The 46162-nt window shown below is 52.4% G+C and carries 46 protein-coding genes, 1 tRNA gene and 3 pseudogenes (1 of these 50 running past the window's edge); 20 read left to right on the forward strand and 30 right to left on the reverse strand.

Going from position 1 to position 46162, the window contains the following annotated elements; translation table 11 throughout:
* On the reverse strand, positions 1-201 hold the beginning of the coding sequence (gene yfcF / locus IMQ48_RS00350; RefSeq protein WP_196207455.1) for a glutathione transferase. It extends 444 nt beyond the left edge of the window; 201 of the gene's 645 nt are visible here — the first part of the coding sequence; it begins with the start codon at positions 199-201; the stop codon falls past the left edge of the window.
* A 134-nt stretch (positions 202-335) separates the two neighbouring features.
* On the opposite strand from yfcF, the gene yfcG reads away from it, so the two are divergent.
* From yfcG to IMQ48_RS00370, 4 genes are all read left to right on the forward strand, one after another.
* Positions 336-971, forward strand: a complete 636-nt coding sequence (gene yfcG / locus IMQ48_RS00355) for a GSH-dependent disulfide bond oxidoreductase (protein ID WP_196207456.1) — start codon at positions 336-338, stop codon at positions 969-971.
* Positions 972-1025: 54 nt separating this feature from the next.
* Complete coding sequence (folX, locus tag IMQ48_RS00360) at positions 1026-1388, forward strand: dihydroneopterin triphosphate 2'-epimerase (RefSeq protein WP_196207457.1); 363 nt, start codon at positions 1026-1028, stop codon at positions 1386-1388.
* 19 nt (positions 1389-1407) lie between these two features.
* Positions 1408-2301 carry a TIGR01777 family oxidoreductase gene (locus IMQ48_RS00365; RefSeq protein WP_196207458.1) on the forward strand — a complete coding sequence of 298 codons (894 nt, stop codon included), beginning with the start codon at positions 1408-1410 and terminating at the stop codon, positions 2299-2301.
* Positions 2302-2371: 70 nt separating this feature from the next.
* Positions 2372-2890 (forward strand): GNAT family N-acetyltransferase, encoded by a 519-nt coding sequence (locus IMQ48_RS00370; RefSeq protein ID WP_196207459.1) that lies wholly within the window; start codon positions 2372-2374, stop codon positions 2888-2890.
* A 31-nt stretch (positions 2891-2921) separates the two neighbouring features.
* On the opposite strand, the gene hisP is transcribed toward IMQ48_RS00370, so the two are convergent.
* The 15 genes from hisP to pdxB form a co-directional block, all read right to left on the reverse strand.
* The gene (gene hisP / locus IMQ48_RS00375; protein ID WP_196207460.1) at positions 2922-3695 is read right to left on the reverse strand and encodes a histidine ABC transporter ATP-binding protein HisP; all 774 of its coding nucleotides are present in this window, start codon (positions 3693-3695) and stop codon (positions 2922-2924) included.
* 7 nt (positions 3696-3702) lie between these two features.
* On the reverse strand, positions 3703-4416 hold the full coding sequence (hisM, locus tag IMQ48_RS00380; protein ID WP_096756354.1) for a histidine ABC transporter permease HisM: 714 nt from the start codon (positions 4414-4416) through the stop codon (positions 3703-3705).
* Positions 4413-5099 carry a histidine ABC transporter permease HisQ gene (locus tag IMQ48_RS00385; RefSeq protein ID WP_196207461.1) on the reverse strand — a complete coding sequence of 229 codons (687 nt, stop codon included), beginning with the start codon at positions 5097-5099 and terminating at the stop codon, positions 4413-4415. The genes hisM and IMQ48_RS00385 overlap by 4 nt, the downstream gene beginning before the upstream one ends.
* A gap of 186 nt (positions 5100-5285) precedes the next feature.
* Complete coding sequence (gene hisJ, locus IMQ48_RS00390; RefSeq protein ID WP_196207462.1) at positions 5286-6068, reverse strand: histidine ABC transporter substrate-binding protein HisJ; 783 nt, start codon at positions 6066-6068, stop codon at positions 5286-5288.
* Positions 6069-6314: 246 nt separating this feature from the next.
* The gene (gene argT / locus IMQ48_RS00395; RefSeq protein WP_196207463.1) at positions 6315-7097 is read right to left on the reverse strand and encodes a lysine/arginine/ornithine ABC transporter substrate-binding protein ArgT; all 783 of its coding nucleotides are present in this window, start codon (positions 7095-7097) and stop codon (positions 6315-6317) included.
* A gap of 287 nt (positions 7098-7384) precedes the next feature.
* A complete protein-coding gene (locus tag IMQ48_RS00400; protein WP_196207464.1) occupies positions 7385-7954 on the reverse strand; it encodes a UbiX family flavin prenyltransferase in 570 nt (189 codons plus the stop codon).
* Between the two features lie 97 nt (positions 7955-8051).
* Positions 8052-9569 (reverse strand): amidophosphoribosyltransferase, encoded by a 1518-nt coding sequence (purF, locus tag IMQ48_RS00405; protein ID WP_096756346.1) that lies wholly within the window; start codon positions 9567-9569, stop codon positions 8052-8054.
* A gap of 33 nt (positions 9570-9602) precedes the next feature.
* The gene (gene cvpA, locus IMQ48_RS00410) at positions 9603-10091 is read right to left on the reverse strand and encodes a colicin V production protein (RefSeq protein ID WP_096756345.1); all 489 of its coding nucleotides are present in this window, start codon (positions 10089-10091) and stop codon (positions 9603-9605) included.
* Positions 10092-10339: 248 nt separating this feature from the next.
* Positions 10340-11008 carry a cell division protein DedD gene (dedD, locus tag IMQ48_RS00415; protein ID WP_196207465.1) on the reverse strand — a complete coding sequence of 223 codons (669 nt, stop codon included), beginning with the start codon at positions 11006-11008 and terminating at the stop codon, positions 10340-10342.
* Positions 10998-12266, reverse strand: coding sequence for a bifunctional tetrahydrofolate synthase/dihydrofolate synthase (gene folC / locus IMQ48_RS00420; RefSeq protein WP_196207466.1), 1269 nt, complete (start codon positions 12264-12266; stop codon positions 10998-11000). Before folC ends, dedD begins: the two co-directional genes overlap by 11 nt.
* Positions 12267-12529: 263 nt before the next feature.
* On the reverse strand, positions 12530-13444 hold the full coding sequence (gene accD, locus IMQ48_RS00425; protein WP_196207467.1) for an acetyl-CoA carboxylase, carboxyltransferase subunit beta: 915 nt from the start codon (positions 13442-13444) through the stop codon (positions 12530-12532).
* A 149-nt stretch (positions 13445-13593) separates the two neighbouring features.
* Positions 13594-14253: a DedA family protein gene (locus IMQ48_RS00430; RefSeq protein ID WP_196207468.1), complete on the reverse strand. Its 660-nt coding sequence runs from the start codon at positions 14251-14253 to the stop codon at positions 13594-13596.
* 24 nt (positions 14254-14277) lie between these two features.
* Positions 14278-15090: a tRNA pseudouridine(38-40) synthase TruA gene (truA, locus tag IMQ48_RS00435; protein WP_196207469.1), complete on the reverse strand. Its 813-nt coding sequence runs from the start codon at positions 15088-15090 to the stop codon at positions 14278-14280.
* Positions 15090-16103 carry an aspartate-semialdehyde dehydrogenase gene (locus IMQ48_RS00440; RefSeq protein WP_196207470.1) on the reverse strand — a complete coding sequence of 338 codons (1014 nt, stop codon included), beginning with the start codon at positions 16101-16103 and terminating at the stop codon, positions 15090-15092. Before IMQ48_RS00440 ends, truA begins: the two co-directional genes overlap by 1 nt.
* A gap of 67 nt (positions 16104-16170) precedes the next feature.
* Positions 16171-17307: a 4-phosphoerythronate dehydrogenase PdxB gene (gene pdxB, locus IMQ48_RS00445; protein ID WP_196207471.1), complete on the reverse strand. Its 1137-nt coding sequence runs from the start codon at positions 17305-17307 to the stop codon at positions 16171-16173.
* Positions 17308-17415: 108 nt separating this feature from the next.
* On the opposite strand from pdxB, the gene flk reads away from it, so the two are divergent.
* Positions 17416-18423 (forward strand): flagella biosynthesis regulator Flk, encoded by a 1008-nt coding sequence (gene flk, locus IMQ48_RS00450; protein WP_196207495.1) that lies wholly within the window; start codon positions 17416-17418, stop codon positions 18421-18423.
* On the opposite strand, the pseudogene IMQ48_RS00455 reads toward flk, so the two are convergent.
* Both IMQ48_RS00455 and fabB read right to left on the reverse strand, forming a co-directional pair.
* Positions 18420-19582, reverse strand: a pseudogene (locus IMQ48_RS00455) (MFS transporter). The gene flk and the pseudogene IMQ48_RS00455 overlap by 4 nt on opposite strands.
* A gap of 230 nt (positions 19583-19812) precedes the next feature.
* A complete protein-coding gene (gene fabB / locus IMQ48_RS00460; protein ID WP_196207472.1) occupies positions 19813-21033 on the reverse strand; it encodes a beta-ketoacyl-ACP synthase I in 1221 nt (406 codons plus the stop codon).
* A gap of 159 nt (positions 21034-21192) precedes the next feature.
* Between fabB and mnmC the strand changes: the two genes are divergently transcribed.
* The gene (mnmC, locus tag IMQ48_RS00465) at positions 21193-23196 is read left to right on the forward strand and encodes a bifunctional tRNA (5-methylaminomethyl-2-thiouridine)(34)-methyltransferase MnmD/FAD-dependent 5-carboxymethylaminomethyl-2-thiouridine(34) oxidoreductase MnmC (RefSeq protein ID WP_196207473.1); all 2004 of its coding nucleotides are present in this window, start codon (positions 21193-21195) and stop codon (positions 23194-23196) included.
* 53 nt (positions 23197-23249) lie between these two features.
* Here mnmC and IMQ48_RS00470 read toward each other — a convergent pair whose 3' ends face one another.
* The 6 genes from IMQ48_RS00470 to prmB are packed head-to-tail and all read right to left on the reverse strand — an operon-like array spanning position 23250 to position 27801.
* Positions 23250-23528, reverse strand: a complete 279-nt coding sequence (locus tag IMQ48_RS00470; protein WP_196207474.1) for a YfcL family protein — start codon at positions 23526-23528, stop codon at positions 23250-23252.
* A gap of 32 nt (positions 23529-23560) precedes the next feature.
* Positions 23561-24109, reverse strand: a complete 549-nt coding sequence (locus tag IMQ48_RS00475) for an elongation factor P hydroxylase (RefSeq protein WP_196207475.1) — start codon at positions 24107-24109, stop codon at positions 23561-23563.
* A complete protein-coding gene (locus tag IMQ48_RS00480; RefSeq protein WP_196207476.1) occupies positions 24109-24918 on the reverse strand; it encodes a sulfite exporter TauE/SafE family protein in 810 nt (269 codons plus the stop codon). The genes IMQ48_RS00475 and IMQ48_RS00480 overlap by 1 nt, the downstream gene beginning before the upstream one ends.
* Positions 24918-25742, reverse strand: coding sequence for a penicillin-insensitive murein endopeptidase (gene mepA, locus IMQ48_RS00485; RefSeq protein WP_196207477.1), 825 nt, complete (start codon positions 25740-25742; stop codon positions 24918-24920). The genes IMQ48_RS00480 and mepA overlap by 1 nt, the downstream gene beginning before the upstream one ends.
* Before the next feature lie 3 nt (positions 25743-25745).
* On the reverse strand, positions 25746-26831 hold the full coding sequence (gene aroC / locus IMQ48_RS00490) for a chorismate synthase (protein ID WP_196207478.1): 1086 nt from the start codon (positions 26829-26831) through the stop codon (positions 25746-25748).
* A 37-nt stretch (positions 26832-26868) separates the two neighbouring features.
* Positions 26869-27801, reverse strand: a complete 933-nt coding sequence (gene prmB, locus IMQ48_RS00495; protein WP_196207479.1) for a 50S ribosomal protein L3 N(5)-glutamine methyltransferase — start codon at positions 27799-27801, stop codon at positions 26869-26871.
* Between the two features lie 166 nt (positions 27802-27967).
* Here prmB and smrB point away from each other — a divergent pair, with 166 nt between their 5' ends.
* The gene (smrB, locus tag IMQ48_RS00500) at positions 27968-28519 is read left to right on the forward strand and encodes an endonuclease SmrB (RefSeq protein ID WP_196207480.1); all 552 of its coding nucleotides are present in this window, start codon (positions 27968-27970) and stop codon (positions 28517-28519) included.
* A gap of 108 nt (positions 28520-28627) precedes the next feature.
* Here the strand turns inward: smrB and sixA are convergent, their stop codons facing one another.
* The 4 genes from sixA to IMQ48_RS00520 all read right to left on the reverse strand — a co-directional run bounded on the left by sixA (position 28628) and on the right by IMQ48_RS00520 (position 33239).
* A complete protein-coding gene (gene sixA, locus IMQ48_RS00505) occupies positions 28628-29113 on the reverse strand; it encodes a phosphohistidine phosphatase SixA (RefSeq protein WP_196207481.1) in 486 nt (161 codons plus the stop codon).
* A 208-nt stretch (positions 29114-29321) separates the two neighbouring features.
* The gene (gene fadJ, locus IMQ48_RS00510) at positions 29322-31469 is read right to left on the reverse strand and encodes a fatty acid oxidation complex subunit alpha FadJ (protein WP_196207482.1); all 2148 of its coding nucleotides are present in this window, start codon (positions 31467-31469) and stop codon (positions 29322-29324) included.
* A complete protein-coding gene (gene fadI / locus IMQ48_RS00515; RefSeq protein ID WP_196207483.1) occupies positions 31469-32779 on the reverse strand; it encodes an acetyl-CoA C-acyltransferase FadI in 1311 nt (436 codons plus the stop codon). Before fadI ends, fadJ begins: the two co-directional genes overlap by 1 nt.
* Before the next feature lie 175 nt (positions 32780-32954).
* Positions 32955-33239, reverse strand: coding sequence for a YfcZ/YiiS family protein (locus IMQ48_RS00520; protein ID WP_196207484.1), 285 nt, complete (start codon positions 33237-33239; stop codon positions 32955-32957).
* Between the two features lie 371 nt (positions 33240-33610).
* Between IMQ48_RS00520 and fadL the strand changes: the two genes are divergently transcribed.
* Positions 33611-34891: a long-chain fatty acid transporter FadL gene (gene fadL, locus IMQ48_RS00525; protein ID WP_196207485.1), complete on the forward strand. Its 1281-nt coding sequence runs from the start codon at positions 33611-33613 to the stop codon at positions 34889-34891.
* A gap of 60 nt (positions 34892-34951) precedes the next feature.
* Here the strand turns inward: fadL and mlaA are convergent, their stop codons facing one another.
* Complete coding sequence (gene mlaA, locus IMQ48_RS00530) at positions 34952-35707, reverse strand: phospholipid-binding lipoprotein MlaA (protein ID WP_096756318.1); 756 nt, start codon at positions 35705-35707, stop codon at positions 34952-34954.
* A 288-nt stretch (positions 35708-35995) separates the two neighbouring features.
* On the opposite strand from mlaA, the gene IMQ48_RS00535 reads away from it, so the two are divergent.
* The 5 genes from IMQ48_RS00535 (at position 35996) to IMQ48_RS00555 (ending at position 39743) form a co-directional block, all read left to right on the forward strand.
* Complete coding sequence (locus IMQ48_RS00535) at positions 35996-36937, forward strand: formate/nitrite transporter family protein (protein ID WP_196207486.1); 942 nt, start codon at positions 35996-35998, stop codon at positions 36935-36937.
* A gap of 75 nt (positions 36938-37012) precedes the next feature.
* A tRNA-Arg gene (locus IMQ48_RS00540) sits at positions 37013-37084 on the forward strand.
* 190 nt (positions 37085-37274) lie between these two features.
* Entirely contained in the window at positions 37275-38576 is a 1302-nt protein-coding gene (locus IMQ48_RS00545) for an integrase arm-type DNA-binding domain-containing protein (RefSeq protein ID WP_196207487.1), read from the forward strand.
* Positions 38566-39444, forward strand: coding sequence for a hypothetical protein (locus IMQ48_RS00550; RefSeq protein ID WP_196207488.1), 879 nt, complete (start codon positions 38566-38568; stop codon positions 39442-39444). The genes IMQ48_RS00545 and IMQ48_RS00550 overlap by 11 nt, the downstream gene beginning before the upstream one ends.
* A 104-nt stretch (positions 39445-39548) precedes the next feature.
* Positions 39549-39743 (forward strand): AlpA family transcriptional regulator, encoded by a 195-nt coding sequence (locus IMQ48_RS00555; protein WP_071888237.1) that lies wholly within the window; start codon positions 39549-39551, stop codon positions 39741-39743.
* 206 nt (positions 39744-39949) lie between these two features.
* Here IMQ48_RS00555 and IMQ48_RS00560 read toward each other — a convergent pair whose 3' ends face one another.
* The gene (locus tag IMQ48_RS00560) at positions 39950-40135 is read right to left on the reverse strand and encodes a YlcI/YnfO family protein (RefSeq protein ID WP_196207489.1); all 186 of its coding nucleotides are present in this window, start codon (positions 40133-40135) and stop codon (positions 39950-39952) included.
* Between the two features lie 46 nt (positions 40136-40181).
* Between IMQ48_RS00560 and IMQ48_RS22955 the strand changes: the two genes are divergently transcribed.
* The 7 genes and pseudogenes from IMQ48_RS22955 to IMQ48_RS22960 form a co-directional block, all read left to right on the forward strand.
* A complete protein-coding gene (locus IMQ48_RS22955; protein ID WP_230326227.1) occupies positions 40182-40499 on the forward strand; it encodes a host cell division inhibitor Icd-like protein in 318 nt (105 codons plus the stop codon).
* Entirely contained in the window at positions 40492-40851 is a 360-nt protein-coding gene (locus tag IMQ48_RS00570; RefSeq protein ID WP_196207490.1) for a hypothetical protein, read from the forward strand. The genes IMQ48_RS22955 and IMQ48_RS00570 overlap by 8 nt, the downstream gene beginning before the upstream one ends.
* Positions 40852-40879: 28 nt before the next feature.
* Complete coding sequence (locus IMQ48_RS00575; protein ID WP_196207491.1) at positions 40880-41185, forward strand: hypothetical protein; 306 nt, start codon at positions 40880-40882, stop codon at positions 41183-41185.
* 62 nt (positions 41186-41247) lie between these two features.
* Positions 41248-43853: pseudogene (locus IMQ48_RS00580) on the forward strand (DUF927 domain-containing protein).
* A 400-nt stretch (positions 43854-44253) separates the two neighbouring features.
* Positions 44254-45015 (forward strand): septation initiation protein, encoded by a 762-nt coding sequence (locus IMQ48_RS00585; RefSeq protein WP_196207492.1) that lies wholly within the window; start codon positions 44254-44256, stop codon positions 45013-45015.
* Positions 45015-45296, forward strand: coding sequence for an ogr/Delta-like zinc finger family protein (locus IMQ48_RS00590; protein WP_196207493.1), 282 nt, complete (start codon positions 45015-45017; stop codon positions 45294-45296). Before IMQ48_RS00585 ends, IMQ48_RS00590 begins: the two co-directional genes overlap by 1 nt.
* A 646-nt stretch (positions 45297-45942) precedes the next feature.
* Positions 45943-46162: pseudogene (locus IMQ48_RS22960) on the forward strand (hypothetical protein); the annotation flags it as partial.

The following is a 46162-nucleotide window of genomic DNA, read 5'->3' on the forward strand; positions in this document are numbered from 1 at the left end:
AAAACCGTCAATCTCAAGAACCGGTACGCGACGCGTCAGCGCATATCCTTGCCAGGCGGGTTGTAAATGCTCGCCCGCGCTGAGATCAACGGTTTTCAGCGTAAAAGGCAGCCCTTTCTCCTGCAGCGCCACGTAAACGGATAACACATAGGGAGAGAAAAAGTTGGCATCTGACCACAGCGTAATTGCAGGTTTGCTCATAATGACCTCGGGATTGGATTGGCTTGCTTTCAAAATATAGAGTCTTTCTCACCCTGTCACTTGATGAAAACTCACGCACGCCAACAGGCTCTATACTTGTTATGACCCGGTTCATGACAAAACGGATGCTGAAAATGATCGACCTCTATTACACGCCATCGCCCAACGGTCACAAAATCACGTTGTTTCTCGAAGAGGCGCAGCTGCAATACCGTCTGATTCATGTTGATATCAGCAAAGGAAGCCAGTTTCATCCGGATTTCCTGCAGATCTCGCCGAACAATAAAATCCCGGCCATGATCGACAGCTCCCCGGAAGACGGTGGTAAGCCGCTTAGCCTGTTTGAATCGGGCGAAATTTTACTCTACCTGGCGGAGAAGAGCGGTAAACTGCTCAGCGGCGAATTGCGTGAACGTCACACCACGTTGCAGTGGTTGTTCTGGCAGGTTAGCGGCCTGGGCCCCATGCTGGGCCAGAATCATCATTTTAATCACGTCGCCCCACAGACCATCCCTTACGCCATTGAGCGCTATCAAGTTGAAGCTCAGCGGCTGTACAACGTGATGAACAAACGTCTGGAAGTGTCCCCGTGGCTGGGTGGGGATCGCTACAGCATTGCCGATATTGCCTGCTGGCCGTGGATCCATGCTCATCAGCGTCAGCGCATCAACCTCGATACCTATCCGGCGGTTAATAACTGGTACGAACGCATTCGTACGCGTCCCGCCACGGAGCGTGCGCTGCAGCACACGCCGAGTGAGAACAGGTAACGTAATTTGATTCTCGTGTATCATGCAGAGGTTCATACATGGAGGAAACCTGCAATGTCACAACCTGACGCAATCATTCGTATAAAAAACCTTCGTCTGCGCACGTTTATTGGCATCAAAGAAGAGGAGATCCTGAACCGTCAGGATATCGTCATTAACATCGCCATCCACTATCCGGCAGACAAAGCCCGCTCCAGTGAAGATATCAACGATGCGTTGAATTATCGCACCATCACCAAGAGCATTATTCAACACGTCGAGAGTAACCGCTTCCCATTATTAGAAAAATTAACCCAGGATGTGCTCGATATCGCACGCGAACATCGCTGGGTCACTTATGCTGAAGTAGAGATCGATAAACTTCACGCATTGCGTTACGCCGACTCCGTTTCCATGATGCTGAGCTGGCAGCGATAATAACCACCCGGGAGGCGATATGCAGATTCTGATTACCGGCGGTACTGGCCTGATTGGACGCCATCTGATACCCCGTCTACTGGAGCTGGGACATCAGATAAGCGTTGTTACACGCACCCCTGATAAAGCCCGCCAGATTCTGGACTCCCGGGTTACGCTGTGGAAAGGGCTGGAAGACAGGCCTAATCTCAATGGAATCGACGCTATTGTAAACCTTGCCGGAGAGCCGATCGCCGATAAACGCTGGACGGCAGAGCAAAAGGAGCGTCTGTGCCAAAGCCGTTGGGGTATCACCCAAAAACTGGTCAATTTAATCAACACCAGCGATACGCCTCCGGCGGTGTTCATCTCCGGCTCTGCTGCAGGATACTACGGGGACTTAGGTGAGGTCGTCGTCACGGAAGAAGAACCGCCGCACAATGAATTTACCCATAAACTGTGCGCCCGGTGGGAACAAATCGCCTGCGATGCGCAAAGCGACAACACGCGCGTATGCCTGCTGCGCACCGGTGTCGTGCTGGCGCATGCTGGCGGGATCCTGGGAAAAATGGTCCCACCGTTTCGACTTGGTCTGGGAGGACCCATCGGCAACGGACGTCAGTATCTGGCCTGGATCCATATTGATGATATGGTCAACGCAATCATCTGGCTGTTGGATAACGATTTGCGCGGTCCGTTCAATATGGTCTCGCCGTACCCGGTGCGTAACGAGCAATTTGCCCATGCGCTGGGCCATGTTCTGAATCGCCCAGCCATCTTACGCGTTCCTGCAACCGCAATGCGCTTGCTGATGGGCGAGTCTTCGGTGCTGGTCCTCGGCGGTCAGCGTGCGTTACCTAAACGGCTGGAAGCTTCTGGTTTTGCGTTTCGCTGGTATGACTTAGAGGAAGCGTTAGCCGACGTCATCCGATAAACCCGAATACTGTTCACTGTCGCCATTACGGTGGTAAGGTTAGAGACCTGACTTCTGTAATGGCGAATTTATGGCGATAATTACCACCCCGCGACTTATCCTCTCCCCGTTTCAACCGACTGACTGGCCGTTTTTCCTGCGGCTACGCGAAAGCCCGGACATTATGCGTTTTATGGGCACTATCTCCCCGATAAAAGAGACACGCCTGCTGTTCGCCCGACGTCTTAATGCGCCACACACTTTCATCATCCGCCAACATCATGACGCGACTCCGCTCGGTGATATTGGCTTGCAAATTAGTCATCACTATCCGCAAGAAGCCGATATTGGCTATTGCATCATCCCACACGCTCAGGGAAAAGGGATTGCCAGCGAGGCGGTGCGCGCAGTGTGCGACTATGCCTTTCAGCACACCAGCGTAACGGCGATAAACGCCTGGGTGCTGGCGGACAACAAAGGTTCCGTACGCATACTGGAAAAGACCGGCTTTGTGCGCACCCAGGTGCTTGAGCAAGCCTATGAAGTGAATGGTGTGCGTTATGACGACTGGGGTTATCGTCTGGAGTACGGTGAGCCGAAGGCCCGGTAAGCGACAGACACACTACCGGGCAATCAAGCGCTTATTTCAGCGATCCTTTAAGGAACTGCTGTAAACGTGGACTTTGCGGATTACCAAAGACCTGCTCCGGATTACCTTCTTCTTCAATTTTCCCCTGGTGCAGGAAAATCACGTGCGTGGAGACATGACGAGCAAATCCCATTTCGTGGGTGACGACCACCATGGTTTTTCCCTCTTCGGCCAGCTGTTGCATAATGCGCAACACTTCCCCCACCAGCTCAGGGTCAAGTGCTGACGTCGGTTCATCAAACAGCAGGACCTCTGGTTCCATTGCCAACGCGCGCGCAATGGAGACTCGCTGCTGCTGACCACCGGACAAATGCACCGGATATTTACCCTGAGCGCGTTCATCAATCCCCACTTTAGCCAGATATTTCACCGCACGCTCGCGGGCTTCCTGCTTGTTCAGCCCTAATACCTGAATCGGCGCTTCCATGACGTTTTCCAGCACCGTCATGTGGCTCCACAGATTAAAGTGTTGAAAGACCATGGTCAGGCGCGTACGCAGCAGGCGCAGCTGATTTTTGTCCGCCACCTTAAGCTTACCATCCTTGTCACGGACCAGGCCAATGTTCTGACCGCTGACCACAATCGACCCGGCGCTCGGTTTTTCAAGAAAGTTAATACAGCGCAGAAAAGTACTTTTGCCAGAGCCTGACGAGCCGATAATACTGATCACATCGCCCGCATTGGCCTGCAGCGATACCCCTTTCAGCACTTCATGTTCGCCGTAGTGCTTGTGTAAATCGATAACGTTTAATTTATTCTCAGACATCATGTTCTCAGTGCGTCGAAGGTTTTACATGCTGCAACCAGCGTTTTTCCGCTTTACGGAACAGACTGATCAGGACATACGAAATCATCAAATACAGCACGGCGGCAATACCGAAGGCGGTAAACGGCTGGTAGGTCGCCGAGTTGATATCACGGGCAATTTTCAACAAATCCGGCACCGTGGCCGTAAAGGCCAGCGCCGTAGAGTGCAGCATTAAAATAACCTCATTGCTGTACGCAGGCAGCGCAATACGCAATGCGGAGGGCAAAATAATGCAGCGATACATCTTAAATGAAGAAAAACCGTAAGCGCGCGCGGCTTCAATCTCACCGTGAGGCACCGAACGAATCGCCCCGGCAAAGATCTCGGTGGTATAGGCGCAGGTATTCAGCGTTAATGCCAGCACGGTGCAATTCAGCCCGCTGCGGAAAAATGCGTTGAGGAGATCCGTCCCTTTCACAATCTCCAGCGTGTACATCCCGGAATAAAACACCAGTAGCTGAACGTAAAGCGGCGTGCCACGGAAAATATAGGTAAATAGCCAGATGGGGAACTGGATAAATTTATTGCTGGATACGCGACCAATCGCCAGAAACAGCGCCAGAATGCCGCCCATCACTACGGATGAGATCAGCAACCACAGGGTGATCGCTACGCCGGTAAAGCGATAACCGTCGGTCCACAGCAGGGATTTCCAGTACTCCTGAATAATCTCAATCACAGGTCAGCCCTCTTCACACCCACGGAGTAGCGGCGCTCAAGGTACAGCAGCACACCATTAGACACGGTGGTAAACACCAGATAGATGACCCCGCACACCACGGCAAAATAGAACGGCTCCCAGGTACTCTTCCCGGCAAGCTGCGTCGCTTTCACCACGTCTTCCAGTCCGAGCAGCGAAACCAGTGCCGTCGCCTTCAAAATGACCTGCCAGTTATTGCCAATCCCCGGCAGCGCGTAGCGCATCATCGCCGGGAACATAATCCGGCGAAAAATCTGCGAAGAGGTAAACCCAAACGCCGTCGCCGCTTCAATATGGCCTTTGGGAACCGCCATAAACGCGCCACGGAACGTTTCGGTAAAATAGGCCCCATAGATAAAACCGAGCGTGATAATCCCCGCCACCATCGGATCAATATCAATCTGGCTGATACCGACCGCGTCAGTGACAGCGTTAAGAGCAATTTGTAATCCGTAGAAAATAAGCAACATTAAGACGAGATCGGGTACCCCGCGAATCAACGTCGTGTACCCTTCGAAAATCAGCGCCATTGCCCGGCTTTGCGAAAGCTTAGCTCCCGCGCCGACAAGGCCTATCAGAACCGCCAGTACCACTGAACTGAGAGCCAGCTCAAGCGTCACGATTGCGCCCTGTAAAATAACACCTGAAAAGCCATACAACATGCTGCCTGTCCCGTCGTGTGTGGTGAAGTAAGAAGCCTCTTTTGATTTCAGACAAACTGTTAAATGCCGGATGGCGGCGTTGCCTTATCCGGCCTACAAAATCGCTGTAGGCCTGATAAGCGCAGCGCCATCAGGCATAAATTCAACACGTCAAAAATCTACGGGCTTTATCAGCACCAGCGGTAATTAACCGCCATAAACATCAAAATCAAAGTACTTCTTCGCCAGCTTCTCGTAAGTCCCGTCAGCGCGCATTTCTGCGAACGCTTTATTCAGTGCTTCGCGCAGTTCATTATCTTCTTTGCGCAGCCCCATACCGGTACCCACTCCGAACAATTTCTCGTCTTTCACAGACGGGCCGCCGAATTTGTAATCTTTGCCTACCGGCTGCTTCAGGAAACCTTCGCTGGCCGCGACTTCATCCTGGAACGCAGCGTCAATACGCCCGGCCGTCAGGTCAGAATAGATATTGTCCTGCCCCTGGTAGGAGACAATTTCAATACCTTTCGGCGCCCAGTGTTCGTTGCCGAACGTTTCCTGCGTGGTGCCTTGCAGCACACCGACACGTTTACCTTTCAGCGACTCAATGGTTGGCTGGATAGCAGAATCTTTCGCAACCACCAGACGAGAGTCTGCTGCATAAAGCTTGTCGGTAAAGGCAATTTCCTGCTGACGTTTTTCAGTGATTGAAAGCGAAGACATAATGGCGTCAATTTTCTTCGCTTTTAACGAAGGGATCAGCGCATCCAGCGGGTTTTCAACAAAGGTACATTGTGTATTAATGCGTTTACAGAGTTCTTTCGCCAGATCGATGTCAAAACCTACCAATTCACCCTGTGCATTTTTCGATTCAAACGGGGCATAAGTGGGATCGGTGCCGATACGCACTTTTTGCGGAATAGCGGCAAATGCTGCGGTAGCACTGGAGAAAGCCAGAACCAGAGAAAGAGATAACACCAGTTTTTTCATAACTATCCTCAACAGACTGTCTTTTATAGGGGATCTTTACAGGACCAGGTGCAGTTATCGTGCCATTAATCAGGCCGACAAGGCAAAGCATTCTACCCTGTCAGCGGTATTTTTTTGCATGAAAAGCGCTTAAGTATGCAATCATGCTCATTATGTCAGCGATAAAAGCACCAAAACAGTGCGCTGCTTACATCATGCACCGTAATCGTTCCCCGTTACGGTGTAATCGATTCCCATATTGGCGTATCAGTCGCCGTAGACATTAAAGGTAAAGTACTTTTTCGCCATTTTGTCGTAGGTACCATCCTGACGCAGTTCGCCGAGCGCTTTATCAAAGGCCGCTTTCAGCTCTGCGTCATCTTTGCGTAAGCCAATCCCGGTTCCGTCACCAAAGTACTTTTTGTCTTTTACCGAAGGACCCGCAAAATCGTAGTCCTTACCCGCAGGCTGTTTCAGGAACCCTTCGCTGGCCGCAACTTCATCCTGCAACGCGGCATCCAGACGTCCTGCCGTCAGGTCAGAATAGATAAGATCCTGGTTCGCATAGGCCACCACATCTACGCCTTTGCTGCGCCAGGTATCATTAGCATAGGCCTCCTGAGTTGAGCCTTGCAGTACGCCAACATGTTTTCCCTTCAGCGAATCAAGGGTCGGTTGGATCGGGGACCCCTTCGCAGCAATCAGACGTGAGTCTGCGGCGTAAAGTTTGTCTGAGAACGCGATTTCTTGCTGGCGCTTTTCGGTAATAGACAGCGAGGAGATAATGGCATCGATTTTCTTCGCTTTCAGAGAGGGGATCAGCGCATCAAAGTCACTGGCAACCCAGGTACATTTGATCTGCATACGCTTACACATCTCATTACCGAGATCGATATCAAACCCGATAAAATCACCCTTAGCATCTTTAGAGGAAAAAGGGGCGTAGGTGGTATCTGTACCAATACGAACTGTCTGCGGAAGTGCTGCGTAGCTGGCCGCGGTGGCGGAAAGTCCTACCAGCAAAGACAAAGCAAGTACCGTCTTCTTCATACATAACCCTCAAGTGGCATAATTTTATTATGTTTTACGTTGTGTTGTGTGTTTGCAGACTTTTTCATGCAGGTCTTATGCCATTTTCGCGTCGATGAGGATATTCGACGTTAAATATGTTAATAAAACGTTGCAATATTGTCCTGATTTTGAAGATAGCAGGTATGACGGTTGAACCGCAGCGTTTCGTTGAGTTTTAACGAATTAAATGTTGAGGATATGATCGCGGTTACAAAATTGCCCTGAAACAGGGCAGCGCATGCAGATATGCACGCAGGCGGAGCGGCTTATGCCCCCTGCCAGCGGGTAAACAGATCTTGCGGAAGGGAGATATCAAACTGGTCGAGTACGCGATTAACCGTTTGATTAATCACATCATCAAGCGTCTGGGGACGATGATAAAACGCCGGAACCGGCGGCATAATTACCGCGCCTATTTCTGCCGCCTGGGTCATCAGTCGCAGATGCCCCAGATGTAGCGGTGTTTCACGCACGCACAGCACCAGCGGACGACGCTCTTTCAATACCACGTCAGCCGCCCGGGTCAGCAGCCCATCGGTATAACTGTGGACGATACCGGAGAGCGTTTTAATGGAACAAGGAAGAATGACCATCCCTGCCGTCTGGAACGAACCAGATGAAATGCTGGCGGCGATATCACGCGCGTCGTGATTCACATTGGCTAATGCCTGCACGTCGCGCACGGACAGGTCGGTTTCCAGCGCCAGGGTCTGGCGCGCCGCCGCGCTCATCACCAGATGGGTTTCCACATCGGCAACGTCACGCAAAACCTGTAACAGCCGCACGCCATAAATTGCCCCGCTGGCGCCAGAAATACCAATGATGAGTCGTTTCACTGTGAGAGCCCTTTGTTGTTTCAAGGGCTGACTTTGCAGGATTTTGCGGGGAGTTGCAAGCAAGGGCACCGGTCATGCCCTTGCTTACAGGTGAGCATTACCCTTCGTTGTGCATCTCGAGATTTTCCGCTTCGTTCTGACGCAAGACCGCTTTGGCGTCGTCATTGCGCAGGGAGTCGAGGAAATCGAGGTACTGCTGGTCAACGTCTTTAGTGACATACACGCCGTTGAACACTGAGCATTCAAACTGCTGAATATCCGGATTCTCTGCGCGGACGGCTTCGATCAGATCGTTCAGATCCTGGAAGATGAGACCGTCAGCGCCGATGATTTGGCGAATCTCATCAACTTCGCGGCCATGAGCAATCAACTCCGTCGCCGTGGGCATATCGATGCCGTAGACGTTCGGGAAGCGAATTTCCGGTGCAGCTGAAGCCAGATACACTTTCTTCGCCCCGGCTTCACGCGCCATCTCGATAATCTGTTCAGAGGTGGTTCCGCGCACGATGGAGTCGTCCACCAGCAGCACGTTCTTATCGCGGAATTCAGCACGGTTGGCATTCAGCTTACGACGCACGGATTTACGACGCAGTTGCTGGCCCGGCATGATAAAGGTGCGGCCAACATAGCGGTTTTTCACAAAGCCCTGACGGTACGGTTTGCCAAGAATCCGGGCAATTTCCAGCGCGATATCGCACGAGGTTTCCGGAATAGGGATCACCACGTCGATGTCCAGATCTTCCCACTCACGAGCAATTTTTTCGCCAAGCTTGGTGCCCATATTTACGCGGGCGCTGTAGACGGAAATCTTGTCGATGAAGGAGTCAGGGCGCGCAAAGTAAACGTACTCGAACAGGCACGGGTTGCTGACCGGATTATCCGCACACTGGCGCGTAAACAAGTTGCCTTTTTCGGTGATGTATACCGCTTCACCAGGTGCGACGTCGCGCAGGAATTCAAAGCCAAGGGTGTCCAGCGCCACGCTTTCGGAGGCCACCATATACTCGGTACGACCATCACCAATATCGCGTTTGCCCAGCACCAGCGGGCGGATACCGTTCGGATCGCGGAAAGCAACCATACCGTGGCCGATAATCATTGCCACACAAGCATAGGCGCCACGGATCTGACGGTTCGTCGCGGCGATCGCAGCAAAAATGTTGTCCGCTTCCAGCGGGTAGTGGCGGAAGTTATCCAGCTCACTGGCGAAAATATTCAGCAGGATTTCTGAATCGGAAGTGGTGTTAATGTGGCGGCGCTTTTCTTCAAACAGCTTTTTACGCAGCTCATGGGCGTTGGTCAGGTTGCCGTTGTGGGCAAGCGTGATACCGTACGGTGAGTTGACATAAAAAGGTTGAGCTTCGGAGGCGCTGGAGCTGCCAGCCGTTGGGTAACGCACATGACCGATGCCCATATTGCCCTGCAAACGCTGCATATGGCGAGCTTCAAAAATATCGCTCACCATTCCATTCGCTTTTCGCAAGCGGAAGCAGTTGTTGGCATCAATGGTGATGATGCCAGCGGCATCCTGGCCACGATGCTGGAGCACCGTTAACGCGTCATAAATCGACTGGTTTACCGGCATAACACCGGCGATACCGACAATACCGCACATACGTCTTTTCCTCGTTCAGCAACGACCCAAAATTTATACTTTGGGCAAGAAACTTGACGAGCTTTGCAGATAGTCAAAGAACCATCTGATGATGAAACTGAACTGCGGGATCAGCTGTGACTTACTCCAGTCTTCACTTTTCGACACACCGGTAAACGTATCAAGAAAGAACAGTATGGCGGCGACGATCAACGCTCCACGCAGAGCACCGAAGCAGATCCCCAACACCCTGTCGGTACCCGACAGACCTGTTTTCTCCACCAGCTGGCCTATCACAAAGTTAACGATAGCGCCGACGATAAGTGTCGCGATAAACAGTATCGCGATAGCAATCCCATTTCGAACCAGTTCGTCTTCAAAGCCCGTAAACCAGACAGACAGGTAAGTGTAGTAATGGCTGGCGACAAAGAAAGCACAACCCCAAGTCACCAACGATAATGCTTCACGAACAAAGCCACGGATCAGGCTAACCAGACAGGAAAAACCAATCACCGCGATAATGGCGTAATCAATCCAGACCATATGTGTCCCACGATTTTACGCCCTGTCGTCCTGTTCGGGGCGCATTCTAACAGAAAAAGAAAACGTTTGCGTAGGGATTTCCTTTCCACGCGTAAATAAAAATGGCGCTGAAAAAATCTTCAACGCCATCTAACTTTTTGCCTCTTTGGGCACTGGCGGATAGCGGTAAAAACACCTTATCCGGCTGAAATAAGCGTAGCGCTGTAGGCCTAACAAAACGCAAAGCGTCGCGAGCAGGCAATCCTAACTTAGTTCGGGCTGTACCCCATCACGACCCCACTCAAGCCGGAGATCTTCTGCAGTTCGCCCAGCGAATTTTTCAGCTTATCTCTGGAAGCGTCAGGTCCAACGAGAATACGGGTTATTTTACCCTGTACTGGCGTGGACGGTGAAGTAAATACCCGGAAACCTGCACCGCGAAGTTTACCTACAATCTCATTGACCTTGTCCGCATTTTTCAGCGCACCCAGTTGCACAACATACGCTTTGCCGGTTGGTGCCGGAGCGTCTTCGACAACCGGTTTCGGTGCAGGAGTTGGAGCTGGCGCAGGTGTAGCGACAACAGGTTGCGGTTGCTGCTTCGGCTTGGGTTTAGGTTGCTCGACCGGCGCAGGAATAGGATCAAGGTCCGCCCCGTTAGCTACCGGCAAGCGCGACGGATCCAACGACGGCGCTGCGGCATCGCTCGCACGCACCTCCTCTGCAGCACCTTCCGGCGGCTGCGTCGGCAGCGCCTGCGTTGCCGCAGGCATCATATCCGGCTCATCACGATCGCCAGGTTTAGGCACCAACGGAATCGCCGCGAACTCATCCTGATAATGTTTTTTCTGCCCGTCAAGCAGCCCGGGAAGCACAATCACCCCGAGCGCAACCAGCACAATTGTGCCGACTAATCGATTCTGAAACTTACTCGCCACCGCTTCTCCCCACGTCTATCACTTCCATGACATGTGCGACAGTGTGAAACGATCCACACACCAACACGGTATCTTCTGGTTTTGCATCTGCCAGCGCCGCAAGCCATGCCTGCGCCACGCTACCATAGGCTTCACCTGTTCCCAGGTGTTCCAGCAGTTGTTCTGCCGTCGCGCCTCGCGGCCCTTCCAGGGGGGCACAATACCACTCGTTTACCACACTTTTCAGCCAGGCCAACGTACCAGCAATGTCTTTATCGTGTAGCATACCGATAACCGCAAGCACGCGCCCGTTTTTCACTAACTTTTTCAGACGCCCGGTCAGATATTCTGCTGCATGAGGATTATGCGCGACATCAAAAATAACGCGCGGCGACTCGCTCACAATCTGGAAACGCCCCGGCAAAATGGCTTGCTCAATCCCCTCGCGAATCGCCTGATCGCTAACCTTAAGTCCGCTGGCCCGTAGCGCAGCCAGCGCGGTAGCGGCGTTAGGCTGCGGCACCTGGGGTAACGGCAGATGCGTCAGCGTACCGTGACTATCCGTAAAGGACCAGTCGCTTTCCGTCACCGCATAGCGCCAGTCGACGCCACAGCGTTGCAAAATAGACCCGGTCTCTTGTGCTACATCGGCAATGGTGTAAGGCATCTCCGGTTCACCAACAATGGCCGGTTTTTCGGCACGGAAGATCCCGGCCTTCTCACGACCAATACTTTCGCGATCCGGTCCCAGCCAGTCAGTATGGTCAAGCGCAATACTGCTGACCACAGCGACATCAGCATCAACGATATTGGTAGCATCAAGACGCCCACCCAGGCCGACTTCCAGAATCACAACGTCAAGCTGAGCCTGCTTAAACAACCACAGCGCCGACAGCGTACCGTATTCAAAATAGGTCAGCGAAATATCACCGCGTGCGGCTTCAATCTCGGCAAACGAGGCGGTATGGGCAGATTCCGCGAGTTCACGCCCCTGCACGCGAACACGTTCCGTGTAGCGCACCAGATGGGGAGAACTGTATACCCCGACTTTATATCCCGCCACGGTCAGTACAGATTCCAGCATACAGCAGGTCGTACCCTTACCGTTGGTCCCCGCCACCGTGAAAACAAACGGTGCGGGTTTCAGCACGCCCAGTTTGCATGCGACCTGACTGACGCGCTCAAGGCCGAGATCGATGGTTTTACTGTGCAGGTTTTCCAGATAAGAAAGCCACGACGCCAGGGGCGACGTGGCTTGGGGAATGCGTTTATTGTCCATGATGCCTGTAAACTCGTTACGTTAATAAAAGCAAAAGGGCAGCGCCAACCGGCCTGCCCTTTTCTACTCATCGTCTTTCACGTTGCAGGCGCGTTGGCTGTGCTCGCTAACTCGAATCACTTACCTGTGTATGCTCATCGGGATTAATGAGAGACATCCCTGTTCCTCACCGTAGGCCAGTCTACGACTGGTCAAATTCGTTCCTGACGATTTTGTCACTCGCTTGCCGTCTTCCTGCAACGCGAAATCCATAGAGTAAGTTATCAGGCCTCTGATTCCTGATCGGGTACCGGAGGTACCACTACGCCTTCACTCGGCTCATCCGGATTCGGCGCCGGAAGATTCATCAGCTTCGCCAGAACGCTCGCCAGTTTCAGGCGCATTTCCGGGCGGCGGACGATCATATCAATAGCGCCTTTTTCAATCAGGAATTCACTGCGCTGGAATCCCGGCGGCAGTTTTTCACGTACGGTTTGCTCAATAACGCGCGGCCCCGCAAAACCGATCAGTGCTTTCGGTTCAGCAATGTTGAGGTCGCCCAGCATCGCAAAGCTTGCTGAAACACCGCCCATCGTTGGGTCGGTCAGTACAGAGATGTACGGCAGACCGCGTTCCTGCATTTTTGCCAGCGCCGCAGAGGTTTTGGCCATCTGCATCAGCGACATCAGCGCTTCCTGCATACGCGCCCCGCCGGAAGCGGAGAAGCAGATCAGCGGGCAGTTGTCTTCCAGCGCCTGCTCAACGGCACGGACGAAACGTGCGCCCACCACAGACCCCATGGAGCCGCCCATAAACGCGAATTCGAATGCGGCTGCAACGACCGGCATACCGTGAAGCGTGCCTTTCATTACTACCAGCGCATCTTTTTCACCGGTTTCTTTCTGTGCGGAAGCCAGTCTGTCTTTGTACTTCTTGGAGTCACGAAACTTCAGCACGTCTTTCGGCTCAAGCTCGCTACCCAACTCCACAAGAGAACCTTCATCTAACAGGCTATGCAGGCGATTGCGCGCCGACATGCGCATATGATGGTCACACTTCGGACAGACCTCAAGATTACGTTCCAGCTCAGCACGGTATAATACCTGACCGCAGCTATCACACTTGGTCCACACCCCTTCAGGAATGCTTGCCTTGCGGGTGGGAGTAATATTGCTTTTAATTCGTTCAATCCAGCTCATTGGTGACCTTTCTGCCTGAACCTTAGTCAGCTTTGTTATAAGGGGCGCATAATGCCATTTTTGCCCCCAACAGACCATGAATGTTGCACATTAAAACATAACAGCCCGAAACTTTGGATAAAAAAGTGGTCGAACCGCTGAGTTACTTTCTATTTTTGCGCCCTGGATGCCGCACGTTTGTGGCGAATAATTTCGATAACACCAGGCAATACGGAGAGGACGATAATCGCCACAATCAATAATTTCAGGTTTTCCTGCACCACCGGCAGGTCGCCAAACAGATAGCCCGCGTAGGTGAACAGTAATACCCACAGCAGCGCACCCACCACATTATACATCGCGAAATGACGGTAGGACATGTGTCCCATACCGGCAACAAACGGTGCAAATGTACGCACGATCGGAACAAATCGCGCCAGAATAATGGTTTTACCGCCATGACGCTCATAGAACGCATGGGTTTTATCCAGGTAGCTGCGACGAAAAATTTTCGAGTTCGGATTGCTGAACAGTCTTTCGCCAAACACTCGACCGATAGTGTAGTTCACCGCATCACCCACGATTGCCGCCACGATCATTAACGCCACCATCAGATGAACATTTAAATCATTAGTGGGCAGTGCAGAAAGCGCGCCTGCAACAAACAGCAGTGAATCTCCCGGCAGGAACGGCGTGACCACCAACCCGGTTTCACAGAACAGGATTAGAAACAGAATGGCATATACCCAGACGCCATATTCCGCGACCAGCTCCGCCAGGTGCACATCAATGTGCAGGATAAAATCAATCAGAAAGTAAATCAGTTCCATAGTTATGCCTTTATACGACTCAAATTAGTCCGCCAGAAATAGCGGGCCCATCGGCGGTTTTGGCAGGTCAAACCGGTCGGGGTAATCTACCGCCACCAGATACAGCCCTTCCGCTTTCGCCGTTGCCGCTGCCAGCGTTCTGTCCTTTGCCGCTAACAACTCTGCTATCCAGCTCTCCGACTGGTTGTGGGCACCTACTTCCATCAGGCTGCCGACAATATTCCTGACCATATGATGTACAAAGGCATTCGCTTTAATATCAACCACCACATAAGGACCATGACGCGTCACGTTAATGTGCATCACGTTACGCCACGGTGTGCGAGACTGGCACTGCATTGCCCGAAACGAGGTGAAATCATTCTCCCCAATCAGACATTGAGCCGCGCGATGCATACGTTCAGCATCCAGCGGCTCATAGTAATGCGTCACGCCTTTACCCAGAACAGCAGGGCGCAACCGATGATTGTAGATGATGTAACGATAACGGCGAGCCGTTGCGCTAAACCGTGCATGAAAATCATCCGGTACAGCTTTCACCCAGCGTACGGCAATGTCACCAGGTAAATTCGCATTTACCCCGAGTGTCCATGCAGCATCTTTACGTTGCGCGGTGGTCTCAAAATGTACCACCTGCCCCGTTCCATGAACGCCAGCATCAGTGCGCCCGGCACAAAATACCGAGATGCGTTCATTGGCGACCTGCGAAAGCGCTTTTTCCAGCTTTTCCTGAACGCTGCGAACTTCGTTCTGGCGCTGCCAGCCATAATATTTGCTGCCATCGTACTCAATACCCAGCGCAATTTTATGGACGGGCAGTTGTTGCAGGTCATACATTAGTACATATACTCCTGCACCAGTTTTTCAGCGATTTTCACCGCCATCAACGCGCCGCCAAAGCGTACGTTATCTGCTACAGACCAAAACTGTACCTGTTCTGGCATACCGTAATCATTGTGCACGCAGCCCACCGAAAGATGCGGACTACCCGACGCATCGCTGACCTGAGTCGGGAACTCCGTCGCTTCTGACAGCACAATGTCTTCGCCGCGCTCAAATGCATCGCGTGCTTCTTCTGCCGCCAGCGGACGTAGCGCTTCGAAGCCCACCATCTGCGCATGACCGTAGAATACCGGCGACTGTACGATGCTGGCGGAGATCATCAGCCCCTCGTCCTGCATAATTTTACGTACTTCATCAACGATACGACGCTCTTCACGCACGCTACCTTCGCGGTCCGGCAGCAACGGCAGCATGTTGAACGCCAGTTGACGGCCAAAGAAATCGTCGTCATCAATCGGGATGCCATTAAGCAGTTTCGCACTCTGGCCGGCCAGCGCATCCACCGCTTTTTTACCATGGGCAGAAGCTGAAATAATATTGGTCACCGTGATGCGAGAAAGGCCGCCATCGTCAATCAGCGGCTTCAGTGCAGACAGCAGTTGGCTGGTCAGACTGCCAGGGACTGCAATCACGTTGCGATTGCGATAATCCGCCAGTACGAACGGGTTCACGTCAGGTACCACCAGCGGGACGTCTGGCTCAAGCGCAAACAGACCGCTGCTGTCAATCACCAGGCAGCCCGCATTGGTGGCTTCTTCTACCCACGCTGCGGTTGCTTCCACACCCGCAACAAAAAATGCCAGCTGCGCTTGAGTCCAGTCAAAGTCAGCAACATCCTGAACGATTATTGATTTACCGTTAAAACGCAGGTGCTCACCCGCACTTTCATTACGAGCCAGCGCATAAATCTCACCGACCGGGAACTGGCGTTCCGCCAGCGTTTCGAGCAGGGCTTCGCCTACGGCGCCCGTTGCGCCCAGAATGGCAATATTCCAGCCTTCAGACATGGTGATTTACTCCAGAAATACGTAAGCGTCCCTGTCGTATTATTCGACAGGGAGCATTAAGAAGACATTAATGTGCCGGGTGATGAACGGCGTTAAAACCCAGCTTACATAACAAGGTAGCTGCAGTGGCGTCGTCACACATAACGTACAAAGACGACCATTCACGGCGCTCAAGGTAATTTTTACGCAGTTTATCAAACTCACCCGGAATTCCAGCGACTTTGCGCAGCGGCGCATCATCGCGGCGCACATCATACACTAAATGCACCAGCCTTTTCAGCGTTGGCTGATCCAACGGGCCGTGCAGCGTGATGCGGCCAAACTCCGGTGCAGGTAACAAGGTGCTCAGCGCAACGTGCTGTTCACGACCAATAAACTTGCTATAGGCCTCAAAAACCTGCGTAGTCCCACGCGCTTTCCCTTCGAGGGTATAACCCGCAATGTGTGCTGTGCCAATATCCGCTTTCTCAAGCAGTTCGACGTTCAGATCCGGCTCGCCCTCCCAGACATCCAGCACCACGTTCAGACGTTGCCCGGCATTAAGACGGGTCAGCAACGCGGTATTGTCGACAACCGGTCCACGGCAGGCATTAATCAGGATGGTGCCCGGCTTCAGTCGGCTAATCAGCGCTTCATCGGCCAGATGCAGTGTTTTGTACGGACCGTCTTTAAACAGCGGCGTATGGAAGGTCAGGATATCAGCATGTTCAACCAGTTCGTCCAGCGAGCGGAAATCTCCCTCGTCTCCCCGGTCGGCACGTGGCGGATCACACAGTAATGTGCGGATCCCTAATGCTTCCAGCCGCGCCTGTAAACGCGCGCCCACATTACCTACGCCGACAATCCCCACGGTGCGATCGGCTAACGCAAAACCATCGCGCTCCGCCAGCATCAGCAGTGCTGAAAAGACATACTCGACCACCGCAATCGCATTACAACCGGGCGCGGCAGAGAAGCCAATCTCTGACTGCACAAGCCAGGCTTCATCCACATGGTCAGTGCCAGCGGTTGCCGTCCCGACAAACTTAACCGGTTTACCGCCAAGCAGTGATTCATTGACTTTCGTCACCGAGCGCACCATTAAGGCGTCCGCGTCATCCAGTTCTGTGACGGGAATCGGGCGACCAGGAACCGCTTTTACCTCCCCCAAACGACTGAACAGTTCGCGGGCATAGGGCATATTTTCATCAACGAGGATTTTCACGTCTTTCGCACCTGTTTGAGAACGAGAGTTAACCGGGCAAGTGTGCCATAATCTCGCCGCCAGGCATACTGCGAGACCTGGTTAGCACAGATTTAAGGAATAGAGATGATGCAGCCCATTTCTGGTACGCCCGCGCGCCCTCCCGGTGAAGGTCCAACAGCCCCTTCCGTTGCGGGCGAACAACCGTTATCCACGCAACAACGTACCGTGCTGGAACGACTGATTACCCGTCTGATTTCGCTTACCCAACAGCAGAGCGCTGAGGTGTGGGCCGGAATGAAGCACGATCTGGGGGTCAAAAGTGATACGCCGTTACAGTCGCGTCACTTTCCTGCTGCAGAACAAAACCTGACCCAACGACTTGGTGTTGCTCAGCAGAAGCATGTCAATCGCCAGGTACTGGCGCAGCTTACGGAGCTGCTGAGTCAGGGAAATAACCGTCAGGCGGTGAGCGATTTTATCCGTCAACAGTACGGACAAACAGCGCTCAACCAGCTCACGCCTGAGCAGCTGAAAAATGTGCTAACGCTGCTGCAACAAGGGCAACTTTCGATTCCGCAGCCGCAGCAACGTCCGGCAACTGCTCGCCCTCTGCTACCCGCCGAGCACAACACGCTGAATCAGCTGGTTACAAAATTAGCGGCCGCTACCGGAGAATCCGGCAAGCTGATCTGGCAATCGATGCTGGAACTGTCTGGGGTAAAAAGCGGTGAACTGATCCCCGCAAAACAGTTTACGCACCTGGTGACCTGGTTACAGGCGCGCCAGACGTTGAGCCTGCAAAATGCCCCAACGCTGCAAACGTTGCAGGCGGCGCTCAAGCAACCGTTAGAGCCAAATGAACTTGCGGCCATCAAGGACTACGCGCAGCAAACGTATCAGATCCAACCGCAAACGATTCTGACCACCGTGCAGATACAGGATTTGCTCAACCAAATATTCCTGCGCCGCGTTGAGCGAGACAGGGCGCAGGAATTAAGCGATCCGCGCCACCTCCAACCGATTTACAGCCCGTTCACGCCAGTGATTGAAACCGTTAAATCATTGGCGGCGCGACCGGGATTACTATTTGCGGCGCTGATGATTGTATTAGCCATATTCTGGCTCGTCGTTTAGCCTTTACGCAAAGTCAGCAGCGTCACAACAATCCCCACCACCGCGGAAATCGCCCCGGCAAGGAATACCGAGGAATAGCCGTACGCGGTGGCCAAAACGCCCGCGACAGGACCGCTTATGCCGTAGGAGATGTCCTGAAATGCAGCGTAACCGCCGAGCGCGGTACCGCGCACCTGTGCTGGAACACGCTTCACCACTTCCACCCCCAGCGCCGGGAAGATCAGCGAGCACCCGGCCCCGGTTAATGCTGCGCCCAGCAGCGCAATCCAGGCCGTTGGCGCCTGCCAGAGCAGCAGCCCCACGGTTTCAACCAGCAAAGAAACCACCGCCACCCTCACGCCGCCAAACCGGTCTGGCATCCAGCCAAACAAAATGCGCATCAGCACAAACGCACCACCGAATGCGGTCAGGGTAAATCCAGCCATGGTCCAGCCGTTGCTGACAAAATAGAGTGAAATAAACGTGCCGATCACCGCAAAGCCCACACCTTGCAGCGCTAACCTCAGCCCCGGTTTCCAGATAAGCCCGACCACGCTCCATAGCGAAGGACGTTGGGCACTTTACGCACGGTGCCGTTGAATGCCCATGCCAGCAGCGGCAATGCCATGGTGGTTGCCGCCAGCGCTGCAAAGCCGAAATGGCTGTGGATCAGCAGACCCAACGGTGCACCGACAGCAAGCGCACCGTAAATCGCCATCCCGTTCCACGACATCACTTTGCCGGAACGTGTTGGCCCAACCAGCCCCAGTCCCCAGGTCAGGGTGCCGGTCAATAATTGGCTTTCACCAAAGCCAAGGATCAGGCGTCCAACAATCAACAACGCAAACTTCACCGGCACGGAAACGGGTAACAGTGCCGCCAAAAGCCATGCAGCCCCTGCCAACGCGCAGGCAAACATCCCCTGCAGCGCCGAACGCTTGGCGCCGTATTGATCGGCTAAGCGCCCTGCGTAGCCACGCGTTAAAACCGTTGCCAGAAACTGGATGCCCACGGCAATGCCGACCATGGTGTTGCCATAGCCCAGCTCCTGATGCACAAACAGAGGAATGACGGGTAAAGGTAGCCCGACCGTCATATAGGTCAGGAAAACGGCAAAAGCGATACGAAACAGCGACACATTCGCCGACGGTGTTTTTTCTTGTTGGGTTACTGCTGTCATGCGTTACTCCAGAATGCAGAGTAAGGCGAGGAATGCCCACGCCCCCTCTACCTGACGATCAGGATTAAGGTGCGTTGGATAACATTAAACGCTTACGCATTATCATGAGGATAATGTTGAACCTGGAGTCTGCCTGTGAACCAGATTGATTGTCAACGATATAAAAAAGGGAGCCTGGCGGCTCCCCTTGCTGTACAGCATGGACCGGATAACAGATCCGGCCTGATCTCTTACGCTTTCAGCTTACGCATAACCAGCGTGGCGTTCGTGCCGCCAAAGCCGAAGCTGTTGGACATGACCGTCGTCAGCTCTTTTTCAGTCGGCTCGGTCACGATGTTCAGACCCGCCGCCTGCTCGTCCATCTCTTCGATGTTGATGCTTGGTGCGATAAAACCGTGTTCCAGCATCAGCAGGGAGTAGATAGCTTCCTGCACGCCAGCCGCGCCCAGAGAGTGGCCAGTCATCGCTTTGGTTGCGGAGATCGCCGGGCTGTTGTCGCCGAAGACTTCACGGATAGCGCCCAGTTCTTTCACGTCGCCTACCGGAGTAGAGGTACCGTGGGAGTTCAGGTAGTCGATTGGCGTATCTACGCCGTTCATCGCCATCTGCATGCAGCGTACTGCACCTTCACCTGATGGAGCCACCATGTCTGCGCCATCGGACGTTGCGCCGTAGCCAACGATTTCAGCGTAGATATGTGCACCACGAGCCAAAGCGTGTTCCAGCTCTTCAACCACAACCATACCGCCGCCGCCTGCGATAACGAAACCGTCACGGTTCGCATCATAAGTACGGGATGCTTTTTCCGGGCAGTCGTTATATTTGGTAGACAGTGCGCCCATGGCGTCGAACTCACAGGCCATTTCCCAGCACAGCTCTTCGCCGCCACCAGCAAAAACGATATCCTGTTTGCCCAACTGAATCTGCTCGACCGCGTTACCGATACAGTGCGAAGATGTCGCACAGGCAGAGCTGATGGAGTAGTTCACACCGTGGATTTTGAACGGGGTTGCGAGGCAAGCAGAAACGCCAGAGCCCATCGCTTTTGTGACCACATACGGGCCAACCGCTTTCAGACCACGCGGGCTACGCATTGCGTCAGCGCCGAACACCTGAAAACGTGGGGAGCCGCCGCCGGAACCTGCGATCAGGCCAACGCGCGGGTTATTCTGGTAAACCTCTGCAGAGAGGCCGGCATCAGCCACTGCCTGCTCCATAGAAAGGAATGCATAGATGGATGCGTCGCTCATAAAGCGCACAACTTTACGGTCAATGAGTCCAGTGGTATCCAGTTTTACGTTGCCCCAAACGTGGCTACGCATGCCGGAATCCTTCAGCTCCTGAGAGAAAGTGATCCCTGAACGTCCTTCACGCAGAGATGCCAGGACTTCCTGCTGGTTATTACCAATGCTGGAAACGATGCCCAAGCCAGTAATCACTGCACGTTTCATTCAATACCTCTGTAAGTCGCACTATTTTAAAGTTTCGAGTGGCACAATAGCGTACACTTGTACGCCGAACAAGTCCGATCAGCCATTTTGTGTGGAAATTTGCGCCCTCAGGCACTCATCGTTAAGATCGAGACACAGCAAGCCAGACGAGTAACTTACGTGAAACAATACGCGATACAACCTGCCAACCTCGAATTCAACGCTGAGGGTACACCTGTTTCCCGAGATTTTGACGATGTCTATTTTTCTAACGATAACGGGCTGGAAGAGACGCGTTATGTCTTTCTCGGCGGCAATCATCTCGCGGACCGATTCCCCACGCACTCACGCCCGTTATTTGTAGTGGCGGAAAGTGGTTTTGGCACCGGACTAAACTTCCTCACCCTCTGGCAGGCATTTGCAGCTTTTCGTAATGCGCACCCTGACGCTACCCTGGAAAGATTACATTTCATCAGTTTTGAAAAATATCCGCTAACGCGTGACGACCTGACGTTGGCCCATCAGCATTGGCCGGAACTGGCTCCGTGGGCTGAGTCATTACAGGCTCAGTGGCCGCTACCGTTAGCGGGTTGTCATCGACTACTGCTGGATGAAGGTCGGGTGACGCTGGATTTGTGGTTTGGTGACATTAACGACCTCACAGGTAAGCTGGACGAATCCCTGAACCAGCAAGTCGATGCCTGGTTCCTCGACGGTTTCGCGCCGGCAAAAAACCCCGATATGTGGACGCCAGCGCTGTTTAACGCCATGGCCCGACTGGCCCGTCCGGGCGGGACGCTGGCAACTTTCACCTCCGCAGGTTTTGTGCGCCGGGGCTTGCAGGACGCCGGTTTTACTATGCAGAAATGCAAAGGCTTCGGGCGCAAGCGTGAAATGCTGTGCGGCGTGATGGAACAACATCTAACGTTCCCCTCACCCACACCGTGGTTCTCACGCACCGGCACGGAAAAACGGGAGGCGGCTATTATCGGGGGCGGCATTGCCAGCGCATTACTGTCGCTGGCACTCTTGCGTCGTGGCTGGCAGGTGACGCTATACTGTGCTGACGATAAGCCCGCACAGGGCGCGTCCGGTAATCGTCAGGGCGCACTATACCCCTTGCTCAGCAAGCATGACGCCGCCATTAATCTCTTTTTCCCCACCGCATTTACCTTTGCCCGACGCCTGTATGACGCCCTGCAGGTGGATTTCGCCCACGACTGGTGCGGCGTAACGCAACTTGGTTGGGATGAAAAAAGCCAGCAGAAAATCACCCAGATGCTGTCGCTTGCCTTACCCGACGCTCTCGCGCTGGCTGTTGATACTGAGCAGGTTCTGCAAACGACCGGCGTCGCAACCAACTGCAGCGGCATTCAGTATCCTGGCGGTGGATGGCTATGTCCGGCGCAACTCACCGCCGCCGTGCTGGATTACGCGACGACGCTGGGATTACGTACCCATTACCAACATCCACTGGCATCGCTTGTACAGCAGGAAAACAACTGGCAGCTTCAGTTTGCTACTGGCGAAACCGTCGAACATGAGGTGGTGGTGCTGGCGAATGGTCATCGCATAAATCGCTTTGATCAGACCCAACCGTTACCGGTTTATTCTGTCGGTGGTCAGGTGAGTCATATTCCCACCACACCTTCACTGTCGGCGCTACGTCAGGTGTTGTGTTACGACGGCTACCTGACGCCACAAAATCCGGCCAATCAGCATCATTGCATCGGCGCGAGCTATCGTCGTGGTGAGGAAGAAACAACGTATCGCGAGGAGGACCAGCAGCAAAACCGCCAGCGTTTACTCGACTGCTTCCCGCATGCCGCATGGGTAAAAGAGGTGAATGTCAGTGGGCAATCGGCACGCTGTGGCGTTCGCTGCGCCACCCGCGATCACTTACCGATGGTCGGCAATGTACCGGACTATGAGGCAACGCTCAGCCAGTACGCCAATCTGTCAGAACACAAAGAGACCGCCACGCGCGCACCGGTTTACCGTGACATCTTTATGCTGGGCGCGCTGGGCTCGCGCGGACTGTGTTCCGCCCCGCTGTGTGCAGAGATCCTGGCTGCGCAAATGAGTGATGAACCCATCCCTATGGACGCGGAAACCCTAGCCGCGTTAAATCCAAACCGGTTATGGGTAAGAAAATTAGTGAAGGGAAAAGCGGTAAAATCCTGAGGTCATCATTACGGGCCGGATAAGTCGTTAACGGCATCCGGCCCGCAAGGCACTTATTGTTGTGTCGCCTTCTGGAACAACGTGTCCCACATCGCTTTCACTAACGCCTGGTCACGCGGTGAGAGTTCACCCGCACTGATAGCTTTTTCCAGGCTGCTGGTAACATTAGCGTACAATGCCTCAGCGGAATGGTCTTCTCCGCCATCCAGTTCAGCAACGGCCAGCGTCAGGTGTCCACGCAAATAGCCACTGGCAAACAGCTCATCATCGCTGGCGTGCTCTACCATATCGTCTATTAGTGCCAGAATGCGTGATTCAAACTCCGCGATCATCTTCTTTCCTCATTGTAAACGTGGCTGCCGCTTCAGTTGAGCGCTTCGGGCCACGGAAATTGTTCCGCCTTAAGTTCAGGCGTGTGATAATAATTCTGCAGCGCGTGAATGAAACGCGCCGGACGTTCAGGGATGCCTTTTTCCAGATACTCCATCACCTGGGCATGAACTCGACGCTGGAACACCACGCGATCCGGTTCAAAGTCCCCTTCCAGGTTGTCGCAGCTGACGTTAAACGGATAACCCGCCGCCATGCAAAACAGCCAGTCAAATGCCTGCGGCTTCACTTCCACGTCCTCAAACTGACATTGAGTTTTGGCGTCACGCCCGTCCGGGCAGTACCAGTAACCGAAGTCGACCAGTTCACGACGCGCTTTACCGGCAATGCACCAGTGCGAAATTTCATGTAACGCGCTGGCGTAATAGCCATGTGCAAAAACGATCCGGTTGTATGGCAATTCCGCATCGGCAGGAAGATAGATCGGTTCGTCGTCGCCTTTAATCAGACGGGTATTAAATTCTTCGGCAAAGCAGCCGTTAAAAATATCAATTAACTGTTGGTAGTGATGGGTAGTATTCATTAGTTCATCCCCAGCCAGTGGAGAATCTCCTGTCCATGATTATCATAAAGTAGCTTGGCGCTCATCACTGCGGAGACAATGACGATCATTGGCCGAATCAGTTTTTGTCCTTTGCTGAGCACCAGTCGTGACCCCATTCTCGCGCCAATAAACTGGCCGATGAGCATCACAAAACCGGTGGCCCAAATCACTTTACCACCCAGCGCGAACAGCAGCAGTCCGCCGATATTTGAGTTGGCATTCAAGACTTTGGCGTGTGCCGTAGATTTTGCAAGATTGTAACCGCACAGCATAACGAAGCAGAGCGCATAAAAAGATCCGGCTGCCGGGCCAAAGAAGCCATCGTAAAATCCAACGCTGCCCCCAGCCACCAGCGCAAAAGGCAAACCATACAGTCGACGCTGTCGGTCTTCTTCACCCACTTTGGGCATCAACAGAAAGTAGAGGCCGATACAGATAACCAGAACAGGCAGGATCTGGCGCAAAATGTCCGACTGCACATGCTGAACCAGCAGCGCGCCGCTCATTGAGCCAACAAAAGTCATGGCGATATTGAGTTTCTGATCGGCCAGGTTCACCACGCCACGGCGGATAAAATAGAGCGAGGCAGAGATGGATCCCCCGCAGGCCTGCAGCTTATTGGTGGCCAGCGCCTGGGCCGGCGGCATACCTGCAGCCATCAACGCAGGGATGGTGAGTAAACCACCGCCCCCCGCCAGGGAATCAATAAATCCTGCCAGAATTGCCACAAAAAAAAGAACGCCCAACAGCAGTGGAGACACCATAAAAAGATCGGCAAAATTATCCATTAAAGTACATGCTCATCCAGTAGCGCCTGGCAGGAAGGCGGCAACGGAGGCGGTGTCTTCTTCTCAGGCTTAGTGGTTCCCGGTTTAGGAGGTTCGAACCAGCTTTGTAACTCCGCGCCACAGCCATCACCCGGTGGAGGTAATGGCTGATCTTCGCACTCAAGGCTGTCGGCAGGACAGCGTAACCGGACATGCATATGTGCACGGTGTTGGAACCATGGCCGCACTTTACGCAACCAGTCCCTGTCGCTTCCTGCATCCAGACAAAGTTGCTGTTTAATTGCTGGATTCACAAAAATACGCGTGACATCATCATCTTTCGCCGCCAGCCTGATCAGACTGAAAATCTCCGGCTTCCACAGTGACGGTACAACATGTTTTCCGTCTTGTGCGACCAGATCCAGCGCCTGCGGTCGCAGCAATTGCGACTGCGTCCAGCGCGTTTTCGGCAATTGCAGGAAAATATCCACATCCAGCCCTGTCTGGTGGCTGGCATGTCCGCCGTTAAAACGCCCACCGGCCGGCATACCCATATCACCGATTAACACCGTACCCAGCCCCAGACTATTGGCCTGGGTGCTCAGACGCTGGATAAACATCACCAGGTCAGGATGACCAAAATAGCGACGTTGATCGGTGCGCATCACCTGATAGTATTCGGACTGCACGGGCAGTGTATCTGCCCCGACAATACAACCATTGGAGAACGCACCGATAGACTGCGCGCTGCCTGCTACCGGGTGGGTAATTTTCTGCCAGGGCGTCGCCGCCAGACAGGCCGTGCTGGCAAACAGAGCCAGCGCTGCAAGTGCCGTTTTTTTCATTTCTTACCAGCGTGGAATGTCAGTCTTTACATCCGCATTCTGCGCCCGCTGACGCAGCAGGTGATCCATCAACACAATCGCCAGCATCGCTTCTGCGATCGGCACTGCGCGGATCCCAACGCACGGATCGTGGCGTCCTTTAGTGATCATCTCGACTTCTTCGCCAAAGCGGTTAATCGTGCGCCCGGGAACGGTAATACTGGAAGTCGGCTTCAACGCTATATGTGCAACAATTTGTTGCCCGCTGCTGATCCCTCCCAGAATGCCGCCAGCATGGTTGCTCTGGAAACCTGCTTTGGTGATTTCATCACGGTTCTGACTGCCGCGCAGCGCAACAACCTCAAAGCCGTCACCAATCTCAACGCCTTTCACCGCATTAATGCTCATCAACGCATGGGCGATATCAGCATCCAGACGGTCAAAAACAGGTTCGCCGAGGCCGGCAGGTACATGGCTTGCAACCACGGTCACTTTAGCTCCGATGGAGTCGCCCTCTTTCTTGAGTGCGCGCATCAGTTCATCCAGTGCGGTGATTTTGTCCGGATCCGGGCAAAAGAACGGATTAAGCTCGACCTGTGACCAGTCTTTAATCTCCAGCGGAATATCGCCCATTTGGGTCAGACAACCGCGGATGTCGATGCCGAATTTTTCCGCCAGATATTTTTTGGCAATCGCCCCGGCCGCCACGCGCATCGCCGTTTCGCGCGCGGATGAACGCCCGCCGCCACGGTAGTCACGCACCCCGTATTTCTGCTCGTAGGTGTAGTCGGCATGGCCCGGACGGAAAACATCCTTAATGGCGCCATAATCCTGTGAACGCTGATCGGTATTTTCAATCAACAGGCCAATGCTGGTGCCGGTGGTAACGCCTTCAAACACGCCGGAGAGGATCTTCACCTGATCCGGCTCGCGACGCTGCGTAGTGTAACGCGAAGTCCCCGGACGACGTCTGTCGAGATCGTGCTGCAGGTCAGCTTCAGTCAGAGGAATGCCCGGCGGAACACCATCAACGATGCAGCCGAGCGCCAGCCCGTGCGATTCGCCGAAGGTCGTTACGCGAAAGAGTTGTCCAATTGTGTTTCCTGCCATCACCGCTCCGTTATGGTTGTTGTGTGTGCACGTGTCGTTAATCTTTATAGATGCTGAAATGTTCGCGAGCGGCAATCAACTGCTCTTTGGTCAGCATGAATACGCCTTCACCGCCGTTGTCGAATTCCAGCCACGTAAACGGCACATCCGGATATTGTTCCATCAGATGTACCATGCTGTTACCGACTTCACAAATCAGAATACCGTTGTCTGACAGGTAGTCCGGAGCGTTGCCGAGAATGCGGCGGGTGAGCTTCAGCCCATCGGTGCCGGACGCCAGACCCAGTTCAGGTTCGTGACGATACTCATTTGGCAGATCGGACATATCCTCTGCATCCACATACGGTGGGTTGGTCACAATCAGGTCATACTGCACTTTCAACAGGTCACGGAACAGATCGGAGCGGATCGGCGTCACGTGATGGATCAATCCATGTTCTTCGATATTGTGCTCGGTTACCGCCAGCGCATCAGTGGAAATATCCACCGCGTCCACTTCGGCTTCCGGGAAGGCATACGCACAGGCGATAGCAATACAACCGCTGCCGGTACACATATCGAGAATATGATGCGGCTGCTCGTTAATAAGACCAGCAAAGCGATTATTAATCAGCTCGCCAATCGGTGAGCGCGGTACCAGCACGCGTTCATCGACATAGAATTCGTGACCACAGAACCAGGCTTTGTTGGTCAGATAGGCAACCGGGATACGCTCGTTGACGCGGCGAATCACGCGTTCAACAATACGGTGGCGTTCGCTGGAAGTCAGGCGCGCAGTACGCATATCTTCAGGAATATCCAGCGGCAGGTAGAGCGACGGCAACACCAGTTGTACCGCCTCATCCCATGGGTTATCCGTCCCGTGACCATACCAGATATTCGCCGCGCTAAAACGGCTGACCGCCCAACGCAACATGTCCTGAATGGTATGCAGCTCACTCACTGCTTCATCAACGAAAATTTTATCCACGTATTCCTCCAGGGCATGCTCGTATTAAATTCGGCGGCTAGTTTGCCACGAAGACGGCGATAAATCAGCATTCACGCGGAGCCTGAGCGCGAAAATTGCGTTTTAAGCGATCGGATGCCCATTGAGTCGGGTTAAACTAACGGAAAATAAAAGATGAGACGCTCAAATGAAAAAGAAAACATCGCTCAGCGAGGAGGATCAGACGCTGTTTCGCCAGCTGATGACCGGCACGCGTAAAATTAAGCAGGACACGATTGTCCATCGACCGCCGCGTAAAAAAATCACCGAGGTGCCGGTTAAAAGGCTGTTGCAGGAACAGGCAGATGCCAGCCACTATTTCTCTGATGAGTTTCAGCCGCTGCTGAATACAGAGGGTCCGGTCAGATATCTGCGGGCCGACGTCAGCCACTTTGAACTGAAGAAAATGCGCCGTGGTGACTACTCCCCGGAACTGTTTCTTGATTTACACGGACTGACGCAACAGCAGGCTAAACAGGAACTCGGGGCGCTGATTGCCGCCTGTCGCCGTGAACACGTCTTCTGCGCCTGCGTCATGCACGGCCACGGAAAGCACGTTCTGAAGCAGCAAACGCCGCTTTGGCTGGCGCAACATCCGCACGTGATGGCTTTTCATCAGGCGCCTAAAGAGTACGGCGGCGACGCCGCGCTGCTGGTGCTGATTGAAGTGGAAGAGTGGTTACCGCCCGAACTTCCCTGAGAACGGAAAACAGAAAGAGCCGCAGTTGCGGCTCTTTTTATTGCAGGCTCATGTCAAAGACACTTTACCGGATGGCTGCGCTCGCGCTTGATCCGGCTAACGAAGCGACTATATCGCTTTCGCCATCTTTAGATTACATGGGCTCATCTGCCAGTTGAAAACACCCTTACCGCTCTCATCAAGCGTTACACTGGCAATCGCAGATGTGGTAAACATCGGCGGCGTTTCCCCCGGACACAGTTCGGACACCAGATATCCCACCAAAGGCAGGTGAGAAATGACCAGCGCCGTGGCGACACCTTCATTGGCCAGTGCATGTAAATAGGCGCTGACCAGACCGACATCGCCGCAGGGAGTCAGCTCCGGCAAAACATCCACACCGGCTGGCAGGTTCATACACTCCCCGACCACATCCAGCGTTTGCTCGGCTCGCAGGAACGGGCTCACCAGAACACGTTCGATATCCACTTTTTGACCTTTCAGCCAGTTCGCCATCAGGCGAGATTCGTCACAACCGCAGGAGGTTAAGGGACGAACCGAATCACTGGCGGCATCGAGCGCCGCGTCGCCGTGACGCATGATAAAAACTTGCATATTGCACCGCTTTTGTTAACCAGAAACACCAACACCTTTAGCCAACGCCCCTATTGGCGATGCTAAATTTGTGGTGGCCGGCATTGTGCCTTATCCATTCACCGAATGAAACGCCGTTTTTTACCTTAATGGCGTAAGTATAGTCAATCTCTGTTTACATTTTGAGCGTAACTCATACATTCGGTGCGGATTCATCTTACCTTTGACCTTATGAATTCAGGTCAGTTTCCCCGTGCTTCCAGAAACTATCTCCGCGTTCCGCCATCTGCAGTAACGGTTCACACGGCGTAAACCGGGAACCATACTGTGTGGTCAGTCGTTGCAGAACCGCAACCACTTCACCCGCACCAAGGGAGTCCATATACCGGAACGGGCCGCCGAGGAATGGCGGAAAACCAATACCAAACACAGCGCCGATGTCACCATCGCGTGCACTGCGGATAACCTTCTCATCGAAACAGCGTGCCGCTTCGTTGAGCATTAACATGACACATCGTTCTGCAATCTGCGGGCCACTGAGTCTGCTCTGTCCTTGAACGCCAATAAGCGTATAAATTGCAGGGTCGACCTGTTTTTTGCTTTTACGCCCTTTCGCACCATAAAGATAGAAACCCCGACCATTTTTTCTACCTTTGCGATCGTCATTCAAAATTGAAGCAACAACATTTGCAGGTGCGCTAAAACGTTCACCATAAGCCGCTTCCAGTACAGGTATAATTTTAGTGCCCGTATCAATTCCGACCTCATCCAAAAGTTGGACTGGCCCTACCGGAAAACCAAACTTTACCAGCGCTGCATCAATCTGCTCAACGCGCTCGCCCTCGGTCAGTAAGCGAATAGCTTCATTGATATACGGAGCAAGAATGCGATTCACATAAAACCCGGCTTTATCCTGCACTACAATCGGTGTTTTCCCCTGTTTTTTCGCCAACTTAACTATGGTTGCAATAGTGCGTTCAGACGTTGTTGCATGAGGGATTACTTCCACCAACGGCATCTTTTCTACCGGGCTAAAAAAGTGTAAACCAACAACCAGCTCGGGCCGTACTGCATGGGCTGCAATGTCACCAATCGGTAAAGATGAGGTATTAGAGGCAAAAATAGTATGAGGGGCACAATTGTGCTCAATATCTGCCACCATCTGTTGTTTTAACGCCAGATCTTCAAACACCGCCTCAATAACCAGATCGCGATGCGCAAAACCACGAAAATCGGTAGTGCCTGAAATCAGCGCCAGCTGTTTGTCACGCTCGCCGGCTTTGAGATGGCGGCGGCGAACTTTTGTTTCAAGCTGATCCCAACTGTATTTCAGCGCGTGGTTGATTCCCTTAGCGTTGATATCTTTAATACGCACTGGCAAGCCGCCTTTACAGGCCGTCACGTAGGCAATCCCCCCGCCCATCAGACCCCCGCCCAGAATGCCTATGCTGTTTAGCGGGCCGGGGTCCGCCTCGCTGCCGGGATCTTTTTTCACGTCGGTGTTTGCAAAAAAGACGTTACGCAGGGCCTGAGACTGCGGCGTCATCGCCAGCTCACCAAACGCGCGAGCTTCTGCGTCGTAGCCGCTGCTACTACCCTGTGCCAGGCCGGTTTCAATCACCTCAAGGATACGGCCCGTTGCGGGGTAATTTCCCTGCGTTTTTTGCGCCGTCTTTTTGCTGACCATACGAAACAGCAGCGCCCGTCCCAGAGGTCCAGCCAGAATGCGTTCCCGCACTGGCAGGCTGCGGTGTACCGAACTCTCCTTTTTAGCCAGTTCTACCGCCGCTTCCAGCAAAATGGTCTGCGGCACAACCTCGTCGACTAGCCCTACTTTCAACGCCTGTTTGGCGCGTAATTGTTTGCCGGTCAGGATCATATCCAGCGCGGTGCTGACACCAATCAGGCGCGGTAATCGCTGCGTGCCGCCGGACCCAGGCAACAGACCAAGCTGTACTTCCGGCAGACCCAGCACGGTTTTAACGTCATCGGTACAAATGCGGTTATGACACGCCAGCGCCATCTCCAGACCACCGCCAAGGCAGGCACCGTGAATGGCAGCGATAACCGGGATCGGCAACGCATTAATTTCCGCCATCATCTGTTGCCCCTGACGGGCCAGGGTTTCGGCTTCCCGCGCACTGCGGCAGTTGTCGATCATATTGATATCTGCCCCGGCGATAAAATTGTCCGGCTTCGCCGAAATAAACACCACGCCGCGCAGGTCTTTGTTGTCGCGAATTTGTTTCAAAATAGCCCGTACCTGAATAGCAAACTCCGCTTTCAGGGTATTCATTTTCTCTCCGGGTACATCAATGGAGACCACCGCCACGTTATCCAGACGCACGTGTAGCGTAAAAGCCGATGCCATTTCCATTATTCCGCCTCCAGAACCATTGCCGCACCCAGTCCACCCGCCGCACACGCGGTGACTAAACCAAACCCACCGCCACGACGCCGTAGTTCATGCAGCGTTTGGGTGATCATACGCGCGCCGGTCGCGGCAAAAGGGTGTCCGTAGGCAATAGAACCGCCTAGCACATTAAATTTGCTGTCATCCACTTCGCCTGTGGCATGTGCCCTACCCAGCACGTCACGGGCAAAACGTTCGCTGCCAAGCAGTTGAATATTCGCCAGCGTCTGCGCGGCAAAGGCTTCATGCATATCAATCAGCGTAAGATCGGCCAGAGTCAGGCCCGCGCGCTCCAGAGCCAGCGGTGTCGACCACGCCGGGCCCAGCAGCATATCCTGCCAGACGTCGATGGCCGTAAACGCAAAACTGCGTAGATAGCCCAGCGGCACCAGTCCCAGCTCTTTAGCCCGGGACTCCGTCATCAGAATCACCGCAGCGGCGCCGTCGGTCAGCGGCGTACTGTTTGCCGCCGTGACGGTGCCGTGTTTACGGTCAAACGCCGGGCGCAGTTTGGCGTAATCCGCCAGCGTAGAGTTTCCACGAATATTGTTATCTTCTGAGAAAGGATCTTTAAACGGCGGGGCGTAGGTGGTCATCACCTCATCAGCCAGTTTGCCTTCGGCCCAGGCTTGAGCGGCTCGTTGATGCGAACGGTACGCCAGCGCATCCTGCTGCTCACGTGTGATGCCGTAGGTTTTCGCCATTTGCTCCGCCGTGTCTCCCATGCGTAAGCCGGTGGAATACTCAGCAACCGCAGGCGGGACCGGCATCAGGTCGCGCAAACGCAGTCGGGAAAAAAGTTTCAGCCGCTGGCCGGTGGTGCGGGCTTTATTGACGTCTACCAACACACGCGCCAGTTTTTTACTGACGCCAATCGGCAATACGGATGAGGAGTCAGCCCCGCCAGCAATGCCCGCACGGATGGTTCCCGCCATCAAACTTTCCGCGACGTTCGCCACCGCCTGAAAGCTGGTGGCGCAGGCCCTGCTCACGCTGTAGGCGTCGGTGTGCACGTTCATCCCGGTACCCAGTACGATTTCCCGGGCAATATTTGGCGCTTCAGGCATTTGCACTACCTGACCAAAAACCAGTTGCTCAATAGCATCGGCTGGAATTTCACTCCGAGCCAGTAATTCGCTGACCACCATTTTGCCCAAATCAACGGCAGGAATGCCATGAAATGCAGTCGCCTGACGAGCAAATGGCGTACGCAGCCCGCTCACAATGGCGATGCGATCGCCCTGACGAGTAACCAGCGATAAAGCCTGACTCATAACACTCCCCTGTTAAAAATAAAATAAGTGGTCTGACCTGATCATAGTCTTAACCAATTTTTTACATTTAGCCAAGCAGAGAGAAAGGAAAGTGGGAGCTATGACACAGTGAATAATCACTGCTTGTTACGAAAATGCCCTTGCCAGAAGGTGGCAAGGGCACTGGAAGAAGGGATTAACGCAGACCCAACTGGAAGATCAGGGTTTCGGCTTCACAGGCGAAAACAAAATCGATATCCAGACGAACACCCTCTGCCTCTTCAGTAAAGGTCGGGGTGATTTGGCAAGGCTCAGATTCTACGCCACGCGCTTTCTCGGTCAGAGCGGCCAGCGTTTCTTCTGCCTGCTCGCGAGTCGCGAACACACGGCTGTATGACGCGGTGCAATCGGTGTTGTCCATGATGGTACCAACATCCATACAGCAGCAAACCGGGGTTTCATCAGCACTGCATTTACTCATTGTAGATTTCCTCTGTATTCGCACCTGAGGTGCCAGATAAACGTTGGGGATATTTTACGCTCCCATTATTCTCCTCTCCAGTCGTTAATTGTGCGAAATGCGATAAGCGACCGAAATCACACTTAAAAATGATCCAAAACAAAAATCGCCCAAACAGGTGAGTGCGCATCACCGCAATTTTGCCAGCTGGATCGCGTTTTTAAGATCATATTTGAAAAAACTTATAAACATACTTGCAACATTCTATCTGGTCAGACCTATACTCTCGCCACTGGTCTGATTTCTATGTGGTACCTCAGACCCTACACTTCGCGCTCCTGTTACGGCATGTAACATTGTTTGTATAAAAATAAATCGATGAGGTTATGGTCATGAGCCAGAAAACCCTGTTTACAAAGTCTGCTCTCGCAGTCGCAGTGGCAATTATCTCCACACAGGCCTGGTCTGCAGGCTTTCAGTTAAACGAATTTTCTTCCTCTGGCCTTGGCCGGGCATATTCGGGTGAAGGCGCTATCGCAGACGACGCAGGTAACGCCAGCCGCAACCCGGCACTGATCATGATGTTCGATCGCCCTACTTTCTCAGCTGGTGCGGTATATATCGATCCAGATGTTAATATTTCCGGTAAATCGCCGTTCACCGGGCGCAGCACCAATGCGGACAACATCGCCCCGACGGCATGGGTCCCGAATGCGCACTTCGTGATGCCTATTAACGAGCAGTTTGGCTGGGGCGCGTCTGTCACCTCTAACTATGGCCTGGCTACCGAATTTAACGACAGCTACATTGTCGGTGAATACGGCGGCAAGACCGACCTTAAAACGGTCAACCTTAACCTCAGCGGCGCCTATCGCCTGAATGATAGCTGGAGCTTCGGCCTTGGTTTTAACGCCGTTTATGCCGACGCAAAAATTGAACGTTATTCCGGTGAAATGACCGCGTCATTACCGAAAGTCAGCCCTAAAATTGCGAGTATGGAAGGCGATGAATGGGGTTACGGCTGGAACGCGGGTATTTTGTACGAGCTGGATAAAGACAACCGCTGGGGCTTAACCTATCGTTCAGAAGTTAAAATCGATTTCGACGGCGATTATAAAAGCGGCCTGAGTAACCTGGTCAACGGCGCGCCTGGCGCGGGTATTGATTTCCCATGGGGAACCAATAACACCACGGTTCCTGGTGCATTGACGCTTAACTTGCCGGAAATGTGGGAACTGTCTGGCTATAACCGCGTGGCGCCTCAGTGGGCTATTCACTACAGCATCGCTTACACTAGCTGGAGTCAGTTCCAGGAGCTGAAAGCAACGGGCACCAGCGGACAAACGCTGTTCTATAAAGAAGAAGGCTTCAAAGATTCTTACCGCCTCGCGCTGGGTACGACCTACTATATGGATAAAAACTGGACGTTCCGTACCGGTATCGCCTATGACGATAGCCCGGTTCCAGCAGATAAACGCTCCATCTCCATTCCAGACCAGGATCGCCTGTGGTTGAGCGCGGGTACGACCTACGCGTTTAATGAAGATGCGTCTATCGACATCGGTGCTTCTTATATGCACGGACAGAACGTGACCATCAAAGAAGGTCCGTATACCTTCGAATCTGAAGGTAAAGCCTGGCTGTTCGGTACCAACTTTAACTACGCATTCTGATTTTCTTCAGGCGTAAAAAAGGTGAGCTTTTTAGCTCACCTTTTTATTTGTACCTATTCCTTACTCAGAATCAATATCTTTTAAGTCATCCTGAATAGCTTGCGCGTTCGGGTTTTCTTCTGGTTTAAGTTTTCCACCGTTCGCAATAAAGTCATGACGCTGGAAGTAAGCTTCACGCACCATGATGTACGGATCGGAAGATTGACGCAGCAGACCGTCGGAATCGAGCAATTGCGCACGGGTTTCAATCCCTTCAATGGTCCATTTACCGACCGACAGCGGCCAGGTCAGCCACGACAGCACCGGATACAGCGTATCCACCATATCACCACCGTCATCACGTACTGTAAAGCTGCCGTAGAACGGAAGTTGCATATACGGGCCGTAGCCAACGTCATAGTGGCCTAACGTACTACCGAAACGATGTGGCTCAACGCGCTGCAGTTTTGGATTAGCCATGCCCGCGACATCAATAAAGCCGCCCATACCTAACAAGGTGTTCAGGAAGAAACGGGTGAAATGCACCATTCCCTGATAAGGATCGCCCTGCAGGAAATAGTTAACCATCACGGCCGGCTCTTCGAGGTTGCCCGTAAAGTTGCTCAAACCGTTGCGGGCAGGCTGCGGAACATAATCACGCCAGGCTACAGCCACCGGTCGAACAACATATGGATCCAACACATTAAAGTTGAAGTTGTACATGGTGCGGTTGAACCCTTCAAACGGATCCGAACGCCCCTGCTGTTCTGTACCGGAGCTCGCACACCCCACCAAAAGTGTGGTTCCCAGCGCAAGCGCCGACAGGCGAAGCTTCATAAGTGTCTCCCTGTGTATTATGGCTATCGCTGATTGCCATCCGTGACGGAACGATAAGGTATCCGCCGGTTTAGATGTGAGCGATTGTAACAGCACGTCAAACGATGTCTATATACCCTAACTTACTGATTTGATCATAGCCTGGTAAGGTAGACCTCGCGGTCTTTCTATTTTACCGAATCCGATAAATACAAACGTTACCATTTTTGCGATTTCAGAGTTTCTCCCACCAGTTCCTGGATAAAAACCGCTACGCTTTAGCAATACGTGCTTATTCAGGGCTCAAAAATGAATGACATCGAAAAAGAAAAAATTGATCAACACAGCGACGAACTCGAAGTAGAAAGTGAAGAGAAGTTGCAGGGTAAAAAGATAGAAGTCGACGAGGACCGGCTTCCTTCCCGCGCCATGGCGATTCACGAACATATCCGCCAGGACGGGGAAAAAGAGATGGAACGCGATGCGATGGCGCTACTGTGGTCAGCTATCGCCGCCGGGCTGTCGATGGGCGCCTCTTTACTGGCAAAGGGTATTTTTCACGTACAGCTTGAGGGCGTCCCCGGCGGATTTTTACTGGAAAACCTCGGTTATACCTTCGGGTTTATCATCGTCATTATGGCCCGCCAACAGCTCTTTACCGAAAACACCGTAACCGCTGTACTGCCAGTGATGCAAAACCCAACCCTCGGCAATTTTGGCTTACTGATGCGCCTGTGGAGCGTGGTGTTGCTGGGTAACATTATCGGTACTGGCGTTGCGGCATGGGCATTTGAATATATGCCGATTTTTGATGAAGAAACTCGCGACGCCTTTGTCAAAATAGGTATGGATGTCATGAAAAACAGCCCGACGGAGATGTTTTCCAACGCGATTATTTCTGGCTGGCTGATCGCCACCATGGTGTGGATGTTTCCCGCAGCGGGTGCGGCAAAAATCGTCGTCATTGTCCTGATGACCTGGCTTATTGCATTAGGCGATACCACGCACATCGTCGTCGGATCGGTTGAAATTCTCTATCTGGTCTTTAACGGCACGCTGCACTGGAGCGACTTTTTCTGGCCCTTCGCGCTGCCGACGCTTGCCGGGAATATCTGCGGCGGGACGTTCATCTTCGCATTGATGAGCCACGCGCAGATTCGCAATGACATGAGCAATAAACGCAAAGAAGAAGCCCGGTTACAGGCTGAACGGGTACAGCACAAGCAGAAAAACCAGAAAAAACAATCCTGAATGGCGACTGTTTGAGCAGTCAGGCGGACACAGACTTACCGTTGCGAGTAAAAAACGCTATACTCGTGCCGCTTCGTCCCCTTAGTTAAATGGATATAACGAGCCCCTCCTAAGGGCTAGTTGCAGGTTCGATTCCTGCAGGGGACAATCTTAAGTCCTTTCATACCATTTCACGTCATTACACAAAACCTCTTAAACCCAGCAAATTAGCGCCATTCAGGCCCATTTTTCATTTCAGCTCATTTCATGACATTACACTCCTCTGATGGTATCTTTGATGGTATTCCTCGGTTCGATATCCCGATACCATCAATGTGTTGTCAGAGGCTTACTGCATATGGCTTTAAACGAGCTGTCGCCTAAAAAAATTGAGAACGCCAAGCCTAAGGATGCTGACTACAAACTAACAGATGGTGGAAGCCTTTATCTGTTAGTCAAAAAGAATGGAACCAAGGCGTGGAGAATGAATTTCCGCTTTGGTGGTAAACAAGCTACGTTGGCATTAGGGGTTTACCCGGACGTTCCGCTTGCAACAGCGCGAAAGCGTCGTGACGAAGCCAGACAACTACTGGCCGATGGGCGTGACCCGCGCGAAGCAAAAAGGTCAGAAAAGGAAGAATCGATTTCCCCCACATTCGAGAAAGTAGCCAGAGAGTGGCATAGTGGAACGATGGGGCATCCTGAATGGAAGGAAATTACTCGTACCAAAATTCTACGTGAAATGGAAAATCATCTGTTTCCGGCTATAGGTTCAAAACCCATTGATACGCTAAAAACCCGTGACCTTCTTCCGATGTTGATTGAGATGACCAAGCAGGGCATCGGTGCGACCACTGGACGGGTGAAAACCACTATGGGGAGTATCTTTCGTTATGCCGTCCAACGTGGGATTGTCGATTACAATCCAGCCCACGATCTGAAAGGTGCGATTACCAATCCCAAAGTAAGGCATCGCCCTGCCCTACCGCTCGAATGTTTACCGGAGCTGATGGCGAGAGCGGCAAATTACACTGGCAGACCATTAACCCGGCTGGCGGTTTTATTTTCCTTGCACACTTTCGTGCGCTCCAGCGAACTGCGCCATGCCCGGTGGGAAGAGATCGATATTGAAAATGGTCTTTGGACAATACCAGGGCAGCGGGAAAAGATCGCTGGGGTAAAATATTCAGATCGTGGTGCCAAGATGGGTGCGGCACATTACGTCCCGCTTTCCACCCAAGCTATTAATGTACTGAGGGATATCCAAAAGATCAGTGGTGAATATTTGCTGGTATTCCCAGGTGACAGCAATCCTTACAAGCCAATGAGTGAGAACACCGTAAATAAGGCGCTGCGAACGATGGGTTACGATACTCAGGCTGATGTATGCCTGCATGGCTTCCGGGCAATGGCCTGTTCTGCTCTGACTGAATCAGGACTTTGGTCTCGTGATGCGGTTGAACGGCAAATGAGCCATCAGGAAAGAAATGAAGTGCGGGCAGCATATGTACATCTTGCACAACACATGCAGGAACGCCGTCAGATGATGCAATGGTGGTCTGATTACCTATCGCTCAATACAGAGAGATATGTCGATCCATACGATATGGAACATAAAAATGCCACATTGAACATAGGGAATATATCTAATGAGTCATAAAAACGAAAAAAATATTTGGGCACTTAATAAAATGCCACCTCTAGAATACTGCTCAATTTCACGAGCAGCAAAATTACTCAATTGTGAAATTGAGGATTTTCTCCATTGGCATGATGTTGGGGTTATAAGCCTATGTATTAATCTACAAAAAACAAAAGGTACTTTAAAAATCAATGTGGAAAATCAAAATTTAGAAGAAAGCCCACTAAAACTATATTTTGATGGAGATTTAACCTTTAACGAGTTGACTCGAATCTATAAGACATGGTCCCGTCACTCAAAAGTGTACACATTAATAACAACAAAAGATGATCAAATCCCACCTTTAGTTAAAACAAATACACGGTCAACAACTTATGAACTTATTTGCTTTATCAGTGATATATGGTCCATTGACTCAAGGAACATATCCGTTCTACTTAAAGATACTGAGAATGTGTTTGAAGAAACAAAATTGAGCGCCATATCACCCTCAGACCAAATATTATCAAATAGTTTCCAACCTGAGATAAACGATAGGCCGGTGATAAACCTAGACAATATTTTCATAACCAAAGAAACAATTGATAAAATTCACACACATGCTGTAAGTGGAAAACCACTCCCATTCATGGAAGATTTAATTAATTCTGATGAAAATGACAGTCAGGATATTAAGCCGATCTCACCTCACAAAGAGAAACTATCTAACTTTATTCGATTCCTAATACAATCAAACCCAACCATAAATAAAAATATACTATCTACCACGGCAAATAATAGACACAAAATCTTAAGGGATTATCTTGAGGATTTGAAATCAAAAGGAACTGAGGTTGATTATGACATTCCATCTTCCCCCACACTTGAGCGCTATCTAAACCTTTAAAATTTCCAATAAACAGTTAAAAATTTAGAACACTTTGAGTCAAAAACGTATTTTAATCTGCTGTGTTAATCACATAGATAACTTAACACAGCAGGTAAATACATATGCACACATACCCTCAACATGGCCATGCCAGACCCAAAGCCACAGCTGACTTTCTTAAAGTCACCACTGTCACACTCTGGCGTTGGGAAAGAAGCAAACCTGACTTCCCAAAATCTACCCGCCTCTCAGAACGTGTCTCAGTTTATGATGCGGCAGAGATCCGTGCTTGGTTGGCAGCTAAAAAACACAATTAATCTACCGGATAAAGGCTATGAAACCTCAAAAACTTAGATTAATTGCTCCAGTTGAAAGTGAATCACTATATGTGAGAACAAATTAATGCAGCACGTGGTAGCCAAAAATCAGCATAAAAAAAACCAACAGAAAGCACTGATGGCCTCGCAAGGATGTTTGTGTAGTGAAATCAGCCAGGAGGTTTTGTCATGATGCATAACGTTGTTCAGCTTTCCGGTTCCAGCTTCGCTTTCCTACGCTGGCGGCGCTTAATCTCGCCCTTAACAGCTGTAACAATAAACTGCGCTTTCGTCTCACCATCTTCGAGGCTGCTTTCTAATTCGGCAACAACATCATGTGGGAAGCGAGCATTAAGCTGTTGTGACTTGTTGTTGGTTGAACCTGTTGCCATTACTGGATCTCCTTGTATCAGGTGCAATTCAGTATACGCAAAAAAAATGATAATAAAAGACTTGAAGTGCGATTCACTTGAAGGTAGTTTTAAAAAAGAAGGTGCGATTCACCTTGTAAGCGCAAAGCCCGGTGGTGCGGGAACACTAACCGGGCTTCTGACCAATCCGCTATGTGAGACAACGAAGATGGCTACACAAAAGTTTACATGGTTATTTGCTGCGATCAACCGCAGCCAACGCAATACTCGTCCTGTGATGCTACGGATAACCGCTGATAATGAACGCTCAGCCCGGATCAGGCTTGCCCCAGACTATGTTCTGAGCTTTGCTGGTCGTATTCCGTGCGGAGGTGAAAATGCGTAATTATCCGCAGCCCGGCGAACGCTGGCAGCATGAACGTGGATGGACGGTTACGATTTTAAGAATAATTGAATCCTCCCCATCTGTGGCTCTGGTTAATCCTGAATTCAGCTGCGAAGTGCTGATGCGCCACGAAAGTGACAATAAAATTTCATCCTGCCCACTGGCATGGTTTGAAGAACGATATACACGACTCTTTACTGCACCGTTTTTAAAGCGGTCATTCCCTCCAACTGATGGGAGTAATGTTGGTCCATTTACTCTGCACCCATCGGTGAGCTTTACCCGCTGGCGGGAGAGATGCATACGACAACCCGCTGAGCCGGACGAAAGTCACTATTCAAATTTTCTCTGACAAGCCACCGATAAAAACGGAGTAGTTCATGACGAATTTTTCCAATGAGCATTCAAGTGCTCAGGGCCTCCCTTTGTCTGAAAAAGGTCAAACAGGCTTACCCGCATATGGGCTGTCTGAGGATGGATTTGGAAAGCTGGCTCGCGCAAAAGAAGCCTGTGATTTATTGCAGTTACTATTTTCTGAATATCCGTATCAGGGAGGTTCTTTTTCTTCCCATTGCACACCAGGTATTGCCGCCCTGATGGAATATCTTCGCGCTGATCTGACTGATGCAACGCGTTGCTGTATGCAACTCGATGAAGGTTTATTCAGTTACCAGGGGGAAGCATGACAACACAAACGGTTACGCAGATTTCAACAGCTGCGCGAGGGAAATGGCCCGTTATTCTGCAGATGCTGCGCATTGATGTTCCTGAAAACGGCAGGCACGGTCCCTGCCCGAAATGTGGGGGCAAAGACCGATTTCGCCTTGATGACCTTGACGGGCGTGGGACGTGGATTTGCAGCCAGTGCGGCAATGGTGATGGTCTGGATCTGGTTAAGCTCATGACTGGTTACGGCGTCAGAAAGGCTGCACAGGAAGTGGCGCAGGTTCTTAATGTGCCGGATGTGCAGGAATTGCCCGTGAAGCCCGCCAGGCAGAAAACTCCTAAACGCGACATGAGCTTTACCGTGGCGGCGCTGATGAAAGAGAGCCGCATGGGAGAAAGCCCCTATCTGAGCGGGAAAGGGTTTGCCGGATACCCGGCCTCCCTGACCGGAAGCGTGCAGCATATTAGCGGTAAGGATTTTCCTGCCGGTTCCCTACTGTTACCGCTCACGACCAATGCCGGAGCCGTGACCGGTGCGCAGCTTATCGGCCCGATGGGTGAAAAAAGCTTACTGCCTGGCAGCACGATGAAAGGCGCGTTTGTGGCGCTCAGCCCGTTACCGTCTGAACCGCCGGTACAGGTAGTGATCACCGAAGGTTACGCCACGGCGCTGACTGTAAGCCAGCTCACCGCCGGGTGCGTAGTGGCTGCCATATCTGCGGGTAATCTGCCCAACGTCGCACAGGCGCTGCGGGCACGCTGGCCTGAGGTAAAAATTATCATCGCCGGTGATAACGATTTTCAGGACGCCGGCGAGAATCCAGGCAGATCCTTTGCTGAACGGGCAGCAAAAGCCGTCAGCGGCTGGATGACGCTACCACCGGGAGAGATTAAGGCCGACTGGAATGACTTCCATCGTGAGCACGGTATAACTCGTGCCCGTGAAGCCTTTCGTAACGGTCTTGTGCTGTGTGGGGAAGGCCGCACACAACTACCGCATGGGTTCCGTCTTACCCAGGAATATCTCTGGTATGAAAAACAGGTACAGCGCAACGGTGAGACTGAGATCCAGAACGTCAAAATATGCAACCCGCTACGCGTGACGGCAATCACCTGCGATGCCGATGGCGGTAACTTCGGACGACTGCTGGAGTGGGAAGATACGTGGGGAGAACGCCGCCGCTGGGCGATGCCGATGGAAATGCTGAGCGGTAGCGGTGAGGAGCTGCGGCGGGTGCTGCTGGTTAATGGACTTTCCTATATCAGTACCACCGGCGAGGCCCGCGCCCGCCTGATGGAATATATATCGCTGTGTAAACCGGAACGCCGCGTGACCTGCGTCAGCCGCACCGGCTGGCATGGTCAGGTTTACGTCCTGCAGGATGAGGTTAACGGTGAAGGTGCGGAGGGTGTCATTCTCCAGACCACTTCCGTGCAGGGGCGCGATTTCCGCGTGTCGGGCACAACGGAGGAATGGCGAGAGCATGTATCCCTCTACTGCACCGGCAATTCCCGCGTGGCATTGCCGTGAGTCTGGCCTTTGCTGCACCACTGCTAAGGCTGGTTGGTATGGACGGCGGCGGCTATCACCTCAAGGGCGAATCCACGGACGGTAAGACCACCACCATGAAAGCGGCAACCTCCGTCTGCGGCGGGCCTGACTACTGGCAGACGTGGCGGGCAACAGGCAACGCGCTGGAGGGATGCGCCAGCCGCCGCAATGATGCCGCCATGATGCTCGATGAGATCCGGGAGGTGGACGGACGTGAGGCGGGCAATATCGCCTACATGTTGGCAAACGGCCAGGGCAAGGGCCGTGCCGGTACGGACGGTGAGCTGCGCACACGTAAGCAGTGGCGGCTGCTGTTCTTTTCAACCGGCGAGCTGTCACTGACCGAACATGCGGCAAAAGCCGGGGAACGTACCTTTGCCGGGATGGAAGTCAGGATGATCCAGATCCCCAGCGATTCCGGGAAATTTGGCGTATTTGAGGAGCTGCACGGCTTCGACAGCGGCAAGGCTCTGGCGGAGCATCTTGAATGGGCCACGTCCAGCTACTATGGTTCGCCGTTCCGGGAGTGGCTGAAAGCCCTGACCGCTGAACTTAACGGGCTGACAGCACAGGCAAAGTCATTGATGAAGGAATATACCGCCGCCTTGACCCCGAAAGATGCGGGTAATCAGGTGGGCCGGGCTGTGAACCGCTTTGCTCTGGTGGCGATGGCGGGCGAGCTGGCAACCCGGCTGGGTATCACCGGCTGGCCTGAGGGTGAAGCGCTGCGTGCAACCCGCGTCTGCCTGAACGCATGGCTGAAAGATCGCGGGCACACCGCCAATCAGGAAGATATTGCCGCGCTGGAGCAGGTACGCAGTTTCTTTACCGCGAATCAGTACAGCCGCTTTGCAGACTGGCACGACGAGCGCAACCGCCCCGGCAATATGGTGGGCTGGCGCAGAGTGGAGAAAGGCAGTACCGCACAGGGCACGGAAGCTGTCACCACGTTCTACGTCATGCCGTCCGGCTGGAAAGAAATCTGCAGGGGATTTGACCCGCGCAAGGTGGCACGTCTGTGCGCGGATCGTGGATATCTGCTGCCCTCCACCGATGGCAAGCTGCAGACAAACATTCGCCCACCAGAGATGAATCCCCGCAGGCTCTATGTCTTCAACAGCGAGGTGCCGGGTTGAGGCTTTGCGTGAGTCTTATTTATTAAGGGTAACAAGTGTAACAGGTGGAACAACCGTATTTTACAAGGGCTAAACCTGTTCCACCTTCTGAAATAGTGAGGTGGAACAGGTGGAACGTCAGCCGATCCACTGTTCCACCTTGTTACCCGCGATGTTCCACCTGTGCTATGCACATAAATGCTTTACAAAACAATGCTGTAACACGTGTTCCACCTGTTCCACCGTATCGGGGACATGAAGCAGACTGAAACAGAGGCATTTTTATCTGGTTGGCTTTCATAGCCGCGTGTGAATAACCGTAAACACCCGTTGTGCCAGCCACCACACACTGAGCACCGATAGTGCGCTTGTGTCAGCCACGACACAATTGACGTAACGAACCAACCCGACAGGAGAAGTCATGAACAACACCGCAGAGAATAACAACCTTTCCACTTTTCCGGCTGTAACGCAGCGGGCACTGGAAACCCTGAACACAGCCAGAAATGTATGGCTTGAAGCACGTCGTCAGCAGAAAGCGGCAGCGGATAATATTGGGACAATCCGCCAGCGTCGCGCTGAAATGGAAGCCACGACGAACGCGCTGAATGAGGAGTGGCGCACGCTGTTTCGTGAAAGTCAGGGCGTGGTGTCAAAGGAAATGAAAAAACTGCGCACGGAAATTGCGCTGAGACGCGAAACGCTTGAGGATTTTGATGAGCTGCTGGCGGCGCAGGAATGCGAAAATGCACTTTTGCCGCAGGAGACTGCGGAATTAGCAGGAAAGTATATCCACGCGCACGACACCCTTGTGGGTATTCGCGCAAAACAAATCTGGGAAGATTTTATGCAGGCGCATGGTAAGTCACTAATCCAGACACTGAGCCTGCTCAAATCCACAATGGGCCGGGAAGCCAGCGCAGTTGTCGGTGTGGTGCATTCAGTTAATGACCCGGACACACTGCTGAAAGACTTTATTCACAAGCATATTACCAAAGCGGCTCTCACTAACGATGCGATGCCGGAACAGGACCCTGTGTTTAAACTGACGGGCGTTGCGCCGGATTATTCGGCCCGTCTGGATCTCAGTAAACAGCTCTCTCCTGCTGCTATTCATAAAATGAAGATCCGTCAGGAACGTGAAGGGTTGCAGAAACATAACCGTGAAATGGAGGATATTTGATGGCGCTGAAATGTCCTTTTTGCTCAGCCATTGCGCATTGCCGGGCCAGCATGTATGAAGCTCCATCGGTAAAGAAGACGTACTATCAATGCACAAACCTAGAATGCTCAGCCACTTTTACAGCCCTAGAATCCGTGCATACAATCATCACGCGCCCGCAAAAAGAAGGTTATTTGTTAGACTCGATGGATGAACAGGTGCCCGCAGACAAGCCTCCCCAGACACTGAACCGCTATGGCTCTGCGTCAAAGCTGTCATGTCGTCAACAAATCCCGATCTGATTAGCAAAAATACCCATGTAATCCCGGTCCAGTACCGGGATTTTTTACGTCTTTTCCCTGGCTGGCCTGAGAGCGCATGAGTGCATGTCTATGGCGCATGAAAACGCATGATTCTCATGCGACATTTTTGACGCGAAAGCCCTTGTGGTGCGGCGTCTGAGACGGTTTACGGGGTGCATGAAAACCAGTCTGTTAAGCGAAGCGGGCAGGCGGGCGGGGCTGTCCGCATCAGCGTAAAAGATGAAGATCTGATGTGTTGAAAATCAAATAGCTTAAACAATTTCTTAATACTTGAATTAGTGTGCCGGTATGAACGTTTGGCATTGCCCCACGAGTTCTAAATAGCTGCGCCTAATACCGCTACATCTGCCGCTTACTGACGGGTGACAACTGTGTAACAGCAACTCATCTCAACCCCGTCGCAGCCGGTCAGATAGAGGAAACAGCCCTGATACCTTGCCCTGAAAAGGCTGACGAAAGTGGAGCACTATTGTGCGCAGCTATTTAGTGCCCGTTCAGAATTCCGCATACAAAACATACTGGTTAGTTTCATTACGTCAAAATCGATTTGAATCAATTAGTAGATGATTTTTTTTACTAAAAAATTATAATTGACAAAATTAACAGCGCATCTGGCAGAGGCATTATGTCAAATAAGATTGATATCTTTTTGAGTCGAGTTAGCCACGTATCACAGTTTGTACTGGTTGCATTCGCAATTTTTGGATATTTTTATACGGTAAGACCGATTTACCAAAAGGAGCTTTTATCAGAGGATATAGCCAAAAAAGAAGTTGAATTAAATTCATTAAAAACTGAAATGGTATACTCAAAAAAATCCATTGAGCATAATGAAGTTGTGCAAA

The organism is Citrobacter sp. Res13-Sevr-PEB04-36, assembly GCF_015672735.1.
Taxonomy (GTDB): domain Bacteria; phylum Pseudomonadota; class Gammaproteobacteria; order Enterobacterales; family Enterobacteriaceae; genus Citrobacter.

What these genes read in the sequence shown, in the direction of transcription:
- fadI (WP_196207483.1), bottom strand. Translation starts at nt 32,779, where the DNA reads ATGAGTCAGGCTTTATCGCTGGTTACTCGTCAGGGCGATCGCATCGCC.
- truA (WP_196207469.1), bottom strand. Translation starts at nt 15,090, where the DNA reads ATGTATGACCTGCAACAACTGCCCGTCCATAAAATTGCGCTGGGTATT.
- IMQ48_RS00560 (WP_196207489.1), bottom strand. Translation starts at nt 40,135, where the DNA reads ATGGCAACAGGTTCAACCAACAACAAGTCACAACAGCTTAATGCTCGC.
- hisJ (WP_196207462.1), bottom strand. Translation starts at nt 6,068, where the DNA reads ATGAAAAAACTGGTGTTATCTCTTTCTCTGGTTCTGGCTTTCTCCAGT.
- IMQ48_RS22955 (WP_230326227.1), top strand. Translation starts at nt 40,182, where the DNA reads ATGATAATAAAAGACTTGAAGTGCGATTCACTTGAAGGTAGTTTTAAA.
- accD (WP_196207467.1), bottom strand. Translation starts at nt 13,444, where the DNA reads ATGAGCTGGATTGAACGAATTAAAAGCAATATTACTCCCACCCGCAAG.
- mlaA (WP_096756318.1), bottom strand. Translation starts at nt 35,707, where the DNA reads ATGAAGCTTCGCCTGTCGGCGCTTGCGCTGGGAACCACACTTTTGGTG.
- fadJ (WP_196207482.1), bottom strand. Translation starts at nt 31,469, where the DNA reads ATGGAAATGGCATCGGCTTTTACGCTACACGTGCGTCTGGATAACGTG.
- smrB (WP_196207480.1), top strand. Translation starts at nt 27,968, where the DNA reads ATGAAAAAGAAAACATCGCTCAGCGAGGAGGATCAGACGCTGTTTCGC.
- IMQ48_RS00550 (WP_196207488.1), top strand. Translation starts at nt 38,566, where the DNA reads ATGAGTCATAAAAACGAAAAAAATATTTGGGCACTTAATAAAATGCCA.
- yfcG (WP_196207456.1), top strand. Translation starts at nt 336, where the DNA reads ATGATCGACCTCTATTACACGCCATCGCCCAACGGTCACAAAATCACG.
- IMQ48_RS00545 (WP_196207487.1), top strand. Translation starts at nt 37,275, where the DNA reads ATGGCTTTAAACGAGCTGTCGCCTAAAAAAATTGAGAACGCCAAGCCT.
- fadL (WP_196207485.1), top strand. Translation starts at nt 33,611, where the DNA reads ATGAGCCAGAAAACCCTGTTTACAAAGTCTGCTCTCGCAGTCGCAGTG.
- folX (WP_196207457.1), top strand. Translation starts at nt 1,026, where the DNA reads ATGTCACAACCTGACGCAATCATTCGTATAAAAAACCTTCGTCTGCGC.
- purF (WP_096756346.1), bottom strand. Translation starts at nt 9,569, where the DNA reads ATGTGCGGTATTGTCGGTATCGCCGGTGTTATGCCGGTAAACCAGTCG.
- folC (WP_196207466.1), bottom strand. Translation starts at nt 12,266, where the DNA reads ATGGACAATAAACGCATTCCCCAAGCCACGTCGCCCCTGGCGTCGTGG.
- IMQ48_RS00475 (WP_196207475.1), bottom strand. Translation starts at nt 24,109, where the DNA reads ATGAATACTACCCATCACTACCAACAGTTAATTGATATTTTTAACGGC.
- IMQ48_RS00570 (WP_196207490.1), top strand. Translation starts at nt 40,492, where the DNA reads ATGCGTAATTATCCGCAGCCCGGCGAACGCTGGCAGCATGAACGTGGA.
- IMQ48_RS00555 (WP_071888237.1), top strand. Translation starts at nt 39,549, where the DNA reads ATGCACACATACCCTCAACATGGCCATGCCAGACCCAAAGCCACAGCT.
- flk (WP_196207495.1), top strand. Translation starts at nt 17,416, where the DNA reads ATGCAGCCCATTTCTGGTACGCCCGCGCGCCCTCCCGGTGAAGGTCCA.
- IMQ48_RS00535 (WP_196207486.1), top strand. Translation starts at nt 35,996, where the DNA reads ATGAATGACATCGAAAAAGAAAAAATTGATCAACACAGCGACGAACTC.
- aroC (WP_196207478.1), bottom strand. Translation starts at nt 26,831, where the DNA reads ATGGCAGGAAACACAATTGGACAACTCTTTCGCGTAACGACCTTCGGC.
- fabB (WP_196207472.1), bottom strand. Translation starts at nt 21,033, where the DNA reads ATGAAACGTGCAGTGATTACTGGCTTGGGCATCGTTTCCAGCATTGGT.
- IMQ48_RS00470 (WP_196207474.1), bottom strand. Translation starts at nt 23,528, where the DNA reads ATGATCGCGGAGTTTGAATCACGCATTCTGGCACTAATAGACGATATG.
- IMQ48_RS00590 (WP_196207493.1), top strand. Translation starts at nt 45,015, where the DNA reads ATGGCGCTGAAATGTCCTTTTTGCTCAGCCATTGCGCATTGCCGGGCC.
- hisP (WP_196207460.1), bottom strand. Translation starts at nt 3,695, where the DNA reads ATGTCTGAGAATAAATTAAACGTTATCGATTTACACAAGCACTACGGC.
- sixA (WP_196207481.1), bottom strand. Translation starts at nt 29,113, where the DNA reads ATGCAAGTTTTTATCATGCGTCACGGCGACGCGGCGCTCGATGCCGCC.
- mepA (WP_196207477.1), bottom strand. Translation starts at nt 25,742, where the DNA reads ATGAAAAAAACGGCACTTGCAGCGCTGGCTCTGTTTGCCAGCACGGCC.
- IMQ48_RS00585 (WP_196207492.1), top strand. Translation starts at nt 44,254, where the DNA reads ATGAACAACACCGCAGAGAATAACAACCTTTCCACTTTTCCGGCTGTA.
- argT (WP_196207463.1), bottom strand. Translation starts at nt 7,097, where the DNA reads ATGAAGAAGACGGTACTTGCTTTGTCTTTGCTGGTAGGACTTTCCGCC.
- cvpA (WP_096756345.1), bottom strand. Translation starts at nt 10,091, where the DNA reads ATGGTCTGGATTGATTACGCCATTATCGCGGTGATTGGTTTTTCCTGT.
- IMQ48_RS00385 (WP_196207461.1), bottom strand. Translation starts at nt 5,099, where the DNA reads ATGTTGTATGGCTTTTCAGGTGTTATTTTACAGGGCGCAATCGTGACG.
- IMQ48_RS00440 (WP_196207470.1), bottom strand. Translation starts at nt 16,103, where the DNA reads ATGTCTGAAGGCTGGAATATTGCCATTCTGGGCGCAACGGGCGCCGTA.
- IMQ48_RS00480 (WP_196207476.1), bottom strand. Translation starts at nt 24,918, where the DNA reads ATGGATAATTTTGCCGATCTTTTTATGGTGTCTCCACTGCTGTTGGGC.
- IMQ48_RS00575 (WP_196207491.1), top strand. Translation starts at nt 40,880, where the DNA reads ATGACGAATTTTTCCAATGAGCATTCAAGTGCTCAGGGCCTCCCTTTG.
- IMQ48_RS00430 (WP_196207468.1), bottom strand. Translation starts at nt 14,253, where the DNA reads ATGGAACTGATTTACTTTCTGATTGATTTTATCCTGCACATTGATGTG.
- IMQ48_RS00370 (WP_196207459.1), top strand. Translation starts at nt 2,372, where the DNA reads ATGGCGATAATTACCACCCCGCGACTTATCCTCTCCCCGTTTCAACCG.
- IMQ48_RS00520 (WP_196207484.1), bottom strand. Translation starts at nt 33,239, where the DNA reads ATGAGTAAATGCAGTGCTGATGAAACCCCGGTTTGCTGCTGTATGGAT.
- IMQ48_RS00365 (WP_196207458.1), top strand. Translation starts at nt 1,408, where the DNA reads ATGCAGATTCTGATTACCGGCGGTACTGGCCTGATTGGACGCCATCTG.